This is a genomic window from Curtobacterium sp. MMLR14_002 (genome assembly GCF_001864975.1).
Classification (GTDB): Bacteria; Actinomycetota; Actinomycetes; order Actinomycetales; family Microbacteriaceae; genus Curtobacterium; species Curtobacterium flaccumfaciens.
On the sequence record NZ_MJGT01000050.1, the window covers coordinates 234416 to 292086 of the forward strand.

Here is a 57671-nt window from a genome sequence, read left to right on the forward strand (position 1 = left end):
GCAACGGGCCTCCCGTCTGTCAGGTGGTGACGACTACGCCAGCGTGGCCGCGTCGATCACGAAGCGGTAGCGGACGTCCGAGGACAGCACGCGCTCGTAGGCCTCGTTGATCTGGTCGGCGCTGATGAGCTCGGTCTCCGGGAGGATCCCGTGCTCGGCGCAGAAGTCGAGCATCTCCTGGGTCTCCTGGATGCCGCCGATGGCGGAACCAGCCCAGCTGAGCCGACGCGGGATGAGCGCGAAGGCCGGCACCTCGAGCGGCTCGGACGGAGCACCCACGTTGACGAGCGTGCCGTCGACCTTGAGCAGGCCGAGGTAGGCGCCCATCGGGATCTTCGCCGAGACGGTGTTGATGATGAGCTCGAAGGAGTTCGCGAGCTTCTCGAACGTCTCCGGGTCCTTCGTCGCGTAGTGGGCCTTCGCGCCGTAGCGGAGCGAGTCCTCCTGCTTGGAGGTGGTCTGCGACAGGACGGTGACCTCGGCTCCGAGCGCGACGGCGATCTTGACGGCCATGTGGCCGAGCCCGCCCATGCCGACGACGGCGACCTTGGTGCCGGGGCCGGCGTTCCAGTGGTGCAGCGGCGAGTAGGTGGTGATGCCGGCGCAGAGCAGCGGCGCGACCTTCTCGATGTCGAGCGACTCGGGGACACGGAGGACGAAGTCCTCGTTCACCACGACGGCCTGCGAGTAGCCGCCCTGGGTGATCGAGCCGTCGGCCGGGTCGACGCTGGCGTAGGTGCCGATGTTGCCCTTGAGGCAGTACTGCTCCTGGCCGGCGACGCAGTTCTCGCACTCGCCGCACGAGTTCACCATGCAGCCGACGCCGACGCGGTCGCCGACCTTGTGCTTGGTGACGTTCTCGCCGACCTCGGTGACGTGGCCGACGATCTCGTGGCCGACGACCTGCGGGTACTGGATGGGGCCCCACTCACCGCGGACGGTGTGGATGTCCGAGTGGCAGATGCCGGCGTAGGCGATGTCGATCGCGACGTCGTCCGGGCCGACGTCCCGACGGGTGATGGTGGTCTTGACGAGCGGCTCGGTCGCTGACGGTGCCGCGTACGCGTTGACGGTGCGCAATGATCTCCTCGTGGGGGTGGTGCGTTGCGGGCCGGTTCCGGCCCGGAACCAGTGTGCGCGCAGCCGCGGCCGGGTGGGAGGTACAACCAGGACACCCCTGTGCCAGCGGATGGGCGCGTCGCGGCGGCTGCGCGGCGCGTCGGCGCGGGCACTGCGCCGCCACGGTACTGCGCCGCCGCGGTGCTCGCGTCGGTGATCGCGGCGGTGCTCGCGGCGTTCTGCTCGCTCAGGCGAGCCGGGCCAACCGCTGCCCGGCGATCGTGGCGAAGCGCAGCGGGTCGGCGAGGGCGTCGTCGGGCTCGCCGGTGGTCTGCGTCGCGAGCACGGTGAGCGACGCGGCGGCGGCGTAGTCGTCGAGCGGGGCCTCGATCGCGCCGGCGACGAGCATCGAGCGGGCTCCGGGAGCGTGCGCCGCGGTCAGGTCGCGGACCACCGAGGGCACCTTGCCGACGGCGCTCTGCCCGTCGAAGCGCCCTTCGCCGCTGATCACGACGTCGGCCCCGTTCGCTCCACCGGCCCCGTTCACGTTGCACCCCTCGAGCAGCCCCGGCAGCCCGAGGACCTCGGCGACGGCCGCGGCCCCACCGGCGAGCGTGGCGCCCCACACCAGCAGGCCGAACCCGACACCGCCAGCGGCTCCGGCGCCCGGGGTGTCCGGGTCGACGTCGGGGAACCGCGCGGCCCAGGTGGCGAGCCGGTCGTCGAAGGACCCCACACGGTCGGGCGTGATGCCCTTCTGCGGGCCGAAGACGGCGGCGGCACCGGTCGGACCGAGCAGCGGAGAGGTCACGTCGGTGAGCACGGTGACGCCGAGCGGGGGGAGTGCTCGGAGGCCGTCGGTGCCGGCTCCGTCGCTGTCGAGTCCGAGCGCCTCGAGCACCGGACGCCCGCCGTCGGTGGACGCGCTGCCCCCGATGCCGAGCACGAGCCCCGTGGCACCGGCATCGAGCGCGGCGGCGATCGCCTCGCCGAACCCGCGGCTCGTCGCCGTGTCCGGCATCGGTGCGTCGAGCAGGGGGAGGCCGCTCGTCGCCGCGAGTTCCACCACCGCGCGGCCGTCGGGCAGCCGCAGCCAGTGGGTGTCGACCGGTGTCCCGGCCGGCCCGGTCACGGTGACGGGGACCCGGACGGCTCCGGGGACGGCGGTCTCGAAGGCGTCGAGCGTGCCCTCGCCGCCGTCGGCCATCGGGACGAGGACCACGTCGTCGTCGGGGCGTTCGGTCAGCCAGCCGGCACGGACCGCCGCAGCGATCGATGCCGCCGTCGCGGTGCCCTTGAACGAGTCCGGAGCCACGATGATGCGCACGGCTCCCACCGTAGTGGCCGGTCGCGAGACGCCGGCGTGCGTGCGAGACGCCGGCGTGTGCGCGTGTGTGAGACACCGGTGTGTGCGCAGGACGCCTCGTTGTCCGCGAGACGCCTCCGGATTCGGCGGCGTCTCGACGACATGACGGCGTCGAACGAACACGCCGGCGTCTCGCGAACGACCGCGCGCTGGCGTCAGAGCGGGGGCGCGGCGACCGGCTCCGGCAGGGCGAAACGCGGGTGCGGCACGCCGCCCATGGCGAGGTCCGCGAGCATCTCGCCAAGCAGCGGCGCGAACTTGAAGCCGTGCCCGGAGAACCCCGTTGCCACGGTCAGCGGCCCGACCCGGTCGATGACGAAGTCCTCGTCGGGGGAGTTGTCGTACAGACAGCTGATGAACGTCGGCTTCGTCCCGTCGACCCCCGGCACGTACCGCGCGACGTACGCCTGCAGTCGCTCGGCCTCGGCCGGCACGGGAGTGAAGTCCCGGTGGTCCGGGTCGACGACCGGCCCGGTGCCGTGGAACCCGACCTTGACGCCCTCGCCCGGCGTCAGCAGCCCGTACACGTCGTCGCCGTCGGCCCAGTGCACGAAGCTCGGCCAGGCCTCGTCCGGCAGGTGGCTGGGGAAGTGGGCCGGCTGCTCCTGGGTGACGCGGATGGCCGGGAGGCCCGCCCCGCGTCCGGCGAGCAGCTCGCCGACCAGCGCGGGGGCCCACGAGCCCACCGCGGCCACCACGGACGCGGTACGGACCGCGCTGCCGTCGGACAGCGTCGCGGTGACGTCGTCACCGTGGTCCTCGAGCCCGGTGACCCGGGTGTCGAACCGCAGGTCGGCGAGACCGGTCGCTTCGGCCAGCGTGAGGAACACCTCGATCGTCCGGTCGGAGCGGATGCGCCCGGCCGAGGGATGGGTCAGCACGTGCCCCTCGAACGCGATGCCGGGCCAACGTGCTGCCGCCTGGTCCGGCGTGAGCGACTCGTGCGGGATGTCCGCGTCGGCGAGGGCCGCGGCGATCGCGTCGACGACCTCGGGTCGACCGTGGTCGACGGCACCCGTGCGGACGATGAGCTCTTCGCCGGCAGCGGCCTCGAGCGCTTCCCACAGCGCCAGTGCGCGGGTGGTCAGCGCGACGTACTCCGGGTCGGCGTAGCCCTGCCGGAAGATCCGGGTTGCACCGTGCGAGGAACCGAGGTGGTGGCCGCGAGCGTGCTGTTCCACGAGCAGGACGCGCTCGCCGCGGGCGGTGAGGGCGTACGCGGTCGCGGCGCCGACGACTCCGGCACCGATGACGACCACGGGTGCGATGGGTTCGGGGGAACCGGAGGAGGAGGACATGCGGCGAGCGTACGTCCGACGGAGCGAGTGACGGGAATCGAACCCGCGCTACCAGCTTGGGAAGCTGGAGTTCTACCATTGAACTACACTCGCGCGCCCCGCAGAACGGGACTCGGCAAGCCTAGCGGATTCTCGCCTGGAAGCCAGCCGACCGCGCACCGTACGCCGTCTCGCGGGCGCGTGTCGCGCCTCCCGAGTCTCCGCTGTGAGGGTGGGCGCCTGACGGACAGGTGTCGCCCCCGTGTGTACCGTCCAGGGAGTTCCAGCCCCGAACCGAGGAGGACCCGGATGGTCAGGCATCCCCTCATCGACGACGTGGTCGGCTCGGCGATCGTGGTCGAGTCCGCCTCGCCCGTCGTGTGGCTGACGGACGCGCTCGCCTCGCTGCTCCGTCGGTCGGCGGACGCCGGACGGACGGTCGTGCTCCGCACCGGCCGGGCCGCGGCGATCACCCCGGCACTCCGGCACGCGCTCGGCGCGTACGGCGCCGCGTGGGCGGTGTCCGACTTCGACGGCACGCTGCGTGACGGCCGGACCGGCGTCGCCGCATCGGACATCGAGGACTTCGTGCACCGCGGCCCCGAACTCGTGGGCACCCCGTCGCCCGAGCACCCCGTCTCGGCCGACTCGGTGCGGCAGATCAGCATCGACCTGACCCTCCGCCACCACCCCGGCCGCGCGGTCGACATGGGCTCCGCGATCGAGGCGCTGTGCCACACGGTCGGCACCTGCCCGACCCGGTGGGGCACCGCCGAACCGCTCACCGTGCCGTGGGACCGCTGGGTCGTCACGCAGTACGCGAAGCACGAGGCGCCCGGCATCTCGACCTCGTACGCCGTCGGTGAGGGCTTCTCGGCGACGATGACCGCGCACCTGGTCGGCGGAGTCGTCGTCGAGACGATGTCCGCCGTGCTCACCGTGCCCGAGGAGAACACCGACCCGGGCCTGGCGAACCGGATGTTCGACGCCGTGCAGCGGGTCGCCGACCAGGTCGTCCCCGTGTTCGGCGTGGTCATGCAGCGCCGCGGCGACGCAGACCACCTGGTGCGGGCCGTCTCGCACGGCGAACCGTCGCCGCTCGCCGTCGTGGTGGGCCCCGAGGCCGCCGGATTCCTGGACCGCGACGGCGTCTGGCCGCCACCGCGCACCACGACCGCGACCTTCGCAGCCGGCTCCGGCTCGGCCGCCCGTCCGGATGCCGACGCGGCTGACGACGGCGGCATGATCGTCCGCTTCGAGGACGGCTGGGAAGCGCTCGAGTCGTTCCTCGACCGCATCGACGAGGACCGCTTCCTGCAGCTGGTCGGCGGCGCACCGCTCGACCCCGCGCACGACGAGGGCACGCTCGACGGCCACGTCCGCGACGACCGGATGGTGGGCGGTCAGGGTGCCGCGTGACGTCACCATCCTCTGCCGCCAGCCGGTGGAGACGCGCGAGGTGGCGGAGGCGCTCCTGCTGCACGACGAGACCTGGGGTGTCCGGGCGCTCGACGACGGCCCGATGATGCAGGTCTGCCGGGACGCCACCCACCCGGTGATCACCGTGCTCGGCGTGCGGCGGGTGGACTCCTTCGACGAGGTCGAGCGGATCCTGCCGGACGCCCCGACCCTGGCGACACCGCTGTGGTGGGTCGACACCGTGACCCCCGCCGGCCCCGACGGGGAATCGGGGATCTCGGCCGCGCTCGAGGCCGCGATGGACCTGGACGCGGTCTGCATCGTCCACGGGGACTGACCGGGGCGGCGCCCGCCGTGTGACCGGTGCTGCGGGTCAGTCCCGCTTGCTCATCGCCGCCAGGCGCTCGTTGTAGGCCTTCAGGTCGGCGTCACCGTCGCGGTCGGCCTTGCGGTCGAGGCGCTTCGCGTCGCGCTTGTCCGAGCGCATCCAGTTCCGGACGACGAGCAGGGCCACGAACACCATCGGGAGCTCCGACGCCCCCCAGGCGATGCCGCCGCCGGTGTGCTGGTCGTCGAGCAGTGCGGCGTCGTTGGTCTGGCCAAGCGCGTGGAACCAGTCGATCGCGAACACCGACTGCGACGTCATGACCGCGACGCCGAAGAACGCGTGGAACGCCAGGGTGGCCAGCAGGGTGATGATGAGCATCGGGTACGGCGGGCGCTGGGGGCCCGGGTCGACACCGACGAAGACCCAGAAGAACAGGTAGCCGCTCAGGACGAAGTGGATGATCATCGCGACGTGCCACTCGTGCGACTGCATCGCGGCCTGGTACGCCGGCGTGAAGTAGAACACCACGAGGGACCCGGCGAAGATGATCCCCGCGACGGCGGGCTTGCCGAGGAACTGCATCCAACGGGAGTGCACGAAGAGCATGAGCCACTCGCGGGCGCCGCGTGAGCCGTCGTTCCGGACCGGCAGGGTGCGGAGCGCGAGCAGCACCGGGCCGCCGAGCACGAGCGGCAGCGGGACGAACATCATCAGCAGCATGTGCTGGAGCATGTGCGACGAGAAGTGGATCATGCCGTACACGGCAGGGCCGGCCGACGTGGTCCAGATGAACAGGGCGCAGCCGATCAGCCAGGCGATGGTGCGCCCGACGGGCCAGGCGTCGCCGCGCTTCCGGAGCTTGCGCACCGCCAGCAGGTACCAGACGGCCCCGACGACGGCCAGGCCGAGCCACACCCAGTCGATGTGCCACTGGGTCAGGTACGTCTGCGTGGTCTGTGCCGGCGGGAACGGGAACCCGATCAGGCCGGAGCGGGTGTCCTCGCCCGTCGCCGGGGTCTGCGGGATCGGCGGCTGCGAGCGGGACACGGCGACCGAGACACCGATGGCCACGGCCATGAACACGATCTCGGCCAGGGCGAACCGGGTGAACAGGCGTCGGTCGAGCGGCGCGCGGAGGAGCCCGGGCACGAGCTTCCGGCGCTGCACGATCCCCGCGATGCCGAGCAGCACGAGGATGAGCGCCTTGACGGTGATGAGCCAGCCGTACGTGGTCGTGAACAGGTCGAGCGGGCCGGTCAGACGCAGCGACGCGTTGACGATGCCGGAGAACGCCACGGCCCCGAACGACCAGCCGGCGAGCGTCGAGTACCGGGCGATCACGCGTCCGGTCGCGCCCTTGGTGCGGGTGCGGAGCAGGACCACGGCGACCAGGCCACCGGCCCACACGCACACCCCGACCAGGTGGATCGCGAGCGAGTTCACCGCGTTCGCGTGCTCGAGCGACCCGGCCGCGTGGCCGGACAGGGCCAGGGGGAGCAGGGCGAACAGGCCGATCACGGTGGCGAACGCCAGGGTCGTCACCCGGGTGGCGAAGGCGGCGACCACCGTGGCGACGAGGATCGCGGCTGCCGACACCACGAGCGCCTGGCCGATCTCGACCTGGAACGCGAAGAGCATGAAGTTGCGGGCGAACACCGGGCTGGTGAGCGGGACACCGAGGGTGTTCGCGCCGGTCAGGACGATGCTCACCGCGGCGGCCAGGAACCAGACGGCGCCGGTCGCTGCAGCCCACCGGGTCGCGCGGTGCTGCACGCTGGACAGGGCACCGTGGTCCTTCTTCTGCGCGGGCAGCGCGAAGGCGGCGACGATGAGGAGCCCGATGGTCAGCGCCGCCATCGTGTCGTGCACGACGCGGGCGATCGGCAGGCCGTACTCGACGACCTCGCCGGCGGACACCAGCTGCTGACTCGCGCTGAAGGCACCGGTGATCGTCAGCCCGAGGATCGAGCACGCGACGGCCAGCGGGATCGCGATGACGAGGACCGTCGCGACGGTGGACGAGCGCCCGGTGGTGGGGGCGGCGTCCGGCGCTGACCCCGTGGGCTGGGTTTCGGGTGACGTGACGGTCATGACCGTCCAATCGTAGGCGTGTCGGCTGGACGGCGGCCCCTCGGATGCGCGCTCAGACCCGCCGTTCCCAGATGCCCTCGCAGCCGACGCCGACGAACCCGACGGCCTCGTTCACGTCGAGCATGTGGCGGTTCTCCTCCGCGTTGAACGTGACGACCGAGAGACGCCCCGGGAACCGCCGCTCGAGCTCCTGGATCCCGACGACCTTGAGCAGCCAGCCGAGCCGGTGGCCGCGGTGCTCGCGGAGCACCAGGGTGTCCCACTGCTGTGCCGGCCGTGCGGGGTCGTCCGGCACGGACAGCTGCGTGAAACCGGCCAGGGTGGTATTCGGCACGTGCTCGACGGCCACGGTGAGCAGGGTGCGCGGTGCCCGGGCGAGCTCGTCCTCGTGCTCCCGGAGTCGTTCGGCGGTCCAGACGTCCTCGGGCTCCTCCATGTCCCCGGCGGGCGCGTCGGTGCTCATCCGGGTCTCGAGCAGGGCGATGCCGTCGAGCCACTGCTCCGGCGTGCGACCGGTCCAGGCGTGCACGCGGTACTCCGGCCCGGCGGCAGCAGACGCCCGCTCGTGCAGTCCGCGCACCACGGACGCGTCGGCGGGCAGCGGGAGCCGGCTGATCCGGTTCACCTGGCCGAAGTGCCAGCCGCGGGCGGTCAGGAACCGCACCCCGGCCTCGTCCTCCGGGGCGGCGCCGAACCCCGTCGGGGCCTGCACGTACCCGGGACCGGACGCGGGCCCGACCTGCCGCGAGACGGCGTACGTCTTCCACTGCGTGCGGCCGTCGGCGCGGGCCATCGACTCCAGGTGGTCGGCGAGCAGCGTTCCGACACCGCGGCGCTGGTGCTCGGGGTCGACGCCGACCGACAGCCAGCAGTTGGTGGTGCCGGGCTCCTGCCTCGTGTCGTACGAGCCCGCACCGACGACGGTGCTGCGGTCGTCTCGGGCGACGACGAGCCGGCTCGGGGCGCCCGGCTCGCGGCACAGCGGCAGGTACTCCTCCGGTGTCCAGGCCAACTCGTGCAGCCCGTGCACGGCGGCTTCGGCGCCGTCGGACACCGCGAGCCACTCGGCGAAGGTCGCGACGGTCGCCGGGTCGTCGTCCATGGTGGCGGGCACCGTGATCTCGTCGACGGTGTACGTGGTCATCGCTGCTCCGAACGCCGCCGGCCCGAGCGGTGGGCAGCCTGGCAGCATACCGGCGCGACGCCCGCTGCCGCTAGGCTTCGTCCGTGCTGCTCTCCGACCGCGACATCACCGCCCAGCTTGCTGCAGGCCGGATCGGCCTCGACCCGTACGACGCCTCGCTCGTGCAGCCGTCGAGCATCGACGTCCGGCTCGACAAGTTCTTCCGGCTGTTCGACAACCACAAGTACCCGCACATCGATCCCGCGGTGGACCAGCCCGACCTGACCCGCCTGGTCGAGACCGACCCGGACGAGGCGTTCGTGCTGCACCCGGGCGAGTTCGTCCTCGGCTCCACGTTCGAGGTCGTGACGCTGCCCGACGACATCGCCGCTCGGCTCGAGGGCAAGAGCTCGCTCGGCCGTCTCGGCCTCCTGACCCACTCGACCGCGGGCTTCATCGACCCCGGGTTCTCCGGGCACGTGACGCTCGAGCTGTCGAACGTCGCGACGCTGCCGATCAAGCTGTGGCCGGGGATGAAGATCGGGCAGCTCTGCTTCTTCCAGCTGTCGAGCCCGGCCGAGAAGCCCTACGGTTCCGCCGAGTACCAGTCGCGGTACCAGGGTCAGCGTGGCCCGACCGCGTCCCGCTCGGCGCAGAACTTCCACCGGGCGGACGTCTCCGACCCGCGCTGACGAGCGCCGGACCGTCCCGTTCCGTCCGGCCATGCACAGACCCGTCGGTTCCGCCAGCAGACGAAATGTCGCATGCTGTGTATCGTTGCAGCATGTCCGCTGTTCCCCCACGGTCCGCCCCGCCACTGTCGGCCGCGGTGCTCATCCGCGACGCCCGTGAACGCGCCGAACTGACCCAGGTCCAGCTCGCCCAGCGCGCCGGCGTCACGCAGAGCGTCATCAGCACGTACGAGAACGGTCGGCGCGAACCGTCGCTCGCAGCCCTGCAGCGGATGCTCCGTGCGGCGGGCTTCACGACGACGATCGACCTGCAGCCGGTCGAGGAACCCCCGCCGCTCCTCGAACGCGTGGTCGCAGCCCGGCAGGACCTCATCGAGATCGTGCAGCGGTTCGGCGGGCGGAACCCCCGGATCTTCGGCAGCGTCGCGCGGGGTGACGACGGCCCGGACAGTGACGTCGACCTGATGGTCGACGTCGACGCGGGGCTCGGCATCTTCGCGCTGATGCGCATCCAGGACGCCGCCGAACGGTTGCTCGGAGTCCGCGTCGACGTCGTCGACGCCGCGGGCATGCGCCCCGGGGTCGTCCGGACCGCGGTGCCGCTGTGAGTGGGCAGCCCGGCATCCGCCGTGCCGTCGCCGACCGCCTCGACGACGTCATCCGGGCGTGCGAGGCGATCCGGCGCTACATCGACGACGAGCGGGTGCCCGAGGACCTGGTGCACGACGCGGTCCGGATGCGCCTGGTCGAGATCGGTGAGGCGGTCCGGGTGCTCCCCGCCGGGGTCACCGCGAGCGAGCCCGGCATCCCGTGGTCGCGCGTGTCCGACCTGGGGGAGCGGCTGACCCGGCGGTACTTCGACACGACGCGTGCGCTGGTGTTCGGCACCGCCCGCACCGACGTGCCGCACCTCGCCGACGCCGCGCGCCGGTTGCGCGCTGCCCACCCCTGACGGACGCGGGCGCGGACCGGACGCGGCCACGTGCCCTGGGCGGACCACACGGCGGACTGGAGGCAGGGAGCACGACGTGCGCCGAGCCTCCCGTCCGCCGTGTGGCCGGCCTCAGGACAACGCAGGACGGCCCCGTCTCGCCGAGGCGAGACGGGGCCGTCCGTGGTGCTGGGGAGATCAGCCCTTCTTGGCGAGCTCCTCGAGGGTGTCGTTGCCCTTGTAGGCCTCGACGGCGTTGTCCTTGGTGACGAGGACCGGCGTGAGCTCGATCGCGGGGACCGTCTTCTTGCCGTTGTAGTTGTTCGTCTTGTCCATCTTCGTGTCGGGCTTGTCGCCCTTCGACAGCGTGGAGACGAGGTCGACGGCCGCCTGGGCCTCCTTCGACGTGTCCTTGAAGATCGTCGAGTACTGCGTGCCCTTCATGATGAGCGGGATGGACGCGGTCTCCGAGTCCTGGCCCGTCACGACGGGGTTGTCCTTGCCGGCGGCCTTGGTCGCGGTGAGGATCGCACGGGCGAGGGTGTCGTTCGGCGACAGGACGCCGTCGAGCTCGGTGTCACCCGTGTAGTACTGCGAGAGCAGGTCGGTCATGCGCGACTGGGCCTTCTGCGCGAGCCAGCCCTGCGTGACGACCTTCTGGAACGTGGTCTGACCGGAGACGACCTTGATCGTGCCGTCGTCGATCTTCGGCTGCAGGACGTCCATCGCACCGTTGAAGAACACGGTCGCGTTGGCGTCGTCCGGCGAACCGGCGAAGAGCTCGACGTTGTACGGCTTGTCGCCCTTCTTCTCCTCGAGGCCCTTGAGCAGCGCCTCGGCCTGGAGCTGGCCGACCTTGAAGTTGTTGAACGCCACGTAGTAGTCGACGTTCTTCGTGTTCAGGATGTTGCGGTCCCAGGCGATGACGACGGCGCCACGGTCCTTGGCGGACTTGACCTGCGCGGTCAGCTGCGAACCGTCGGCGGCACCGATGATGACGGCCTTGGCGCCCTTGGTGATCATGCCCGAGATCTGCGACTGCTGGTCGGGGACCGGGTTGCCGGCGTTGGCGTACTGGATGTCGGCCTTGAAGCCGGCGTCCTCGATCGACTTCTTGAACGCGGCACCCGCGAGGACCCAGTTCTGCGAGGTCTTGGCCGGCAGGGCGACGCCGATGAGGTCGCCCTTCTTGATGCTGCTGGTGCTGCCGGCGTCGTCGGACGAGCCGCGTGCCGAGCAGCCGCTGAGGGCGAGGCCCGCGATGAGCGCCAGGCTGAGGCCGGCGACGATCTTCTTGCGCATGTGAGTGCTTTCTCTTCGTTGAGGAGGTGTGGGGCCGGAGCCCCGCTGTGGGGAGGGGTGGACTAGGGGAGGGTGATCTTGTCCGGCTGGTCCTCGATGGACCGCGGCTGCTGGGCGGCCACCGTGTTCTGCTCGGTGTCCTTCCGCTGGAACTGCCGCATCATGCCGCCGATCAGCGACGGGCGTCCCTGCGACTTCGAGTAGACGTCGAAGGCGACGGCGACGAGCAGGACCAGGCCGCGGATGATCTGCACCTGGTTGGACTCGAGGCCCATGAGCTGCAGACCGTTCGACAGCAGCGCCATCACGAGACCACCGATGATCGAGCCGGAGATCGTGCCGACACCACCGGCGACCGCCGCGCCACCGACGAACACGGCGGCGATCGCGTCGAGCTCCCAGCCGGTGCCGTCCGCGGGGCCCGAGGCGCCGGAGTAGGCGACGAACACCATGCCGGCGATCGCGGCGAGGACCGACATGTTCATCATGACGAAGAAGTTGACCCGCCGCGCCGAGACGCCGGACAGGACGGCTGCGTTGGCGTTGCCACCGACGGCGTAGACCTGGCGACCGAAGATCGTGTTCTTCGTGACGAAGCCGTAGACGATGGTCAGGATGCCGAGGATGATCGCGACGATCGGGACCGAGGTGCCGACCGGACCGGCGCCGAACAGGTACGTGGCGACGAGCGTGACGGCGACCAGGATGCCGGTGCGGACGATCGAGACCCACAGCGGCGGGACCTCGGCCTGCATCTTCCGACGGCGGGCACGGCCACGGGCCTCGATGATGATGAGCGCGAGGATCGTGACGAGGCCGATGAGCAGCGTGCCGTTGCTGAAGCCGAAGTCGGGGCCGAAGTCACCGAGGAAGCCGGCGCCGATCGGGGTGAAGGCGTCCGGGACGGGGACCGACGTCGAGTTGCCGATGATCTGGTTCACACCACGGAAGATGAGCTGACCGGCCAGCGTCACGATGAAGGCCGGGACCTTCACGAACGCGACCCAGAAGCCCTGCCACGCGCCGATCAGGGCACCGCACGCGAGACCCAGGATGATGGCTGCCCACACCGGGAAGTCCCACACGGCCATGGACTGCGCCACGACGATGCCGACGACCGCTGCGACCGACCCCACCGACAGGTCGATGTGCCCCGCGATGATGACCATGACCATGCCGAGCGCCAGGATCAGGATGTAGGAGTACTGCAGGAACAGGTTGATGACGTTGGTCGGCTCGAGGATGAGCCCGTTCGTCGTGATCGAGAAGAAGATCAGCAGCACGATGAGGGCGATGATCATGCCGTACTGGCCGATGCTGTTGCCCTTGCCGAAGAGCAGTTTCAGGTTGTTCATGAGGCGGTGGCGCCCTTCCGCGCGGAGGTCATGCTGCGCATGAGCGATTCGGGATCGGCCTGGTCGGCCGGGAGGTCAGCGGTGATCTGGCCCTCGAAGATGGTGTAGATCCGGTCGGAGAGACCGAGGAGTTCGGGGAGCTCGGACGAGATGAGGATGATGCCCTTCCCCTCGGCGGCGAGCTGCTGGATGATCCCGTAGATCTCGAACTTGGCACCCACGTCGATGCCGCGGGTGGGCTCGTCGAGGATCAGGATGTCCGGGTCGGTGAACATCCACTTGGACAGGACGACCTTCTGCTGGTTGCCACCAGAGAGCTTGCCGACGTTGTCCTCGACGCTCGGCACCTTCGTACGGAGCATCTTGCGGTACTTCTCGGCGACCGAGTACTCCTCGAGCGAGTCGACGACACCGGCCTTCGAGATCTTCTTCAGGTCGGCGGCGACCGTCGAGCGCTTCACGGTGTCGAGCAGGTTCAGGCCGAGCGCCTTGCGGTCCTCGGAGACGTAGCCGATGCCGTTCTCGATCGCCTGCTGGACGTTCGTGACCTTGATCTCGCGGCCGTCCTTGATGATCTGGCCGTCGAGCCAGGTGCCGTACGAGCGACCGAACAGGCTCATCGCCAGCTCGGTGCGTCCGGCGCCCATCAGGCCGGCGAAGCCGACGATCTCACCGCGGCGGACGTGGAAGTTCGAGGCCTTGCAGACCAGACGCGACGAGTCGATCGGGTGCTGCACGGTCCAGTTGCGGACCTCGAAGAAGGTCTCGCCGATCTTCGGGGTGCGGTCGGGGAAGCGCGACTCGAGCGAGCGGCCGACCATGCCGCGGATGATGCGGTCCTCGTTGACGCCGTCCGCCTTGACGTTGAGCGTCTCGATGGCCTTGCCGTCGCGGATGATCGTGATCTCGTCGGCGATCTGCTCGATCTCGTTGAGCTTGTGGCTGATGATGATGCTCGCGATGCCCTTGGCCTTCAGCCCGACGATCAGGTCGAGCAGGTGCTGCGAGTCGTTCTCGTTGAGCGCGGCGGTCGGCTCGTCGAGGATCAGGAGCTTGACGTCCTTGTGCAGGGCCTTCGCGATCTCGACGAGCTGCTGCTTGCCGACACCGAGGTTCTTGATCTGCGTGTCCGGGTCGTCGGCCAGGCCGACGCGGGCGAGCAGATCCTGCGCACGCAGCTGCGCGGCGGTCCAGTCGATGCGCCCGAAGCGGCCCGGCTCGTTGCCGAGGAACAGGTTCTCGGTGATCGAGAGCTCCGGGATGAGCGCCAGCTCCTGGTGGATGATGACGATGCCGGCCTGCTCGGACTGCTTGATGTTCGAGAAGCGGACTTCTTCGCCCTCGTAGACGATCTCGCCGCTGTAGGTGCCGTACGGGTAGACGCCCGACAGGACCTTCATCAGGGTCGACTTGCCGGCGCCGTTCTCGCCGCAGATCGCGTGGATCTCGCCGGCGCGGACGCTGAGGGAGACGTCGGCCAGCGCCTTCACACCAGGGAACTCCTTGGTGATCGAGCGCATCTCGAGGATCGTCTCGGGTGCGGTGATCGACCGGGTCTCGAGGCCGGTGTCGATCGGGGTTGACGCCACAGTGCATCTCCTTCTGCCGCTTCGGTGCGGCAGTGTGTTCGGGTGGTTCTGCTGCGGCAGCGAAAGCACAGGGGGCCTGTGTGGACTTCGTTGTCGCGTCCGGATCCGGCTCGGTGTGACGCTCATGTGAACGGTCACATCGGCTGGACGGAGGCAATTTACGCACAGCCTCGGTGTGGCTGTCAATTCGGATTGGTCGCGTTTTCGTAACGGCGTGCGTGATCCGGAGGGAACGTCCCCCGGGTTGGGGCCAGGGGGCTCGGGAGCGGGCGTTTCGTTGCGCGAATCCGCATGCGCGGCCGGGAGGCCCGTGGCGGGCCCGCCACGGGCCTCCCGTCCGCTTCGTGGTCGCGTCCGGAGCCGCGCTCGCCTCGTCGGAGCGGGCTTGGCTGGTGCTTCCGGGCGTCCCTGGTCGGAAGTTCGTGGCAGGTACGCCCGTTTGTGGCAGGTACTCCGGGGCGGCCGGGTGGTTCCGGGCGTACCCAGTCGTTCCGGGCGTACCTCGTTGGAAGTTCGTGGCAGGTATGCCCGTTCCTGGCAGGTACTCCGGGGACGCCGGGCGGTTCCGGGCGTACCGAGACGTTTCGGGCGTACCCAGTCGTTCCGGGCGTACCTGGGCCGAACTTCGTGGCAGGTATGCCCGTTTGTGGCAGGTACTCCGGGGCGGCCGGGTGGTTCCGGGCGTACCGAGACGTTTCGGGCGTACCCAGTCGTTCCGGGCGTACCTGGCCCGTTTCGGGCGTACCTGGGCCGAACTTCGTGGAAGGTATGCCCGTTTGTGGCAGGTACTCCGCGGCGGCCGGGTGGTTCCGGGCGTACCTGGTCGTTTCGGGCGTACCGGGCGTCTCCGGGCGTCCCTGGGCAGAAGTTCGTGGCAGGTACTCGGGGCGTGGCGCGGCCCGAGGCGCGTCAGCGCGTGCGGGGCGCGCTCGTGGAGGCGCGCACGACCAGCTGCGGGACGATGTCGATCGGGCGGAGCAGTTCGCCCTCGCTCGGCAGCAGCAGATCCACGCAGCGACGCCCGAGCTCGGCGAAGTCGACCTGCACCGTGGTGAGCGGTGGCCAGAAGTGCTTCGCCTCGGGGATGTCGTCGTAGCCGACCACGGACAGGTCACCCGGGACGTCGAGTCCGTACGAGCGCGCTGCGTGCATGACGCCGAGCGCCATCTGGTCGTTCGAGCAGAAGATCGCGGTGCAGTCCCGCCACCGCAGCAGCTCACGGCCGGCGTGGTAGCCGAAGTCGGCGGTCCAGTCGCCCAGGATCGGCGGCGCGACGGCCATGTCGCGGTCGGACATCTCGCGCAGGAACCCCTGCATGCGGGCGTCGGCCTCGATCCAGTCCTGTGGTCCGGCGATGTGCCGCACGTACTCGTGCCCCAGGTCGAGCAGGTGTGCGGTCGCGAGCCGGGCGCCCTCCATCTGGTCCACCCACAGGGCGGTCGGGTCCTCACCGACGCTGGCGCGCATGGTGACGTAGGGGGTGCGGATACCGAGCTCCGCGATCAGGTCGAAGACCCGCTGCTGGGGCGCGATGACGACGATGCCCTCGACGTCGAGGTCGAGCAGGTGCCCGAGTCCCTCACGCACGGCGGCGTCGGTCGCCTCAGCGATGTTCGCCGTCGTGACCGAGTAGCCGCGGAGCATCGCGGCGTCCTCGATCGCCTGCAGCGCCACGGCGGGACCGTAGTGGGCGCGGCGGGCCGTCAGGACGCCGATCGTGTGGGTCCGGCTCGTGACCAGGGCGCGTGCGGCCCGGTTCGGCCGGTACTGCAGCTGCTCCATGGCCGCCAGGACCTTGTCGCGTGTCTCGGCCCGGATCGCGTCCGAGTTGTTCAGCACCCGCGAGACGGTCTGGTGCGAGACGCCCGCGATCCGTGCGACGTCACGGATGCTGGGCGAACGCGGTTGCTGTGTCCGCGATGACGCCATTGCTGCTCGTTTCCGCCCGGGTGTCGTGGCACATCGATGTGCACGTTCACATCCGGGCCAGATCATTATGCACGTCCGGCGGATCGACGCCACCTGTGCGCCGATCCGCCTTCGGCTCAGAGCCAGTTGCGCTTGCGGAAGATCGCCCAGAGCACGCCCATCAGCAGGAGCATGCCGAGGATCGCGACCGGGTAGCCGTAGTGCCAGTGCAGCTCGGGCATGTGGTCGAAGTTCATCCCGTAGACACCGGCGATCAGGCCCGGTGCGAACAGGATCGCCGCCCACGACGAGATCTTCTTGACCTCCTCGCCCTGGCGGTGTGCTGCCCGGGCGAGTTGCCGGCTCTCCTCGCCCTGGGCCAGGCTCGCGCTGGTCATCCGGCGCATCGCCTCGTTCTGCTCCTGCGACACCAGGGTGGCGTGCAGGGTCAGGGCGTTCTCGAGCAGGGCGCGGAACGAGTCGACCCGCTCGGTGACGCGGAGTGCGTGGTCGTGCACGTTGCGGAGGCGGTGCTGCACGTCGTCGTCGACGCCGTACTTGTCGGCACCGCGGAGCAGCCCCGTGACCATCGCCGGCACCGGGGTGGTGGCCCGCTGGAACGCGAGGACCTCGCTGAGCAGCTGGTAGATGCGCTTCGAGACCCCGGGGTCGACCTGCCCGGCGAACAGCTGGTCCTCGATGGCGTCGATCTGCTCCTGCAGGACCTGGACGACGGGGCCGTAGCCGTCGACGACCTCGTCGAGCACGGCCGCGGTCACGGCCTCGGACCCCTTCGCCAGGAACTCCGGGTCCGCCTCGACCTGTGCCCGCAGCACCGCCAGGTCGGGTCGGGCGGCGTGCCGGACACTCACGACGAAGTGGTCGCCGACGAACAGGTGCACCTCGCCGAACTCGACGGTGCCCTCGGACGGGTCGAACCAGGCCGGCCGGAGCACCAGGAACAGGGTGTCGCCGTAGCGCTCGAGCTTGGCGCGCTGGTGTCCCTTGCGGGCGTCCTCGACGGCGTTCTCGTGCAGGTCGAACTCGGTGGCGACGGCCTCGAGCTCGTGCGGGTCGGGCCGGAGCAGCCCGATCCACGTCAGGTCGCCACGAGCCGGGCGCGACAGGGTCGACGGAGACTCCACGCGGCGTCCCCGGACGTAGATCGCGTTGTCGATCAGTGCCATGTGCGTGCTCCTTCGGTGGGGAGCAGGCGGGCGCGATGGCGCCCCGGAGGCGATCCGGGGCGGGGCAGGGTCAGCGAGCGGGCGCGACGACCGACACGGGCGGCCGGCCCGATCGAGGATGGTCACCCGACATCGCGCCTCACCTGCCCTTCTCGTCTCGTCGTGGCGGCGCCCAGAGCGCTGCCGACGGTCGAGCGTACGCCTGCGGCGCGGGTCGGACAACCCGTCGCGGCAGGCGCAGGAGCGTCAGCGCGTGACGTGCAGCCCAGCGGTCTCGAGCTCGGCGAGCTGCCACCCGAGCCATGGGCTCCAGGCGAACGGTGCGCCAGCGACGGCCTGCCTGAGAGAGTCCTCGGACACCCATGCCCACTCGGCGACCTCGTCGTCCGCGGGCGCCGGGGTGTCGTCGGTCACGGCACGGAAGACGGGGCAGACCTCGTTCTCCACGATGCCCGAGGCGTCGACCGCGCGGTACCGGAACTCCGGCAGCACGACCTCGACGTCACGCACGGTGATGCCGAGCTCGCGAGAGGCCCGACGGGCGATGGCGTCCTCGAAGGACTCGTCCGGACCGGGGTGGCCGCAGAAGGTGTTCGTCCACACCCCCGGCCAGGTCTTCTTCGACAGTGCTCGTCGGGTCACCAGGACGTCACCGTCGGTGTTCCGGACGTGGCACGAGAACGCCAGGTGCAGGGGCGTGTGGGCTGTGTGCACCGTGAACTTGTCCGCCGTGCCGATCGGGGTACGGTCGTCGGCCAGGAGCACCACGGATTCAGGGAAAGCGTTCATCTGTGTCGATAGGTTAGGCCAATGAGCGAGGAAGCGACCACCGTGCCGCACATCGACCTCGCGCTCGTCGACGACTGCCTCGAGCGCTTCTTCGCCGTGTCGTCGGCACGCGCCGAGCGCTACGGCCGACCGTCCGAAGAACTGTGGCGCGTGCTCCGCAAGGCGAGCATGGGCGGCAAGCGCTTCCGGCCCCGCATGGTCATGACCGCGTACGCCGGCATGGGCGGCACCGACGTGCACGCAGCCGCCAACGTCGCCGCGGCCTACGAACTCCTGCACACCGCACTCGTGGTGCACGACGACGTCATCGACCGCGACTGGTCGCGCCGTGGTCAGCCGAACGTCGCCGGGTCCTTCCGTGACAACGGGACGACGGGCGGCCTGCCGTTGCCGACGGCCGAGCACCGGGGGATGAGTGCGGCGGTCATCGCCGGTGACCTGGCGCTCGCCGGTGCGCCCCGCTTCATCGAGGCTGCGGGCGTCGACGGCACCCGCCGCGAGCGGCTGCTCGAACTGCTCGACGAGGCGGTGTTCGCCAGCGCTGCCGGCGAGATGACCGACGTCGACCTGGCGCTCGGCGTGATGCCGACGGTGGACGAGGTCCTGGCGATGGAGCGGGCGAAGACGAGCGTGTACTCGTTCGAGGCTCCGCTGCAGTCCGGTGCCGTCCTGGCCGGCGCTGACGAGGAGATCGTTACCGCCCTCGGGGCCTTCGGTCGCGAGATCGGCATCGCGTACCAGATCGTCGACGACCTGCTCGGGGTGTTCGGTGACGAGACCATGACCGGCAAGACCGTGCTCGGCGACCTGCGCGAGGGCAAGCGCACCATGCTGATCGCCTACGCGGCGACCACGGACTGCTGGCCCGACCTCGAGCCGTACCTCGGCGACCCGGACCTGACCGAGGCGCGCGCGGACGAGGTCCGTGCGACCCTGGTGTCCTGCGGTGCGCGCGGCGCCGCGGAAGCACGCGTCGCCGACCACACCGCACTCGCCCGGGCCGAGCTCGCCCGGCTGCCGTACGACCTCGCCGACCGCCTGGAGGCCCTCGTGACCGAACTCGTGGAGCGCGCCCGGTGACCCACAGCACCACCACGGCGACCGGATCCCGTCCGGCTCGCCTCCAGCTCTACGACGCCACGGCCGAGGCCGCGTCGGGTGTCGTCATCGACCGGTACTCCACGTCGTTCGGCCTGGCGAGCCGCATGCTGGCCCGCGACACGCGCGAGCACATCCGGAACGTCTACGCGCTGGTCCGCGTCGCGGACGAGGTCGTCGACGGCCCCGCGACCGAGGCCGGGCTCGACCGCGAGCTCGCCCGCACGGTGCTCGACGAGCTCGAGGCCGACACCGAACGGGCCATCGCGCTCGGCTTCTCGGTGAACCCGGTCGTCCATGCCTTCGCCCGGACAGCCCGCGCCACCGGCTTCGGCGCCGAGCTCACCGCCCCGTTCTTCGCCTCGATGCGCATGGACCTCGACCGCACCGAGCACGACGACGCCTCGTTCGACGCGTACGTGTACGGCTCGGCCGAGGTCGTCGGCCTGATGTGCCTGCGCGCGTTCGTGTACCGCGCCGGTCGGCCGACGTTCGACCAGGCCGAACTCGTCGCCGGTGCACGTGCGCTCGGTGCCGCGTTCCAGAAGGTGAACTTCCTGCGTGACCTGCACGCCGACTTCGAGGTGCTCGGTCGCTCGTACTTCCCGGGCGTCGACATCCGGTCGTTCGACGAGGCCACGAAGGACCGCCTGGTCGCCGACGTGCAGGCCGACCTCGACCACGCAGCACGCACGATCCGGCTGCTGCCGGCCGACGCCCGCAACGCCGTCGGACTCGCACACGCGCTGTTCCAGGAACTCAACGACCGACTCGCGCGCACCCCGGCGAGCCGCCTCGTCACGACGCGCGTGCGCGTCCCCAACCCGGTGAAGATGCGCCTCGCGGCGCAGGTCCTCGCCGGACGCGCACCGCTCCGGTCGCGCGTCACCACCCACCGGCCGGGAGGCTCCTCATGACCCCGCCCCGCGCCTCCCGACCGACGACGGCCGCCACCACCACCCGGCGCAAGGTGCCCGCACGCCGCGCGGTCGTCATCGGCGGCGGCATCAGCGGCCTGGCGGCCGCTGCGCTGCTCGCACGCGACGGCTTCTCGGTGACGGTGCTCGAGCAGCGCACGCAGCTCGGCGGCCGTGCCGGCTCGTGGGAGCAGGACGGGTTCCGGTTCGACACCGGGCCGTCGTGGTACCTCATGCCCGAGGTCTTCGACCACTTCTTCCAGCTGCTGGGAACGTCGGCCGAGGCCGAACTCGACCTGGTGAAGCTCGACCCCGGTTACCGCGTCTACAGCGAGGGCCACGACGAGCCGATCGACCTGCGCGCCGACGCCGAGGCCAACATCGCGTTGTTCGAGTCCATCGAGCCCGGTGCCGGCGAGCGGATGCGGAAGTACCTCGCGTCGGCCGAGGACACCTACACGATGGCCGTGCGCCGGTTCCTCTACACGAGCTTCCAGGACCTCACGAAGCTCGCCGCACCCGACGTCCTGCGTCGTCTGCCCAAGCTCGCGCGCCTGCTGCTCGAGCCGCTCTCCACCTTCGCCGAGACCGCGGTGCGCGACCGTCGCCTGTGGCAGATCCTCGGCTACCCGGCGGTGTTCCTCGGCACGAGCCCGTACGCGGCACCGAGCATGTACCACCTGATGAGCCACCTCGACCTGGCCGACGGCGTGCTCTACCCGAAGGGCGGCATCACCGAGGTGATCTCCGCCGTCGAGCGGGTCGCCCGGGCCGAGGGCGCGAAGATCATCGCCGGTGCGAAGGTCGAGCGGATCGTCGTCGAGGACGGCGTCGCCACCGGGGTCGTCCACCGCGACCGCGACGGCGTGCAGCACACGGCCCCCGCCGACCTCGTGGTCAGCGCTGCCGACATGCAGCACACCGAGATGCAGCTGCTCGAGCGTGAGCACCGCACCCACGGCGCCGACCACTGGAAGAAGCGCGACCCGGGCCCGAGCGCGGTGCTCGTGTACCTCGGCATCGACGGTCCGACGCCGGGCCTGCTGCACCACACCCTGATGTTCACCGCGGACTGGAAGGCGAACTTCGGCGCGATCTTCGGCGACGACCGGCACGTGCCGGACCCCGCCTCGATCTACGTCTGCGCCCCGTCCGAGACCGACCCGAGCGTCTCCCCGCCCGGTACCAGCAACCTGTTCATCCTGGTGCCGCTGCCCGCCGACCTGTCGATCGGCAAGGGCGGCATCGACGGTGCCGGTGACTACCAGGTCGAGCAGATCGCCGACCGTGCCATCGACGTGCTGGCCGAGCGCGCCGGGGTGCCGGACCTGCGCGACCGCATCCGGGTCCGACGGACGATCGGACCGCGCGACTTCGCCGACGACCTGAACGCCTGGAACGGCTCGATGCTCGGCCCGGCGCACACCCTGAAGCAGAGTGCGTTCTTCCGCGAGAAGAACGCGTCGAAGAAGGTCGAGGGGCTGTACTACGTCGGTGCCTCGACGATCCCGGGCATCGGTCTGCCGATGTGCTTGATCAGCGCCGAGGTCCTGCTCAAGCGCATCCACGGCGACCGGAGCACCGAGCCGCTGCCGACGCCCCTCGGGGCCCCGCGGGACCGGACCGAGACCGCCTGATGCCCGGGGTCTACCTCGCCGGCCTGGTGGTGTCCCTGGTCGGCATGACCGTGCTGGACGCCCGCTTCCGGCTGTTCTTCTGGCGGGCACCGTGGCGGGCGGCGGCCGTGATGGTCGTCGGCGTCGCGTTCTTCATGGTGTGGGACGTCGCCGGTGTCGCTGCCGGCATCTTCTTCATCGGGCCGCAGAACCTGCTCACCGGGGTGCTCCTGGCGCCCGAGGTCCCGCTCGAGGAGCTCTTCTTCCTGCTGCTGCTCTGCTACTCGACGATGGACCTGGTCGGCTTCGTCCGGCCCCTGGTGCAGCGGGCGACCGATCGGCGGCGGGCGTGAACGGCACCGGGGCGTACGCGCTCCTGGCCCTGCCGTTCTTCGGCGTCACGGCCGTCGTGGCCGTGGTCGCCGGCGTCGTCGCCGCCCGCCGGGCCCGTGCGGCGGGTCGACGGCCCGCGGTCGGGCGCCGGGTCGCGGTGCTCACGTCCGTGATCGCCGGCGTCGCGTTGCTTGTGATGACGATGGTGTTCGACAACGTCATCGTCACGCTGCGGATCGTCGCCTACGACCCCTCGCTCATCAGCGGTGCGAAGATCGGTGCGATCCCGGTCGAGGACCTCGCCTACGCGATGTCCGCCATCGTGCTGCTGCCCAGCCTGTGGGTCCTGTTCGACCGGACGGGCGCACGCGACCGGACCGGCGCACGCGACCGGACGGGCTCTCGCCCCGCGCTCGGCCCGACCACAGCACCAGCAGAGGACACGAAGTGAACGCCAGCACCGCCTCCAGGCCGTCGACCCTGCGCGCCCTGTTCGTGTCGTCGCGCCCGATCAGCTGGGTGAACACCGCCTACCCGTTCGGCGCCGCGTACCTGCTCGGCAGCGGGGTCGGTGTCGAGGGCGGCGGCGGGTTCTCGCTCGTCGCTTTCCTGGTCGGCGTCGTGTACTTCCTGGTGCCCTACAACCTGGCGATGTACGGCATCAACGACGTCTTCGACTACGAGTCCGACCTGCGCAACCCGCGCAAGGGCGGCGTCGAGGGCGCCCTGCTCGACAAGAGCGTCCACCGCACCACGCTGTGGGCCGTCGTCGTCACGAACGTCCCCTTCCTCGTCGCGCTCGTGGTGCTCGGCGCGGTCAGCGGCAACGGGCCGTGGTCGTGGCTCGTCCTGGCGATCAGCGTCTTCGCGGTCATCGCGTACTCGGCACCGGGGCTGCGGTTCAAGGAGAAGCCGTTCCTCGACTCGCTCACGTCGAGCACGCACTTCGTCTCGCCGGCGATCTACGGCCTCGCCCTGGCGGGCCCGCACTGGACCGGTGAACTCGTCGCCGTCTGCATCGCGTTCTTCCTGTGGGGCGTGGCCTCGCACGCGTTCGGTGCCGTGCAGGACGTCCTGGCCGACCGCGCCGGCGGCATCGGCTCCGTCGCGACCGTCATCGGTGCACGGGCCACCGTCCGCCTGGCCTTCGTCGCCTACCTGGTCGCCGGCGTCGCGCTGCTGTTCTCGGCGTTCCCCGGGCCGATCGCCGCGATCGTCGTCATCCCGTACGCGCTCAACGTGCTGCCGTGGTGGAACATCACGGACCAGGGCGCCGAGGCCGCGAACGCCGGGTGGAAGCGCTTCCTCTGGATCAACTACCTGGCGGGCTTCATCGTCACGATGGCACTCATCGCGTACGCCTTCACGCACTGACAGACTGGACGCACGCACCGCGGCGTCCGTGGTGCGTCACCAGTCACGACGGCAGTCACGAAGGAGTGCGCGCATGAGCGTCCGGATCATCCACGTCGGTCTCGGAGGGTGGGGCGGCAACTGGGCCCGCACCGCCATCCCAGAGGTGTCGGAAGTGCAGGTGGTCGCGATCGTCGACCCGTCGGCGCCGACGCTCGAGGCCGTGCGGACCGACCTCGGGCTCCCGGCCTCCGCGGCGTTCGGGTCCCTGACCGAGGCGCTCGCCGCGGTCGAGGCCGACGCCGTCGTCATCACCGCCCCGGCCGTGACGCACGTGCCGCTCGCGCTCGAGGCCCTCGATGCCGGCAAGCACGTCCTGGTCGAGAAGCCGTTCGCCAACACCACCGACGAGGCCGTCACCGCGGTCCGTCGCGCCGAGGAGGCCGGCCTGGTGCTGCAGGTCAGCCAGAACTACCGCTGGTACCCGGCACCGCGGGTCGTGCAGGAGATGCTCGAGGCGGACGTCGTCGGCGAGGTCTCCGCGATCAACGTCGACTTCCGGCAGTGGGACAACGACCAGCCCGCCGAGACGTACCCGCACTACCGGTTCCCGCACGCGATGATCAACGACATGGCGATCCACCACTTCGACCTGCTCCGGATGATCACCGGGCAAGAGGCCGTCCGGGTCTTCGCCAAGGCCAGCTACCCCGCCTACAGCAAGTACCAGGACGAAGCGGTTGCCTCGATGATCATCGAGCTCGACGGCGACACGGTCGTCAACTACCGCGGCAGCTGGCTGAGCCGCGGCCCGCGCACCGCCTGGGCCGGCGAGTGGAGCATCGAGGGCGAGGACGGCGAGCTCTGGTTCACGAGCCGCGACGGTGAACCGAACGCGGTCGACGGCGACCGGGTCACCGTCCGCCGCACGCAGGACGACGTCGCCGAGCCGGTCGAGCTCCCCGTGCTCGCGCACACCGACCGCCAGGGTGGGCTGCAGGCGTTCGCCCGCTCGGTGCAGGGCGGCCCCGCCCCCGAGACGAGCGGTCGTGACAACCTGCGGAGCCTCGCGCTGATGGAGGCCGCCGGCCGCTCCGCGGCGTCCGGCCTGCCCGAGGACGTCGTCGTCCCGTCCTGACCGCGACCACCCTCGGCCTGGAGGCGCGGGGCGGGCCCGCACCGTGCCTCCAGTCCGGCTCTGGTCGCGTCCACCGCGTCGGTGACCTTTCGCGCACGCCCCTTCTGCGACGTTTCGCGCTCACCGACAGTCCACGCGTCGGAGCGCCCGTGAGGTGTCGCTGAGCGCGTGGACTCGCGAGCTGGTCGCCGCGTCAGGCGGCGCCGGCCACCCGCCGCGCCTGCGCGACGGCCCGCCGCACGCCGAGCGACCAGCCCGGCCCGTGGCCGGGCAGCACGTGCTTCGCCTCGGTGTCCGCGAGCCGGTCGAGCGACGCGACCGCCGTGTCGACGTCGGAGGTCGCCGCGGGTGCGACGATCCGCGGTCCGATCCCGCCCGTGTACGGGTCGAAGGTGACGAGCGCGTCCCCGGCGATCACGGCGTCGCGGTCGGCGAAGTGCAGTGCCACGTGGCCGTCGGTGTGCCCCGGGGTCTCGATGATCCACGGGTTGCCCGGCACGTCGGCGCGGCTCTCCATCGGTTCGGTGTCCGCGATGCCGTCGACCGTGACCGCACCGGCCAGCAGCATCCGGCCCAGGGGGCGCAGACCACCCGGGTGGAGTGCCACGAACCCGAAGCGGTTCGTCTGCGGCCGGTACGAGTACGGGTGCGCGGCGAGGTGCCGGTCGCCCGGGTGGACGAACACGGGCGTACCCCAGTCGCGGTGCATCCGTGCTGCGGTGCCGACGTGGTCGAAGTGGCCGTGCGTGAGCAGGAGCCCATCGACCTGGTCGGGCGTGTAGCCCAGGTCGTGCACGGCGAGCTGCAGGTGCGGCCACGCGGCGGGCAACCCCGCGTCGACGACGAGCAACCGATCGCCGGTCTCGACGAGGTACGTGTTGGTGTGTGCGATCTCGAGGCGGTGGATCCCCTCGGCGGCGTCCCGGAAGAGCATGTGCGGCACGGTAGACGCGGCCTGCTGGGCACGATCCCGGGTGGGACGTGTACGAAATGGGGAATGGCCAAGGACAGTCTGCCCGAGCTCGAACTCGCCAACGTGCGCACCCGCGAGGGCATCACGGACACCGTGACGGAGCTGAAGCGACGCGCGGACCTGCCCGCCCGCACGCGGCTCGCGGTCGCCAAGACGAAGCAGCGGTGGCACCGGGATCCCACGCCGCTGGTGGCGATGGGCATCACGGGACTGACCGGTGTCGCGGCGATCGTCCTCGGCATCGCGCTGCGGAACCGCCCCGCCGGGCACCTGGCCCAGCCGCCGGCGAACTCGGCCTTCACCGCGCTGCTGCCGTTCGGTGCGCGTGGCGACGCCCCGGCGAAGGAGCAGGCGCAGGCAGGTCGCAAGGGCCGGAAGGCGCGGGCCAAGGCGGCGGAGGAAGCCCTGGAGCAGGACCCGGCGCACCGCGCCCGCGTGAAGCAGCAGGTCGGCATCGCGGCGGTGCAGCGACGGGCGAACAAGAACCGCAAGCAGGCGGTCAAGCGGTCGAAGCAGGCCGTGAAGGCGAGAGGGTAGTCACATGGCGCACGAAGAGCACAAGCCGGATCCGGACGACGCCCGGAAGCCCGACAACCCCACCGACCTCAAGAAGCCGACGCTCGTCTACACGCTGAAGAAGACGCTGCGCGAGTTCACGAGCGACCAGTGCACCGACCTGGCGGCGAGCCTGACGTACTACTCCGTGCTCGCGCTGTTCCCCGGGCTGCTGGCGGTCGTGTCGATCCTGGGCCTGGTGTCGGACCCGAAGAAGACGATCGACACGCTCCTCGACATCATCGGCAACATCGGGTCGCAGCAGGTCGTCGAACTGATCCGCGACCCCGTCGAGGGGCTCGTCCGCTCGCCTGCCGCGCCCATCACGTTCATCGTCGGTATCGTCGGCGCCCTCTGGTCGGCCTCCGGGTACGTCGGCGCCTTCGGCCGTGCCATGAACCGGATCTACAACGTCCGTGAGGGCCGCCCGATCTGGAAGCTCCGCCCGACCATGCTCGGCGTGACCGTCACCACCGTCGTCCTGCTCGTGGTCGGTCTGCTGGTGCTGGTGAGCGCTCCGCTCGCCCGCAGCTTCGGCGACGTCATCGGCCTCGGCGACGTGGCCGTCACCGTCCTGTCGATCGTGCAGTGGCCGATCCTGCTCGTCATCGCGATCATCGTCGTCGCGGTGCTCTACTACTGGTCGCCGAACGTCAAGCAGCCGAAGTTCACCTGGGTCAGCGGCGGCTCGATCCTGGCGCTCCTCATCTGGATCATCGCCAGTGTCGGCTTCGGGTTCTACGTCGGGAACTTCTCGAACTACAACGCCACGTACGGCTCCCTGGGTGGGGTCATCGTGTTCCTGCTGTGGATCTGGATCACGAACAATGCCCTGCTCTTCGGTGCCGAGTTCGACGCCGAGATCGAGCGGGGTCGCGAGCTGCAGGCCGGCATCCGTGCGGAGGAGGACATCCAGCTCCCCGAGCGCGACACCCGCCAGATCGAGAAGCAGGACGAGAAGCGCGCGCAGGACGTGCTCGAGGGCATCCGCATCCGCCAGGGCGTCGACAACGACTGACCGCGGTTCGTCCGACCACCGCTGACGGGCGCTCTCCGGGTCGGGGCGCTACGGTGCGAGCGTGCCGTCCTTCCTCGAGGGGCTCCCGTTCCGGTGGCTCGTCCTCGCGCTCTTCGTGATCGTGTTCTGCCGTGCGCAGGCCACGTACTGGGTCGCGCGGCTCGCGGTGACGGGTGCGTCCCGATCGCGGTGGGGCGGCTGGCTGCGGTCGCCGGCGGTCCGTCGCGGTTCGGCGCTGCTCGAGCGCTGGGGGTTGCCCGTCGTGACGGTGAGCTTCGTCGTGGTCGGCCTGCAGACGGTGATGAACGCCGCAGCGGGGCTGGCACGGGTCGCCTGGTGGCGGTACACGATCGCGATGGTGCCGGGATGCGTGGCCTGGGCGTTCCTGTACGCGACGGTCGGGCTCGCCGTGTTCTGGGCGGTCGTCGCGGCGCTCGCCGGCTCGCCGTGGGGCATCGCGGCGCTCGTGGGCCTGGTGGTCGTCGCCGGCGTCGCGCTGACGGTCCTGCGTCGTCGCCGCGACCGCACAGGAGGCCCGGCTCGGCTTCCGTAGGCTGGCCTCCGTGACGACAGACCAGCTCCAGAACCGTCCGGTCGCCCTGGTGACCGGAGCCACCCGCGGCATCGGCCGCGCGATCGCCGCCGACCTCGGCCGCACCCACCACGTGCTCGTCGGCGGCCGGTCCGCCGACGCCGTGGACGCCCTCGTCCAGGAGCTGCCGAGCGCGGCGCCGTTCGTCGGCGACCTGGGCGCGGGCGAGGTCCCGGCGCTGCCGGATCGGCTCGACGTGCTCGTGCACTCGGCCGGTGTCGAGCAGGGCACCACCGTCGCCGACACCCCGCGCGCGGTGTGGGAGCAGGTCTTCGCGACGAACGTGTTCGCGGTCGCCGAGCTCACCCGGCTGGCGCTGCCGGCACTGCGGGCAGCCCGGGGCATCGTCGTACCGATCAACAGCGGCTCCGGGTTCCACTCGGGCCCCGGCGGTGGCGTGTACGCGGCGTCGAAGTTCGCGCTGCGGGCCTTCGCCGACGCCCTGCGCGAAGAGGAGCGGGCGAACGGCGTGCGGGTGTCGAGCGTGCACCCGGGCCGGACCGACTCGGACATGCAGCGGCAGCTCGTGGCGAAGCTCGGGGAGTCCTACGACACCGACTACTACCTGGCGCCGGAGGACGTGGCCGCCGCGGTCCGCACCGTCGTCGACATGCCCGAGCGCGGCACCGTCGAGTCCCTCGCGATCCGTCCGACCCGACGGCGCTGATGTTCGGACGGCGCTGACGCCGACCCTCGGCTACCGCAGCTCGATCCGTTCGTCGAGCTCGAGCCGTTCCAGGAACGTCTCGTCGTGGCTCACCACGACGAGCGCTCCCCGGTAGGCCCGCAGCGCGTCGACGAGCTGGTCGACGCTCGTCAGGTCGAGGTCGTTCGTCGGCTCGTCGAGCACGAGCAGCTGCGGCGGCGGGTCGGCGAGCACCAGGGCCGCCAGCGCCACCCGGAACCGCTCGCCGCCGGACAGGTCCCCGGCCGGGCGGTCGACGGTGTCCCCGCGCACCAGGAACTTCGCCAGCCGGTTGCGGACCTCGGCGACGGGGACGTGCGGGGCGTCCCGGCGCACGTTGTCGAGCACCGTGGCGGTGTCGTCCAGGCTGTCCTTCCGCTGCGGCAGGTACGCGATCCGGTCGACGTGGGCGACGGCCGTGGTCTCGGGCAGCGGGTGCTCCCGGGCCGCGGGGTCGCCGACGAGCTGCTCGAGCAGGGTGGACTTGCCCACGCCGTTGTCCCCGGTGACGGCGATCCGTTCCGGCCCCTGCACGATGACGTCCCGGCCGCGGACGGTCACGGTGGCGATCCGACGCGATGCCGGCACGTCCGGGTCGGGCAGGGTGACGTGGATCGACTCGTCGTCGCGCAGGCGGAGCTCGGCCTCGCGCTTGGTGGCGAGTGCGGCGGCTTCGTCGTCCGCGTACCCGACGCGCAGTCGACCGGCGGTCTCCTGCGCCTTCTTCCGCTGCTCGTTCGCCAGGATCTTCGGCATCGAGCGGCCCGCCTTCTCACCGGCCTTGGCACGACGCGCGATCTTCGTCTCCGCCTCGATGCGCTGCCGCTTCTCGGTGCGGTGCCGCTGGTCGGCGACGCGGACCTCGCGCTCGACGGCCGCCTGCTGCACGGCCAGGTGCTCCTCGAACGCGCTGAACGTCCCGCCGAACACCGTCATCGCCCCGGCGCGGAGCTCCACGGTCTCGTCGACGTGCTCGAGGAGTTCCCGGTCGTGGCTGACGAGCACCAGGGTGCCGCGCCAGTCGTCGACCAGGTCGAGGAGCAGCCCGCGGGCCCGGCGGTCCAGGTTGTTCGTCGGCTCGTCCAGGAACACGATCGGCCGGGCGCGCAACCGCACCCCGGCGACGGCGACGAGCACCGACTGCCCGCCGGACAGCGTCGACACCGGCCGGTCGAGGTCGGTGCCGTCGAGCCCGACCCGGTCGAGCACCGCGGCGGCCCGTTCCTCCAGGTCCCAGTCGTCGCCGACTGCCTCGAGCTGTGCTGCCGTGGCGTCGCCGGCCAGGACGGCCCGGAGCGCGGTGAGAGTGGGCCGGATGCCGAGCAGGTCGGCGACGGTGTCGTCGATCCCCGTTGCAAGGCGCTGCGGCAGGTGGTCGACGGGACCCGACGTCGTGATGCTGCCCGACGTGGGGTGGAGCCGGCCGGTCGCGAGCCGGACCAGCGTGGACTTGCCGGCCCCGTTCCTCCCGACCAGGCCGGTCCGGCCACGTCCGAAGGCGGCGGTGAGGTGGTCGAGCGCGACGGTGCCGTCGGGCCAGGCGAAGGTGACGTCGTGCAGGACGACGGACGGACTGGTGGGCATGGGGGTGTCTCCCGGTGTCGATGCTGGGCGCACGACACCGAGGCCACCGCGGTGCGGTGGAGCGCCCGACGGGGCGCGCGATCACGGTGTCAGCGCGTGGGCTGAGCGGTACCGGTGATCGACAGCAATCCGTCTGCTTCCGTCGGGGGACCCCCGTGTCCGCCATCCGTTCCGCCGGTCGGTCTCCCGCCCCGGCGGCCCCGCGATGACGACGAGGTGACCTCCACGGTAATCCCGTGACACGGGCACCCGCAAGGGATGACAGGCTGGGGGCATGCCGGAGAACCTGTTGCCGACCCCGTCGTCGAACCCCGAGACCCTGCTGCCCGCCGAGCCGGAGGTGACCGCCGCGATCGAGGCGGAGGCCCCCGTCGCCAGCGTGGTGGTGTCCTACCCGTCGTCGAGCCTGGCGTGGGCGTTGCTCGCCGACGAGGCGTGGGCGCGCGGCGCGACCCTCGAGTCCTATGCGTACGCCCGTGTCGGGTACCACCGCGGGCTCGACGCGCTGCGCAAGGCCGGCTGGCGCGGTGTCGGTCCGGTGCCGTGGTCGCACGAGCCCAACCGTGGCGTGCTGCGGGCGCTGTTCGCCCTGCGGCGTGCGGCCGAGGCGATCGAGGAGCCGGGCGAGGCCGAGCGCCTGACCGACTTCCTGAACGCGAGCGACCCCGAGGCCCTGCGCGCCCTGTCCGACGGCGCGTAGCTCCCGCGCGCAAAACACCGGTGTTCGCACTGCACGCCGCGGGATGCGGGTGTGCAACGTGCGAACACCGGTGTTTTGCGCGTGACCGCCTAGCCCAGCAGCACGCTCCAACTGAACGCCTGCGGCCAGAGCTGGTGCTCCGGCAGCACGTCGAGCCCGCACGCCCGACTGCCGAGCCCGTGCTGCGCGGCGTCGAGGTACAGGTACAGGTGGTCGGACGTGGGCAGCTCGTACGGGTGCTCGGCGCGGTCGATCTGCTGCGCGGTCCACGGCGACAGGGTGAACCCCGCACGGTGCGACCCGACCGTCGTCACGGTGAACGGCCCGACCGACAGCTCCCGCAGGTCGGGCCGGTACCCGGTCTCCTGCGGCCGCGAGTACTCCACCCCGAGCGAGCGCACCGGAGCGGTGAACCGGCCGACACGGGCAGCGTGCGAGGAATCGGCGTACGACTCCAGCGGTCCGGTCCCGAACCAGGTCGCGTCCGCATCCGCCAGCGACGCCGGCAGGTCGAACCGCACCCCGATCCGCGGCCACGTGACGTCCCAGGCGCCGAACGGCACGGCGTCGGTCTGCAGCACGAGCCCGCCGGACGTCAGGGTCCAGCGGTGCGTGACCTCGAGCCCCCACCCGCTGTTCGCCGCCGCGACGCGGACACGCTGCTCCAGACCGGAGTCGGTGCGCGACACCGACACCAGCCGGTGCGTCAGCCGGTCCAGCCCTCGGTCGCGCCAGCGCGTCGCGGACGGGGGAGCGGTCGGGTCGCCGACACCGTGCGTGAGCACCGGGTCCGCGGTCTCGTAGCCGCCCTGTGACGCCAGGCTGTCGTTGTCCGTCGGTGCACGCCACAGCTCCAGACGGGGCCCGGCGACCTCGTGCCCCTTCCACGACACCAGGTCACCGCGGGCACTGAAGGTGCCGTCACCCAGGTGGTCGCCGTCCCACCCCTGCCGGGAGGCCCGTGGTGCGTCCGCCGCGCGCGCCGCGACGAGCCGCTGGGTGCGTGCGACGACGTGGCCGGTGTCCGCCCACGCGGTCGGCCCCGCCAGTTCCACGGTCAGGTCGAACCAGAGCTCGTCGCCGGGTGCGAGTTCGGACGTGGCCGCGTCGAGCACCTCGGAGGGCACCGGGACCGTCGCCGACTCACGGGCGGCGACGATGCCCGTGGACAGGCGCCCCGAGGCCTCGACGACGCCGTTCCGCGACAGGGTCCAGCACAGCCGGAGCCCGGCGGTCGATGCCGAGTGGTACCGGTTCTCGACCAGCACCGTGGTGTCCGAGACCGCGAGCCGGATCGGGGCCACGACGGCCGCGAACTCGGCGAGCCCCGGTGTCGGGGTGTCGTCGGGCAGTACCAGGCCGTCCATCACGAAGTTGCCGTCGTGCACGACCTCGCCGAAGTCCCCGCCGTAGGCGTAGTAGTCCTCGCCGTCGTGCGTCTTCGCGAGCAGGCCGTGGTCCCGCCACTCCCACACGAACCCGCCGTGCAGCCGCGGGTACCGGTCGACCAGGGCTTCGTACTCGGCGATCTGCCCCGGGCCGTTGCCCATCGCGTGCACGTACTCGCAGTGGATGAAGGGCTTCGACCGCTGCCGTGCGGCCGCGGCCGGGCCGCAGCCGAGCAGGGGCGTCGGGGTGCCGCCGCCGATCGACTCGGTCTCCTGCAGCGTCGGGTACATCCGCGAGTAGACGTCGGTGTACTCGCCCGTGTAGTCGCCCTCGTAGTGCACGGGGCGCACGGCGTCGCGGTCGTGCACCCACTGCGACATCGCCGCGAGGTTCCGGCCGGTGCCGGACTCGTTGCCGAGCGACCACATCACGATCGACGCGTGGTTCTTGTCGCGCTCGACGGTGCGGGCGATGCGGTCGAGGTAGGCCTCGGCCCACGCCGGGTCGTCGGAGGGGTTGCCGACCCAGTCGGTGAACAGGAACCCGTGGGTCTCCAGGTCGCACTCCAGGATCACCCAGAACCCGAGCTCGTCGGCCAGGTCGAGCACGCGGGGGTGCGGCGGGTAGTGCGAGGTGCGGATGGCGTTGACGTTGTTCCGCTTCATCAGCGCCATGTCGGCGCGGGCGTGCTCCTCGTCGAACACCCGGCCGCGCACGGGGTGGGTCTCGTGCCGGTTCACGCCGTGGAACACCACGCGCTCGCCGTTCACCAGGAACCGGTCGCCGACGATCGACACGGTGCGGAACCCGAGTCGGAGCGAGACGGTCTCACCACCGGCGGCACCGCCCGAGCCGGCCGCCGCGGAACCGGTCGACAGCATCGCGTCGTAGAGCTTCGGCAGCTCGGCACTCCACGGCTCGACGCCCTCGACCTCGATCGGCGCGACGTCGTCCGCCGTGGCCCAGGTCACGTCGACGCCCAGGTCGGGCACCGCGAACCGCACCGGGAACACCGCGTCGAGCGTCGGGAACGTGATCGTGCCAGTCCCCGTCTCCGGCCGTCCCGAGGCCGCGGTGCCCGCCGAGGCAGCCGTGCCGAGCGTCGCCCACCAACCGGCCTGGACGAACACGTCGTCGATCGGTGCCGTGGGTCGGGCGAGCAGGGTGACGTCGCGGAAGATGCCGGGCAGCCACCACTGGTCCTGGTCCTCCAGGTAGGACGCCGCCGACCACTGGTGCACCCGGACCGCGAGTTCGTTCGCCCCCGGGCGCACCAGTTCGGTGACGTCGAACTCGGTCGCCAGGCGCGAGCCCGTCGACCACCCCACGAGCGTCCCGTTCAGCCACACCCGGAAGTGCGACTCGACCCCGTCGAACCGCAGCAGCACCCGGCCGGCACCGTCGAACGACGACGGCAGCTCGAACGTGCGGCGGTGGTCACCGGTCGGGTTCTCCTCCGGCGGGTGCGGCGGGTCGATCGGGAACGGGTACTGCAGGTTCGTGTAGCTCGGTGCGCCGTGCCCGTGCAGCACCCAGTGCGACGGCACCGGGAGCTCGCCCCAGGCCGGGTCGTCGTCCTCCCCACCCTCGGTCGCGAAGTCCTCGGAGACCGAGGCGACGGGCGACCACCGGAACCGCCAGTCCCCGTTCAGCGACAGGGACGGGGCGTCGGTGTGCAGCCAGGTACGGGGTGCCAGCCGCGAGTCGGAGCCGGGTGCGGTGGACGAGAGTGCGGAGTGGGTCAACCCTTGACCGATCCTTCCGTGAGGCCTCCACGCCAGAAGCGCTGGAGGACGATGATGGCGATGACGAGCGGGATGACCGAGACGAGCACCCCGCCGGTGGTGAGCTGGTAGAACTCCGGCAGGCGGTCGACCTGCGAGCGCCAGTTGTTCAGACCCAGTGTTATCGGGTACAGCTTCTGGTCTGCCAGCATGATGAGCGGCAGGAAGAAGTTGTTCCAGATCCCGACCACCTGGAACAGGAACACGGTGACGAGCGCCGGGGTCATCTGCCGGAGCACCACGGTGTGGAAGATCCGCAGTTCGCCGGCACCGTCGATGCGTGCCTGTTCGAGCAGGGTGGTGTCCACCGACGCGGCGGCGTACACCCGGCACAGGAACAGCCCGAACGGCGACACCAGGCTCGGGATGAGCACGCTCCAGTACGTGTCCGTCAGTCCCATCGACGAGAACAGCAGGAACAGCGGCAGTGCCGTCGCGGTCCCCGGCACGAGCACGCCGCCGAGGATCGTGCCGAACACGAACTGGCGCCCCCGGAAGTCGTACTTCGCCAGCGCGTACCCGCCGGCCGCGGCGAAGTAGGTCGCCAGGACCGCACCGACGCCGGAGTACAGGATGCTGTTCGCGATCCACCGGACGAAGATGCCGCCGTCGTAGGTGAACACCTGCTGCAGGTTGCTCCAGAGCGCGAACTCGCCGCCGAACCAGAACCCGTTGGTCGAGAACAGCGCGCCCGTGGTCTTCGTCGCGGCGATGACGACCCAGTACAGCGGGACGATGAAGTACAGCGCGACGACGACGAGGATCCCCGTGACGACGATCTGCGAGCGCGGCGACCGGTCGAGCTTCCGTCGCTGGTGCGCACTGATCGACGTGGTGTCGACCGGGACGGCGGTCTTCGCCGTGGCCGGCGCTTCGATGGCTTCGCTGGTCATGCGTCGGCCCCCTTCGTTCCGTTCTGCAGACCGGACCTGGCCTGGAGGCCCGGTGCGGCTTGGGAAGTGCCGTTGCTGCCCGCCGCAGCGCGCGTCTGGAGCGCGGTGCGGGCCTCCCGGCCGTCGCGCCGTGCGCGCTTGCGGCGGTCGCGTTCGTCCTTGGGCGGTCGGTTCGTCAGCGCGAGGAACGTGAACGACAGGATGAACGCGGCCAGCGCGATGATGACCGCCTGCGCACTCGCGACGCCGTACTCGTTGAACGCGAACGCGTTCGTGTAGGCGGCGTAGTTCGGCGTGTACTCGGTGTCGATCGCCGGGGCGACCGTCGACAGGATCTGCGGCTCCGCGAAGAGCTGCAGGGTGCCGATGATCGAGAACACCGTCGTGAGCACCAGGGCCGGTGCGATGAGCGGGATCTGGATCCGCCACGCGACCTGGAACGCGTTCGCACCGTCGACCTTGGCGGCCTCGTAGACCTCGCCGGGGATGGACTTCAGCTGCGCCACGATGATGAGCATGTTGTAGCCGGTGTACGTCCACGTGACGATGTTCGCGATCGACCACAGCACGCTGTTGGCACCGAGGAAGTCCGGCTGCAGCCCCATCGACTGCAGCAGCGACACGATCGGCGACAGGCCGGGCACGTACAGGAACGACCACAGGATCGTGGCGATGACGCCGGGGACGCCGTAGGGCATGAAGTAGATCGCCCGGAAGAAGCCCGGCCAGCGGGCGCTCGCCGACTCGAGCAGCAGCGCGAGGATCGTGCAGGCGATGATCATCACCGGGACCTGGACGATGCCGAACAGCAGCATGCGGCCGATCGAGGCGACGAACCCGCTGTCCTGCAGGGCGATCGCGTAGTTGTCGAACCCGGCGAACCGGCCGACCACACCGTCCTCACCGAACAGGCCCTCGCGGTCGACGGTGGTGAACGACTGGAACAGGGCGCTGATGATCGGGATGACGAACGTCAGCAGGAACAGGGCAAGGAACGGGGCGAGCAGGATCCACGGGGCACGCTTCTGCGCGCTCGTGGCCTTCGTGCTCGTGCGGAACGCGGGCGTCCCGCCGGCCGGTCGGCCGGTGGACTGCCTGGTGGTGGTCTGCTGGGTCATCGTGCCGTCCTGACGCTGAGGCCCTTGTCCTTGAAGGACTGGACGATCTCCCGCTGTGCGAGCGCCACGGCGTCACTGAGCTTCAGGCCCGAGGTGAGCTTGCGGCGGAACTGGTTCTGCAGGCTGGTGAAGGCCGACTGGGTCACCGGGGACCACGACCAGTCGATGTTCTGCTCCTTCGAGGCCGGCACGAAGACGTCCTCGTTGTAGTTCTGGCCGGAGAACCACTTCGACGGCTTCTCCCGCTGCGCCCCGATGTAGTCGACCGCGGGCGACCAACCGATGCCGCAGTGCTCGATCATCGCGTCGATGCCCTCCTTCGAGGTGGTCATCCACGTGATGAACTCGAGCGCCTCCTTCGGGTGCTTCGCGTTCGCCAGCACCGCGGCCGTCGAACCGCCGATGGCGCTCGATCCGAAGCCGTCGGCGCCCCACTTCTGCATCGGGGCGACCTTCCACTTGCCCTCGCCGCCCTGCACCGACTCGATCAGGGCGTCACCCCAGCTCGCGCTCGTGACCGCGGCGATCTTGCCGCTCGCGGCCGCGGCGTACCACCCGGGGGAGTACGCGCCGGCACTCGTGTCGACGAGCTTGTCGTCGATCACGCCGTCGAAGAAGTCCGCGACCATCAGGGTCTTGTCGTCGGTCATGTCGACGACCCACTCGTCGCCGTCGACCTTGAACCAGCGCGCGCCGGCCTGCTGTGCGTACGCGGCGAACGGTGAGGCGTCGGCGACCGGGAACACCTCGAGGTAGTTCTGCTTCCCGGTGCTCCGGACCTTGTCGGCCAGGTCACGCCACTCGTCCCAGGTCGTCGGGGGTTCGCCACCGGCCTGCTCGAGGATCGCGGTCTGGTAGTAGAACCCCATCGGGCCGGTGTCCTGCGGGATGCCGTAGATGCCGTCGACGAACGACACCTGCGCCCACGCGGCCTCGTCGTACTTCGACTCGAAGTCCTTCGCGCCGTACCGGGCCAGGTCGACCAGGCCGTTCGCGAGCATGAACTCGGGGATCTGCCGGAGCTCGACCTGCCCGATGTCCGGGCCGCCGCCGGCCGCGAGCGCGGAGTACATCTTCTGGTACCCGCCGCTGTTGCCGCCGGGGATCCAGTTCGCCGACACCTGGATGTCCGGATGTGTCCTGTTCCAGACGTCGCAGACCTTCTGCAGGTCCTTGAGCCAGGCCCAGTAGGTGAGCTGGACGGTCTCACCCGAGGCCGCGGCGGGCACGAGGGCCGCCTTGTTGACGTTGGTCGAGCCCGGGACCGCACAGCCGGCGAGGAGTCCCGCCGCCGCGGTGCCGAGGCCGAAGCCCAACAGGTGTCGTCTCGTGATGGGTCGTGGTCGTGGCGCCATTGCCGCACTCCGTTCGTCGTTGATCGGGGTTGTCGACACCCAATCACAGAACCGAACGCCGTTGTGGTTTCGTGACCGTACCGACACTGCGCGTTCCCGGCGCACCTTGGAACGGCCCCAGGCCCGGGCGCGGACGGTGGGGTCACAGAGCAGACACCGACGCCCCGGACGGCGAAGGCCGCCGGTGGCACGACCGGGAGGAGAAGCGATGACCGAACGCGGGAACACCACCCATCGCCCCGAACTCGACGAGCAGCTCGCGCACGAGGCGCAGAGCATCGTCCAGGGGCACGGCAGCAACGCCCACGTCGAGGAGTTCCGGCAGTCCGAGCCGGTCCCCGACGACACCGACGGCCCGGAGACCCTCGCGGCGTCGGGCTACGACGGCGAGCTCGAGGGCGAGCTGCAGGACGACACCACCGACGTGCTCCCCGAGGACGACGCCGACCGTGCCGACCCGCTGCCGACCGGCGACGGCGACGGAGCCGACGCGACCGTGTACCGCACCGAGACCGGGGAGGGCAGCACCGATGGCTCTGCCACAGAATGACGCGCCGCACCTGCAGTCCGGCATCGCCGAACGCCTGAAGCGCGGGGGCACGTGGACGTGGGCCTACGTCGACGCGTCCGGTGACCGTGAGGACCCGCAGCACCTCGCCGCCCTGCAGCGCCGGAAGGCCGAGGACGTGCTGCGGTCGGCCGGGGCGGACGCCGAGGTCATCGACACGGTGATGGCCGAACTCGAGGAGACGCCCGGGGTGCCGGCGCCCGTCAGCCGGTACGTGCTCGTGCACGACGGCGAAATCGTGCTCAGTGAGGTCCTGCCCGGGGCGATGCACGCCCCGACGTCGATCGGCCACGACCCCGTGCCCGACCTGCTGCCGCTCCTGGCGCACCGGCCGCTCGACCTGCCGTTCCTGATCGTCGAGGTCGGCCGCGAGGGCGGTGGCTACCGCGCCTACCGTCTGGGCCACGCCGACGTGCCGGACCGTCGCGACGAGCAGCGCGTGCAGGGCCGCACCGACACGCTCCACAAGTTCCAGGGCGGCGGCTGGTCGCACCTGCGGTGGCAGCACCACACCGAGGAGATCTGGCGCGACAACCAGAACGAGGTCGCCACGTCCGTCGACGAGGCCTTCCGGCGGCTGCAGCCGAAGCTCATCGTGGTCGCGGGGGACATCCGCGCACGGGGGCTCCTGCTCGACCAGTTGTCCACCGAGGCGCGCGCCGTCGTCTCCGAGGTCCCGGTCGACACCCGGGCTTCGGATGCGTCGGAGACCGCGCTCGTCGAGCACGTCGACATCGCGCTCGCCCGGGTCATCGCGACCCGTCGGCACGACTTCGAGGACCTGCTCCGCGCGCACGTCGGCCGCGGGGACAACCAGACGGTCACCGGCCTCGGGTCCGTCGTCGAAGCGCTGCAGCAGGCGCAGGCCTCGGTCGTCGCGATCGACGCCGCCGCGATCGGCGACCGCACCCTGCTCGCGCTGGGAGCGGTGCCGTGGATCGCCACGGCACCCGAGCAGGCGGCGGGTGCACCGGTCATCGGACCGGTCCCGGCCGTGTGCGCGATCGTCCGGGCGGTCGCCCTCACCGACGCGGAGCTGCTGCTCGTGAACGCCGCGTCGCTCCCGAACGGCGCGCCCGCCGCGGCGTTGCTGCGGTGGCCGGTGGGACCGGCGGTGCCGGCCGCCTGAGCGGTGACCGGACGACGGACGGGAGGCCCGGTGCCAGCTGGTACCGGGCCTCCCGTCCGTCTCGGCGCGATCCTGCGGGCCGCCACGACGGCCGCGTATAGCGTCCCGGCCATGACCGACGACCGCCGACGTGAACTCGGCACCAGTGACGCACCCGTGGAGGACGAACTCGCGGAGTCCTTCGACGCGACCATCGAGGAGGGCGCGGAGCGGCTGCAACGGACGACCCGGGCCGTCCTCGTCACGGGGTTCTTCGGCGGCCTCGAGGTCGGTCTCGGGGTGATGGCGTACCTCGCGGTGCTCACCGAGACCGACAGCCACCTGCTCGCCGGGCTGGCCTTCGGCATCGGGTTCATCGCGCTGCACCTGGCGCACAGCGAACTCTTCACCGAGAACTTCCTGATGCCGGTCGCGGCCGTGGTCGCACGCGAGGGGACCGTGCTGCAGCTCGTGCGACTGTGGGGCGGCACCCTCGTGGCGAACCTGGCCGGGGGATGGGTGTTCATGTGGCTCGTCGTCCAGGCGTTCCCGCAGTGGCACGCCACGCTCTCGGAGTCGGCGCACCACTACGTCGACGCGCCGTTCGGACTGCAGAGCATCGTGCTGGCGGTCCTGGGCGGCAGCACCATCACCCTGATGACGCGGATGCAGCAGGGCACCGACTCGGACCCCGCGAAGCTCGTCGCCGCCGTCGCCGGAGGCTTCCTGCTCGCCGGGCTGCAGCTCTTCCACTCGATCCTCGACTCGCTGCTCGTCTTCGGGGCGATCCAGTCGGGCGCGGACATCACCTACGGGCAGTGGCTCGGCTGGTTCGGCTACACGCTGCTGTTCAACGTCCTCGGGGGGCTGGTGCTCGTGACGGCCCTGCGCCTGCTCCGGACGAAGGAGCTCATGCATGACCGCCGCCGGGAATCCCAGGACGACCCCGAGCGTGCGGACCACGAACAGGGGTGACGGGCGCGACGGGCGGAGCGGACCGACGGGGCCGTTCGCAGTCAGTCCTGCGGACGGTCAGTCGTGCGAACGGTCGCGTCGGGGCACCAGCGGGACCGCCAACAGCGGGAGCACCGCCACGATGCCGAACGACGCCGCGAACCCGAGCGCACCGACCAGCGCCCCGATGCCCGGACCGACGGCGCTCGCCGCGATGAACTGCCCGGTGTTCTGCGCCCCGAGCGCCCGGCCGGACCAGAACGGCCCCGCCGCCTCGGCGACCGACGTGTACGCCAGCCCGTTGTCGGCGACCGTCACGCTCGTCGCGAGCACCAGGAACACCGCAGCCCCGGCCAGGTGCGTCGCGTCGACGACCGCGAGCACCGCCATCACCACCGCGGCGCTCACCGCGACGATGCGCAGGGGGCCGACGCGCGATCCGGCCCGGTCGCTCCAGCCACCGACCAGGATCCGGCCGATCGCCCCGACGAACTGCGCGGCGCCGACGAGCAGCCCGGCCGCCGGTGTCGACCAGCCGAGGCCGACGAGCCAGACGAGCCCGTACGTCGACAGGGTGAACTGCGGCACCACGAGCAGGACCGACACCGCGTGCACCCGCCACAGGAAGCCGCTCGAGCGGTAGGGGTTCGCGGTCGCCGTCGTCGCCACCGTGGCCCGGGCAGGGCGTGGCGGGTCGGTGATCCCGATCGCGCAGCAGACTGCGAGCACCGCGCACAGCACGATCGGCAGGACCAGGGCCGTGCGGATCCCGGAGCCCTCGGCGAGCTGCGGCACCGTGACCGCCGCGAGTGTCACCCCGAGCGGCTGCGACATCTGCCGGATGCCCATCGCGAGACCCCGGCGCTCCTTCGGGAACCACCCCACCACGACCCGGCCGCTCGCGGCGTTCGTCGAGGCGCTCGTCATCCCGCCGGCCAGGAACGCCAACCCGAGCAGCACCGGGTCGCCCGCGGCCAGCCAGGCGCCGACCACCGCCAGCGTGGTGAGCACGAGTCCGCCGGCGATGACGACGCGCTCGCCGAACCGGTCGGTGATCGCACCCCAGGCGATGAGCGTCAGCACCATGCCGAAGGTCGGGGCGGCGGCGAGCAGCCCGGCGGCCGGCAGGGACGTGCCGCGGCTGAGCAGGTGGGGGATGAGGAGCGCCGGCGCGGACACGACGAGCGTCCCCGCCGCCTGGGCCGCGACCCCGAGGGCGAGCATCGTCCAGGCGCGGGCGGAGACCGGCGGCGTCGTGGTGGATCGCTGCGGGGCGTCGGTCGTGGGCATGGGTCGTGTCGGCCGTTCGTCGTCGTTCCATCGCGGAACGGATTGGTATACCAGAACGGTATACCATTCCCGCCGTCACGCCGCTAGGCTTGTCCGCCGTGACCGACACGACCGACGCCGCGCCCGTGTCGCAGACGGCCCAGCTCTACGACAACCTGCGCGCAGCCATCCTGACCCTCGACATCGCACCTGGGGAGCGCATCTCGGAGCGCGGGCTCGAGGCACGGTTCCACGCCTCGCGCACGCCGGTCCGCGCCGCACTGTCGCGGCTCGAGCGCGAGGGACTCATCCTGCACGAGGGCCGCTCGTGGACGGTCACCCCGATCGACCTCGACGAGATCGCCTCGCTCGCCGAACTCCGCGGCATCCTCGAGCCCGCTGCCGTCCGGTTGGCCGTCCAGCGCGCCACCCCCGAGCAGCTGGCCGAGGTCCGCGGGCACCTCGACGCGCTCCAGCCCACCCCCGACCAGCAGGCCGGCATCCGCATGGGGTCGACGTTCCACCTCGACCTCGCCGCGCTCGGTGGCAACCGGTTCGTCACCGACGCGATCGCCGACGCCCTGACGCGGCTCGAGCGCACGCGCTGGATCGAGGTCCGCACGCCCGAGGCGCGCGACGCCGCGTGGGACGAGCACAGCGCCATCATCGACGCCGTGCGCGACGGCGACGCGGACCGCGCAGCGGACCTCGTCGCCGCGCACGTCGCCGGCACGAACGACCGGCTCCTCAGCTGGATCGCGCAGGAGCGCCGACGCCTGCGCGGGGCAGGCATGACGATCGTGGGCGCGACCGAGCGCTGAGTGCCCGCGGACGTGAGCGGTCTGCGGGCGCTGCCCGGGCCTCCTGGCCGTGTCCGGGGGGAGGCCGGGCGCGAGCCGCTAGCGCAGGTCCGTCGTCTCGTGCGGTGCGTCGAGGTCGTCGAACGTGCGGATCGAATCCGTTCGTTCGAGCAGCGCGTCGCGCACCTCGGCCTCGTCGTGGCTCGCGCGGAGTGCGAGCTTGCTCCCGGAACGTGTCGACTGTGACATGTCGTGTCCTTCCCCTGTGTGTGGGCAACCTGATCGGTGCGGGCACGCGGCCCGCTGGTGCGCTTCCTCACGGGACGTACTGAGGTCGGAACAGTGTCGCGCGACCCCCGCTGTCCCGCAAGCGTTTCCGGCGCCGTGTGGAGAACTCCCGGCACACGGCATGCCTAGGATGGTCCGGCCGCACAGCGCGAGGCGCGGCACCAGCGGACGTCGAAGGGGAGGCACGGGTTGGCCGACCAGCGCACCGCACCTCCCACGGTCTACGACGTCGCCTCTGCGGCCGGCGTCTCCATCGCCACCGTCTCGCGCGTGCTCCGCACACCCGACGCCGTCCGCGAGGGCACTCGGGACCGCGTGCAGGCGGCGATCCGGAGCCTCGGCTACGTCCCGTCCGGCAACGCCCGCGCCCTCGCCGGCAAGCGCACCGGCGTCGTCGGACTGCTGCTGCCCGGGTTCGACGTGGTGCCCGACGAGCGGCCGGACCTGGTCACCGACGGCGGCGTCCGCGTGGTCGACGACCGGCGCCACGTGACGCAGCCGTTCTCGTCCAACCTGTACTTCGACGAGGTCCTGCGCGGTGCCGAGACCGAGGCCTGGCAGCGGGGGCTCGCGCTCATGGTCGCCGCCGGGCGGGGTTCGTCGCGCGACGTGATCGTGAACGACGTCGCCGGCCGGGTCGACGGGCTCGCCGTGCTGGCGCAGACCGTGCCCGACGACCTGCTCGAGCACGTCGCCCGCCGCATCCCCGTCGTGGTGCTCGCCGACGACCGGCGCTCGCACGGGTTCGACTCGGTGAGCGTGGACAACGCCGCGGGCATGCGGACCCTGGCGTCGCACGTGATCGGGCGCCTGGGGATCCGGTCCCTCGCGTACGTGGCGGGGCCGATCGACTCGCCCGACGACATGGAGCGCTCGGCAGGGTTCCGCGCGGCGCTGGCCGACCACGGGGTGCCGGCCTCGACGGTGCGCACCGTGCACGGCGACTTCGGGCGGGCCCGGGCGCGGGAGCTCGCGGTGTCACTGCTGGCCGACGACGTCCCGCGCGCCGTCGTCTGCTCGAACGACCAGTCCGCGCTCGGGGTGCTCGACGCCGCCGCTGCCCGGGGGCTCCGCGTGCCCGAGGACCTCGTCGTGACCGGGTTCGACGGCATCGACGCCGGTCGGTTCTCGTCGCCGCGCCTGACGACGGTGCATCAGCCGATGGGGGCGCTCGGCCGTGCTGCCGTCCTGGCCATCGTCGACCGGCTCGAACGCCGCGAGGGGCCGCCGCGCGCCGTGCGCCTGCCCGTCGAGGTGCTGCTGCGCGAGAGCTGCCCGCCCGCGCTGTAGGCGTGCGTGCCGTCGCGAGGCCGCACCGTGCGAGGGGCGTGTGGTGCGAGGTTCCGTGTTCGGTGCGAGCCTCGCGACCTCGCACCACGGACGCAACCTCGCACCACGCGCGACGCCCCTCGCACCGTGCGACGTCCCGCGCCGCCGACACCTCGCACCGTGCCGCCCCGCGAAACAACACCCGCAGTTGCACGCCGCGATGTAAGCGCATACATTGAGCACGTACCGAATCGACATGGAGGTCGACCGAGCAATGACGCTTCCCCCACAGCGCACGCGCGGCACGCGTGACCCAGGCCCCCGCCGTCGAGGCCGCCTCGTCGCGGCCATCGCCGGCCTCGCCGCAGTGGCCCTCGTGGCCACCGGCTGCAGCATCCAGGTCCGATCCGAACCCGATCCCACCATCGGCAAGGACACGATGCTCATCAACGCGGACCGCGGCAACCCGCTGTTCGACCGCAACTTCAACCCGTACATCGCGAACGCCCGCACGGCCTCCAAGTGGATGTACGAGCCCCTCATCGAGGTGAACCCCCTCGACGGCAAGCGCAACCCGTGGCTCGCCAGCGCGTGGAGCCAGCCCGACGCGAAGACGATCGACATGACGATCCGCTCGGGTGTCGAGTGGTCCGACGGGTCGCCGTTCAGCGCGAAGGACGTCGTCTTCACCTTCGACCTGCTCAAGAAGTTCCCCGCCATGGACGTCAAGGGCGCCTGGCAGCACATCAAGAGCATCGAGCAGGACGGCGACCACGTCGTCTTCCACCTCAAGAGCGAGGACGTCCCGAGCCTGACGATCATCGGGCAGACGTACATCCTCGGCGAGGACCACTGGGGCGGCGTGAAGGACCCGACCACCTGGCGCGACCCGAACCCGGTCGGCACCGGGCCGTTCGTCCTCGGCAACTACACCGACCAGCAGTACTCGATGAACAAGAACCCGAAGTACTGGCAGGCCGACAAGATCGCCATCAAGCACCTCATCCTGCCGGCGACGAACACGCAGCTCGACACCGTCACCCGCGGCTACGACTGGGCGTACTCGTTCATCTCCGACGTCAAGGGCACCTGGGGCGCCGCGTCGAAGACGAACGAGTGGTGGTTCCCGGCCGGCGGTGTGATCGGCCTCATCCCGAACCTCACGAAGGCGCCGTACAACGACGTCAACGTCCGCCGGGGCATCTCGCTCGCGCTGGACCGCGACGCCATCGCCGAGACCGCCTCCGAGGGCAACCTGTCGGCGGCGGGCCAGACCGGCCTGATCCTGCCGAACCAGGAGCGCTACCTCAACCCGGACATCCCCGACAAGGGCATGATCACGCAGGACACGAAGGCGGCGCTCGCCAGCCTCGAGAAGTCCGGCTACACCGTGCAGGGCGGCAAGGTCGTCAAGGACGGCAAGCAGCTCGCCATCACGATCATGACCGCGAACGGCTACTCCGACTGGCTCCGCGCCGCGCAGGAGGTCCGCCGCGAGCTGACGGCCATCGGCATCAAGGTGACGATCCAGGCGCCGCAGCCCGCCGGGTACCAGCAGAACATCAACAACGGCACGTTCGACATGGCGATGGGCGGCATGGGCAACGGTGACGTCTACCAGGCGTTCAACTCCCTGCTCAGCAGCGAGTTCTACCAGCCCGTCGGCAAGTCGACGGTCAACAACTACGAGCGGTACAAGAACGCCGACACCCAGAAGCTCCTCGACGAGTACAAGGCGACGACGGACACCGCGAAGCAGCAGGAGATCCTCGACCAGCTGCAGCAGACCGTCTACGACGAGCTCCCCGTCATCGGCATGTACTACGGCGGGCTCTGGGGCCTGTTCAACACCGGCAAGTTCGTCGGCTGGCCGAGCGCGAAGGACCCCTACATGGCACCGCAGAACTACGACTCGGCACCGCTGCTCATCTTCACCAAGCTCCGGCTCCGCGACAGCGCCGCCGGCAAGCAGATCCTGCAGGAGCAGAACGCCGCGCAGCAGGAGGACCAGAAGTGAAGTACATCCTCCAGAAACTCGTCCTCTTCGTCCTGACCCTCTGGGCCGCGGTCACGCTGAACTTCGTGCTCCCGCGCCTGATGCCCGGCAGCCCGGCCGACGCCGCACTCGCGAAGCTCAGCCAGAACGGCCCGGTCACCGACGCCACCAAGAAGGCCATCGAGGCCCAGCTCGGGGTGCCGACCGGCAACCTCTGGGACCAGTACGTCAGCTACCTGCACCAGGTCATCACCCTCGACTTCGGCACCAGCTACACGTTCTACCCGCAGCCCGTCGGTGACCTCGTGTCAAAGGCCCTGCCGTACACGCTGATCCTCGTCGGGGTCGTCACGATCCTGGCCTTCGTCCTCGGCACCCTGATCGGTGTCGCGGCGGCGTGGAAGCGCGGCACCTGGCTCGACTCACTGCCCACCCTGTCGGGCAGCTTCATGTCGACGTTCCCGTACTTCTGGACCGCCCTGCTGCTGCTGTTCTTCCTCGGCTACGTGCTGCACTGGTTCCCGACCACGGGCGCCTACTCGGCGACGACGACGCCCGGGCTCAACGGCGCCTTCTTCGGCGACGCCCTGCAGCACGCGGTGCTGCCGGCGGTCACGATCCTGGTGACGAGCCTCGGCGGCTGGATCATCGGCATGCGCAACGCGATGATCAACACCCTCGGTGACGACTACGTGACCTTCGCCGAGGCCAACGGCCTGCGCGGACGCACCGTCGCCATCCGCTACGCGGCCCGCAACGCGATCCTGCCGAACCTGACCGGGTTCGGTCTGGCGCTCGGTGGCGTGGTCGGCGGTTCCGTCCTGGTCGAGCAGGTCTTCGGCTACCCGGGCATCGGCTACCTGCTGTTCAACGCCGTCATCGGGCAGGACTACCCGCTCATGCAGGCCCTCTTCCTGATGATCACCGTGTCGGTGCTCATCGCCAACTTCATCGTGGACGTCATGTACGGCGTCCTGGACCCGAGGACGCGTCGATGACCAACAACGCAACCATCGCCGTGCGAACGCAAGACACGGAAGAACAAGCAGCGCCGTCCAAGTGGCGCGCCGCCGCCCGCCAGTTCGGCGTCGTCTGGTCGAACAAAAAGGCCCGGATCGGCATCATCATCCTCGGCGTCTTCGTGTTCGTCGCGATCTTCGCCCCGCTCCTGGCCCCGTACGGTGCCAGCCAGAACGGCTTCGCCCGGTCCGCCGACGCGACGCCCGACCACTGGATGGGCACCACCGCCGCCGGCGAGGACGTCCTGTCCCAGATCATCTACGGCGCCCGCATCTCGGTCATGGTCGGCGCGGTCGCGGGCATCCTGTCCACGCTCGTCGCCGTCGCGATCGGCCTCAGCTGGGGCTACGTCCGCGGCTGGGTCGCCGAGGTCATCGGGTTCATCGTGAACCTGTTCCTCGTCATCCCGGGTCTGCCCCTGATGATCGTCATCGCCGCCTACCTGCAGAACGGCGGCATCGCGGTGATCATCGCGGTCATCGTCGTGACCGGTTGGGCGTGGGGCGCTCGCGTGCTCCGCTCGCAGACGCAGTCGCTGCGCGGCCGGGACTTCGTCACCGCCGCCCAGTTCTCCGGTGAGGGCGCGACCCGCATCGTGTTCCGCGAGATCCTGCCGAACATGACGAGCCTCATCGTCGGCAGCTTCTTCGGGGCCGCCACCAGTGCCATCCTCGCCGAGGCGGGCCTCGAGTTCCTCGGACTCGGCGACTCGTCGATCGTCAGCTGGGGCACGATCCTGTACTGGGCGCAGAACTCGAACGCGCTCCTCACCGGGCAGTGGATCCTGCTCTTCGCGCCGGGTCTCTGCATCGCGCTGCTCGCGATGAGCCTCACCCTGATCAACTTCGGCGTCGACGCCGTGTCCAACCCGCGGCTGCGCGACGGCGCACGGCCCCGTAAGGAGAAGCGCGCATGAGCGGCTTGCCAGAAACGCACCCGGCAGACGGCCTGGAGGCGCCCACCGGCGCCGCCACGGGCCTCCGGTCCGACGCCCGTCGCGACCAACGCGACGCCTCCGTCCTGCTCGACGTCCGCGACCTGTCGGTCGTCTACGAATCGGCCGGCCAGACGGCCGTCCAAGCCGTCGACCACGTGTCGTTCCAGCTGAAGAAGGGCGAGTTCGTCGGCCTGGTCGGCGAGTCCGGTTCCGGCAAGTCGACGCTCGGTTACGCGCTGACCCGGCTGCAGAAGCCCCCGGCGCGCACGAACGGCGGCAGCATCGTCTTCGCGGGCAAGGACATCCGCGACCTCGACGACGAAGCCCTGCGCCAGCAGCGGCAGGGCGGCTTCGCCATGGTGCTGCAGTCCGGCATGAACGCGCTCAACCCGGTGCGCACCATCCGGAACCACTTCATCGACGTCTTCAAGGCGCACGGACACGTGTCGCGCGACCGCTGGGACGCCCGGATGAAGGAGCTCATCGAGAAGGTGAAGCTGCCGACGTCGATGCTCGCCCGGTTCCCCGGGGAGCTCTCCGGCGGCATGCGCCAGCGCGTCTCCATCGCCCTGGCGCTCTCGCTCGAGCCGCAGCTCATGGTGTTCGACGAGCCGACGACGGCGCTCGACGTCCTCGTGCAGCACGCCGTGATGGACACCATCATCGAGCTGCAGCGCACCGAGGGCTTCACCGCGATCCTGATCAGCCACGACCTCGGCATCGTCCTCGAGGCCACCGAGCGCGTCCTCGTGATGCACGAGGGCCGGATCGTCGAGGACGGCGGCTCCCGCGAGATCCTCCGCGACCCGCAGGACGAGTACACGCAGATGCTCCTGTCGCACTACGCCGACCCCCGCGCCGAGGTGGTGTCGCTGCCGGGCTTCCCGGACCGCTCGCTCCGCGCCGAGGCCGGCGAGAAGCGGCAGCAGACGACCTCGTCGTTCAGCACCGTCGGCTCCCGCGAGCGCAGCGCCGCCCGCAACCCGATCGTCGTCGACCACATCGTGAAGACCTACCCGGCTCCCCGCCGCGGTGAGCAGCCGGTGCAGGCCGTGCGCGACGTGTCGTTCACCCTCGAGCCCGGACAGTCGCTCGCCCTGGTCGGCCAGTCCGGTTCGGGCAAGTCGACCATCGCGAAGCTGCTCACCGGCGTCGAGAAACCGACCACCGGCACCGTCCGGTTCGGGGACCTCGACGTCGCCCGCCTCGGCAAGCGCGGCCTGCGGGACCTCCGCTCCGAGGTCCAGATGGTGTTCCAGGACCCGTACTCGGCGCTCAACCCGCTGCACACGGTCGAGTACACGCTGTCCCGGCCGATCGCGAACTACACCGGGCTGCGCGGCCGTGATGCCCGCCGCCGGGTGCTCGAGCTGCTCGAGACCGTCGGCCTCACCCCGGTCGAGCAGTTCGCCCAGAAGCTCCCGCACCAGCTCTCCGGCGGGCAGCGGCAGCGTGTGGTGATCGCCCGGGCGCTCGCGAGCGACCCGCAGGTGATCATCGCCGACGAGCCGGTCTCGATGCTCGACGTGACGCTGCGTGCCGGTGTGCTCGCGCTGCTCGAGGACCTCCGCGAGCAGTGGGGTGTCTCGCTCCTCTACATCACGCACGACCTGCTGAGTGCGCGGCTCATCACGGACGACATCATGGTGCTCCACGAGGGCGCCGTGGTCGAGCGGGGTCACACGGCCCAGGTGCTGCAGGACCCGCAGGACCCGTACACGATCGCCCTCCTCGACGCCGTTCCCAACCCGCGGAGGACCCTGCGCGCATGACGAACCTGCACGACTTCCCGACGGTCCCGCCGTTCGGGCACCTGCCCACCCCGGACGGCGTCGACGTCGTCGGGATCGACGTCCCGGTCGGGCGGCTCACGGCCTACCGGATCGTGCCCGAGGGGGTGTCGAAGGGCACCGTGCTCATCGTCCCCGGGTACACCGGCTCGAAGGAGGACTGGCGGACCTTCCTGCCCGTCCTCCGCGACGCCGGCTGGACCGCGGTCGCGATCAGCCGGCGTGGGCAGGCCGACTCGGCAGCGTCGACCGAACCGCGGGACTACTCCCTCGACGAAGAAGCCGCCGACGTCGTCCGGGTCGCGCGCCTGCTCGACGACGGTGCCCCCGTGCACTTGATCGGGCACTCGCTCGGCGGTGTGATCGTCCGGGCCGCCGCGCTCCAGGACCCGACGGCGTTCCGCGACGTCGTGCAGTTCTGCTCCGGTCCGCACGGGTGGCCGTACCGCAAGGTCGCCGAGCTGACGATCCTGCACGACACCGGCGGGAACCTCCGGCAGCTGTTCGACTCGACGAACCCGCTCTGGGCGTACCGGCCCGACGACGAGCTGCCCGACGACGTCCGGATGGTGCGCGACCGCTTCGACGCGACGAGCCCGCTCAGCGTCGTCGCCGGTGGTCACATCCTCGAGGACCACACCGACGCCTCCGACGCCCTGCGCGCCACGGGCCTGCCGGTCCTCGTCGCCCACGGCGAGTGGGACAACGCCTGGCCGATCCCGTGGCAGCGGGCGATGGCCGAGCAGACCGGCGCCGAGTACGTCGTCATCCCCGCGAGCTACCACGGCCCCCAGGTCGAGAACCCGCTCGGGACGGTCGCCGTCTTCGACGCATTCTTGTCACAGCACTGAAAGGCACCATCATCTCCACGCTGCAGTTCCCCGACGGCTTCCTCTGGGGTGCCGCCACCGCCGCCCACCAGATCGAGGGCAACAACGTCAACAGCAACTGGTGGGTGCACGAGCACGAGCCGGACACCACCATCGTCGAGCCCTCGGGCGACGCGGCGGACAGCTACCACCGGTACCGCGAGGACATCCGCATCGCGGCCGAGCTCGGGCTGAACTCCTACCGGTTCAGCATCGAGTGGGCCCGCATCGAGCCCGAGCGCGGGTTCGTCAGCCGTGCCGAGGTCGACCACTACCGCCGCATGGTCGATGCCTGCCACGAGTTCGGCATCGAGCCGATCGTCACCCTCATGCACTTCACCGTGCCGCGCTGGTTCGAACGCGACGGCTTCTGGCGGGCACCCGACGCCGCCGACCTGTTCGCCCGCTACACCGAGGCCGCGCTCCCCGTGGTGCAGGACGGCGTCCGCTACGTCTGCACGATCAACGAGCCGAACATCGCGGCGATGCTCGCCGGCGGCGAGGACGCGGCCAACCTGGTGGCGTTCGGCCTGCCGAACCCGGACCTGGGGGTCGCCGACGCCCTGCTGGCCAGCCACAAGCGGTCGCGCGAGGTCCTGTCACAGGTGTCGGGCCTCCAGTCGGGGTGGACCATCGCGACGCAGGCCTTCAAGTCCTCCGGCGAGCCCGGGGCGGACGCCATGCTCCGCGAGTACGGGTACCCGCGCGACGACTGGTACCTCGAGCAGGCCGCCGGCGACGACTTCCTGGGCGTGCAGGCCTACACCCGCACGTTCATCGGTCCGGACGGGCCCCTGCCCGTGTCCGACGACGTCGAGACGACCCTCACCGGCTGGGAGTTCTACCCCGAGGCCTCGGCCGACGGGCTCCGCAGCGCGTGGGAGCTCTCCGGCGGCGTCCCGCTGATGATCACCGAGAACGGCATCGCCACCGCTGACGACTCCCGCCGGCAGGCCTACACGCAGGGCGCCCTCGAGGGCATCCACCGCTGCATCGAGGACGGCATCGAGGTCCTCGGCTACCAGCACTGGTCGCTCCTGGACAACTACGAGTGGGCCTCCGGCTTCCGCCCGACCTTCGGGTTGGTCGCGTGGGACCGCGAGACCTTCGAGCGCACGCCGAAGGACTCCGCCCGCTGGTACGGGCGGGTCGCGCAGGCGAACGCCCTCGAGTCGGTCACCGTCTAGGACGGTCGACCCCGCAGGCGCGCGGCGGACGGGAGGCCCTGCTCCCGTCCGCCGCGCTTCGTCACGTCAGGCACGGTTCGGCCCACGGGCCGTGGTGCGGACTGCGCTCAGGCGGCGGCGAGCAGGTCGGCGACGGCCGTCTCGCGGAGCAGCTCCGCCCGGTCCGCGGCGCTCGAGCCCTCGTCGTCGACGGCGTCCCGGTCGACGTCGAGCGACAGCACGACCCGGACGGTGTCGAGGTCGCCGGAATCGACGGCCGCGATCAGCAGCGTCGCGCCCCGTGACCCGCGCGCCCTGGTGTCCGCACCCGCGGTGGCGAGGGCGCGCACGATCGCGGCGTGTCCGCCCCACGCAGCGCGGACGATCGGGGTGTTGCCGTCGCCGTCACGGGCCTCCAGGTCGGCGCCCGCTGCGACCAGCACGTCGACCGCCCGTCGTGCGTCGCGGTCGATCGCCAGCGTCAGCGGCGTCCGCCCCTCGGTGTCCTCCAGCTGCAGGGTCGCGCCGCGGCGCAGGAGTTCCTCGAGCATCTCGGGGTGGTCGAACCACGCGGCGGCGTGCAGTGGGGCGAACCCCCAGCGGGGATCGACGTCGTCGACGTCGCTCGCGTCGTCGGCCAGGTGCAGTCCGCCGAGGTCGCCGTAGGCCGCTGCCCGCACCACCTCGGTCGTCCACTCGACCCAGCCGTCCGGCACCGGGCCGTGCCAGCCGCGTGCCGGGCGCGCCTCGAGGTCGGCGTACACGCTTTCGGCGACGCTCCGGATCGCCACCCGGACGCCCCGGAACCGGATCGCGACCTCGCCGACGGGGGAGATCAGCAGACGGAGTTCCCAGGCGTCGTGCTCGTTCAGGTACTCGAGTTCGCCCCGGGCGACGTGGGCGTCACCGGCGAGCAGTGCTGCGGCGTCGACACCCGGCGGGTCGATGACGGCGTCCCGGAGCCGGAGCGACACCCTGGCGTGGTTCCAGCGGCGCCACAGGCCGCTCGGGGTGTCGAGGACCTCGTCGTTGCGCACCACGATGTCGGCGTGCACGACGACCGGGTCGGGCACACCGTGTCCCGGCAGGTCGACGGGGGTCGTCACGTCGTCCTCGTCGGCGTCCGGGTCGACGACGGCGTCGGCGGACTCCACGACCCAGCGTTCGATCCGCGAGTCGGTCCACTTGACCGTCAGGAGCGCGGCGACCGTGGGCGGGGCGTCCTCGAGCAACCGGGTCACGTGTTCGCGCTGGCCGTCGAAGTCCTCGAGGGAGACGTAGCCAACGGAGGGCCAGTTCACTCGACTCCATCGCACGGGACGACACTACCCGGCGGGTAGCCGGTGCCTCGCGGTGCGCGGGGTCCGTGGTGGTGTGGTCCGTCGCCGCTGGAGCCGCCGGATCACCGGACGGTCGACCGCGAACCACACCACGACCGAGGCGGCCACGGCGGCGACCGGTGCGGCGATGCCCGCGACGATCGGCGCTGCGGGGCCGGAGACGACCGCGGCGACCACGGCCACCGTCGCCGGTGCGACGATCGGGTGCGTCAGGTACAACGCGTACGAGGCATCGCCCAGCGTCCGCCCGACGGTGCCGGTGCACCGACGCAGGAGCGGCTCACCTGCCACCGTCGTCGCCAGCGCCGCGGCCGCGAGCGGCAACAGCAGCAGGCTCGGCACGGACGCGCCCGCGACGGTGCCCACCACGAGCCAGATCGCGGTGATCGCCGCGGTCCGGAGCAGTGCCACCCGGGTGCGGCGGTCGAGTGCCCACCGGCCGATCACCATGCCGACCAGGAAGCACAGGACGATGCGGTTCGCGTGGAACTGCCAGACCGGCCACCCGTCCGGCCCTCGGAACGCCGAGGCGACCGCGAGTCCGACGAAGACGACGGACGCCAGCCGGAGGGGGTCGGAGCGGGTGGCGAGCGCGATCGTGACGATCACGTAGAACAGCAGCTCGAACGACAGCGTCCAGGTGACGGTGTAGAACGGCTCGACCACGCCGTTCGGGCCGCGGCCGGGCAGGAACACGTAGGACAACGCGATGTACGTCGGTGACGTGGCCGCGCGTTCCAGGGCCTGCGGGGCCACCAGCAGTGTGCCGAGCTTGATCGTCATCACCGCCCACGCGAGCGGCAGGATACGGACCAGCCGACGGGAGATGAACTCGCGCCAGGTCGGCCTCGGGGTCCGCTGTGTCACCAGCACCGCGACGAACCCGCTGATCGCGAAGAAGACCGTCACCCCGACCTGGCCGAGGGGGATGTCGACCAGGGGTGTGCCGAGACGGGCGTGCAGGTACGTCGGCAGGTGCGAGAACACGACGAGGAGCGCGGCGACGAACCGCAGCACCTGGACGCCGGTGAAGGTCGGTCGTTCGGCTGGCATCGAGCAACTGTGGGCGGGAACGATCGCCGTCCGCCAACAGTTCGCATGTTGTGTATCGCCCAGGATCGAGTCGATCGCATAGCGGGTGCCGTGCATTCCGATCGCTCGCCAGCACCTGACCGTGCTGCCCATGATGGCCGGATGGAACACGTCGGGCCATCCGTTGGCCGCCCCGCTCCCCGTCCTCCGTCCACACGCCGCCGTGGCCTCACCGCCGCTGCCGTCACGGGCGTCGTGCTCGCGGCGATCCTGTCCGAGCACGCCCAGCCCCAGTCCGCACGCGGCACCACGCCGACGGCCACGACGACGCCGACGCTCCGACCCATCGGTGGGAGCGGTCTCTTCGGGCCCGACGAGCAGCCCGGGTTCACGGTCACCGGTGTCGAGCGAGCGGCAGACGTCACCTGGCGGATCAACGACACCACGGGAACGATCGTCGACTCGGGGAGCGGCCGGGCCGGCACCCGGTCGGTCGAGGTGCACCCCACGAGCGCACTCCCGTCCGGCACCTACCGATTGACCGTGCAGACGCCCGGGTCGACGTCCGCGTCGACCCGGTTCGTGCGCACCATCGCCGGTCCGGTCGGCTCCGACCCGTACTTCGGTCTCGGCGTCAACCCCGTGGCGAGCGCGCTGCCGTCACTCGCCGCACTCGGTGCCGGCAGCTACCGACAGGACCTGCAGTGGAGCGCGGTCGAGAAGGTCGCCGGCCGGTTCGACTTCACGGCGACGGACGCCCGCATCGACCCGGTCGTGCGTGACATGGGTGTCAGCCCACTCTTCGTCCTCGACTACGGCAACGTCGCGTACACGAACGACCCGATGGCACCACCGGACGTCTCCAAACCCGCCCAGGCCGCCGCCTGGAAGCGCTACGTCAAGGAGACCGTGTCCCACATGCGGGACCGGCACCCGGACACCGATCTGTCCTACGAGGTCTGGAACGAGTGGACGAACAACCACGGTTCGCTGCCCGCGACGCCCGCCGCCTACATCGAGCTCGCACGGGTCACCGCACAGGTCATCCGTGCGACCGACCCGGCGGCGACGATCGTCGGGCCGACCCAGAACTCGGTGTCCGACGACGAGCGCGCCTGGATCGGCGAGTGGTTCCGCCTCGGTGGCGCTGACCACGTCGACGCGGTCAGCGTCCACCCCTACAACAACCCGTGGGGCCCCGAGCTCTGCGTCCCGACGAACCCCTGCATCGAGGACGCCCTCGCGTGGCTCCGGACGACGGCCGACCGGTACCCGCGCCCCGACGGCAGCGCCTTGCCGATCTGGATCACCGAGGTCGGGTGGCCGACGCAATTCGCCGGACCGGGGTGGGTCCGACCGGAGGACCAGACCGCCTACGTCCTGCGCACCTACGCGATCGCCGCGCAGTACGGCGTCGAGCGACTCTTCCTGTTCGAGATGGCCGAGCCCGCCCTGGCGAACGGCACCGCACGGACGTTCGGGCTGCTCGGCAACGCCGACGGCGGCTACGAGCCGAAGACCTCCGCCGCGGCCTGGGCGACCATGCAGCGGGTCCTCTCCGGAAAGCGGTTCGTGGCGGAGCACCGGATCGGTCCGGTCCGCCACATGCGGTTCACCTCGCCGGACGGCAAGCACCACGCCCGTGTCGTCTGGCAGTCGGAAGCGCAGCACCTGTCGACGCCCGTGCGCGTCTCACTCCGCGGAGCGGGCCGGATCGTCGAACCCACGGGATCCGAGAAGACCGTGCGGGGCGCAGCAGGGAAGCTCGACATGTCCGCGAAGTGGATCCCGCGGTTCGTCGTCTGGGACGAGTGACTCCGAGCGGCCCTGCGGTGCACCTGGTGCGCTGCGGGGCCGCTCGTGTCACCCGTGCTGCGGCGTCGTGGTCCGGTCGAACGCGTGGTGCGCGCCGTGGTCGTCCGCGCCGTGCCACCCCTGCCACCGGCCACGGAGCTGCGCCTGCTGGAATCGGGTCGCATCGTGGTCCCGCTTGGCCCGCGCCACGAGGACGGCCACCATCGACCGGGTGACCCAGTAGGCCGCCTGGCCGCGGAGCCGGTGCTTCCGGAGCACCCGGCCGAACCCCCGGTTGTACCGCAGCACCTTGGCCAGGGTCTCGTCCGTCATGCCGTCGTGCCGGAAGTCGCCGTGCCGCACGGTCACGTCCGGCATGTAGGCGATGTGGGCACCGCGACGGAGTGCTCGGATGACGAGGTCGTTCTCCTCGCCGGAGCCGAACGGCGTCGCCGAACCGGTCCCGAGGGCGACGTCGAAGAGCCCGTGCCTCTCGAGCAGGTCGCGTCGCAGGAAGATGCCTGCAGCGACGATCGTCCGGGGAACCCGCCAGCTCGTGACCCGGCATGCCCGTCGGCGCCAGCGGAGCATCGTGCCACTGTCGTCACTCGCACGGCAGGGGATGGCTGCTCCGTCGAGGTTCCGGTCGTCCATCCGCTCGGACAGGAGTTCGAGGACACCGTCGTCGAACCAGCAGTCGTCGTCGGGGAACGCCACGATGTCCCCACGGATCGTGGCGAGCCCGCGGTTCCGGCCGCGGCTGACCCCACGGACGACGGGCTCGTGCACGTGTTCTGCGTGACCGGCCTCGATCAGGTCCCGGAGGAGCGGCAGCGCGTCGGGCGTCGGGCGCTGCTCGACCACGGTCACGAAGACCGGCACACGTGCTCGGCGGATCGAGTCGAGGCACCGCTCGATGTGTTCCGGCGAGCGGATCGTCGAGATGACCAGGTGGAAGCGGTGGCTGGCCCCTGCGACGGCGCTCACACCGACACCGTGCTCGTCGTCAGCAGGTCCGTCGTCGAGCGCGTCCCCGACTTCCAGGCGAGCAGCTCGACCCTGATCCGCTGCAAGCGGTCCTGCAGTTCGCCGACCCGGTCGGCGATGCCCACACGCTCCTGTTCGGCCGTACGCATCGCGTCGACCAGGTCGTCCGTCGAGTGGCCCACCGTGACGGGGGCGGCACGACCGGTGACGCTCGACCAGAAGTCGTCGCACTTCGAGGCGTAGGACAGCGGGACCGTCGCGATGCCGAGCGACACTGCGGCGACCGCGCCGTGCAGCCGTTCCGACACCACGAGGTCGCAGCTGCCGATCGCGGCCATCGTGGCCGCGACGTCCGTGTAGGCGTGGACGACCGACGACGTCGTCAGGCGGTCCGACAGGTGACGTGCGGCGTCCTGGTCGGCTGCCGACAGGGCGAACGCGACCACCTCGGTGGCACCGAGGTCGCGTGCGTGTTCGTCGACGGCCGCGGCGACGGTGTCGACGTCGAAGCGGGAGTGGGGATCGGACCCGAGGCTCACGCCGATCCGCGGAGCAGCTCGAGCGGGGCGGGGCACGTGCTGGACGAGCGGGTAGAGCAGCGCCGGGTCACCGCTGATGTCGACGGGCATCAGGTGAGCGGAGACCTCGTCCTGGGTGAGGGGACCGCGAACGCCGGCGATGTGCAGCCGCTCGAGCGTGCGCCAGGCCTCCCAGCGTTGCCGCTGCCGCGCCAGGGAGTACGTGTCCGATGCCGACGCGGCACCGAGGCCCACACCGATCAGGCCGTCCGTGCCGAAGTTGCGGATCGCCAGCCGTGCGTGCTCTGCCCACGACGCGAACCCGACGGACGTCCCACCGCCGAGCAGGACGACCCGTTCCGCGCCGAGTGTGCGGAGCCGGTCGAGCCCGAATCGTGGCGCCGATCGGAGGTAGTCGCGTGCGTTGAGCGGCGCCTGGACCGTGAGGG

At 71.0% G+C, this 57671-nt stretch carries 52 protein-coding genes and 1 tRNA gene (1 of these 53 cut by a window edge); 29 read left to right on the forward strand and 24 right to left on the reverse strand.

The features are described 5' to 3' along the window. Positions 1-33: 33 nt before the first annotated feature. The 4 genes from BIU91_RS07745 to BIU91_RS07760 all read right to left on the reverse strand — a co-directional run bounded on the left by BIU91_RS07745 (position 34) and on the right by BIU91_RS07760 (position 3816). Entirely contained in the window at positions 34-1080 is a 1047-nt protein-coding gene (locus BIU91_RS07745; RefSeq protein WP_071404920.1) for an NAD(P)-dependent alcohol dehydrogenase, read from the reverse strand. 226 nt (positions 1081-1306) lie between these two features. Next, positions 1307-2386 carry a glycerate kinase gene (locus tag BIU91_RS07750; protein WP_071404921.1) on the reverse strand — a complete coding sequence of 360 codons (1080 nt, stop codon included), beginning with the start codon at positions 2384-2386 and terminating at the stop codon, positions 1307-1309. A 194-nt stretch (positions 2387-2580) separates the two neighbouring features. Further along, a complete protein-coding gene (locus BIU91_RS07755) occupies positions 2581-3723 on the reverse strand; it encodes an FAD-dependent oxidoreductase (protein WP_071404922.1) in 1143 nt (380 codons plus the stop codon). A 22-nt stretch (positions 3724-3745) separates the two neighbouring features. Further along, positions 3746-3816: transfer RNA gene (locus BIU91_RS07760), tRNA-Gly, on the reverse strand. Positions 3817-4011: 195 nt separating this feature from the next. Between BIU91_RS07760 and BIU91_RS07765 the strand changes: the two genes are divergently transcribed. Both BIU91_RS07765 and BIU91_RS07770 read left to right on the forward strand, forming a co-directional pair. Beyond that, positions 4012-5121 (forward strand): DUF6177 family protein, encoded by a 1110-nt coding sequence (locus BIU91_RS07765; protein WP_071404923.1) that lies wholly within the window; start codon positions 4012-4014, stop codon positions 5119-5121. Between the two features lie 40 nt (positions 5122-5161). Next, positions 5162-5458, forward strand: a complete 297-nt coding sequence (locus BIU91_RS07770) for a hypothetical protein (RefSeq protein ID WP_139196596.1) — start codon at positions 5162-5164, stop codon at positions 5456-5458. Between the two features lie 36 nt (positions 5459-5494). On the opposite strand, the gene BIU91_RS07775 is transcribed toward BIU91_RS07770, so the two are convergent. Continuing rightward, a complete protein-coding gene (locus BIU91_RS07775) occupies positions 5495-7540 on the reverse strand; it encodes a cytochrome c oxidase assembly protein (protein WP_071404924.1) in 2046 nt (681 codons plus the stop codon). A 52-nt stretch (positions 7541-7592) separates the two neighbouring features. Then, positions 7593-8684: a GNAT family N-acetyltransferase gene (locus BIU91_RS07780; protein WP_071404925.1), complete on the reverse strand. Its 1092-nt coding sequence runs from the start codon at positions 8682-8684 to the stop codon at positions 7593-7595. 83 nt (positions 8685-8767) lie between these two features. Here BIU91_RS07780 and dcd point away from each other — a divergent pair, with 83 nt between their 5' ends. The 3 genes from dcd to BIU91_RS07795 all read left to right on the forward strand — a co-directional run bounded on the left by dcd (position 8768) and on the right by BIU91_RS07795 (position 10307). Beyond that, positions 8768-9355 (forward strand): dCTP deaminase, encoded by a 588-nt coding sequence (gene dcd, locus BIU91_RS07785; RefSeq protein ID WP_071404926.1) that lies wholly within the window; start codon positions 8768-8770, stop codon positions 9353-9355. Between the two features lie 92 nt (positions 9356-9447). Then, complete coding sequence (locus BIU91_RS07790) at positions 9448-9963, forward strand: helix-turn-helix domain-containing protein (RefSeq protein ID WP_071404927.1); 516 nt, start codon at positions 9448-9450, stop codon at positions 9961-9963. Beyond that, a complete protein-coding gene (locus BIU91_RS07795; protein ID WP_084740843.1) occupies positions 9960-10307 on the forward strand; it encodes a HepT-like ribonuclease domain-containing protein in 348 nt (115 codons plus the stop codon). The genes BIU91_RS07790 and BIU91_RS07795 overlap by 4 nt, the downstream gene beginning before the upstream one ends. A 177-nt stretch (positions 10308-10484) precedes the next feature. Here the strand turns inward: BIU91_RS07795 and BIU91_RS07800 are convergent, their stop codons facing one another. The 6 genes from BIU91_RS07800 to idi form a co-directional block, all read right to left on the reverse strand. Then, positions 10485-11588 carry a sugar-binding protein gene (locus tag BIU91_RS07800; RefSeq protein WP_071404928.1) on the reverse strand — a complete coding sequence of 368 codons (1104 nt, stop codon included), beginning with the start codon at positions 11586-11588 and terminating at the stop codon, positions 10485-10487. Positions 11589-11650: 62 nt separating this feature from the next. Beyond that, complete coding sequence (mmsB, locus tag BIU91_RS07805) at positions 11651-12943, reverse strand: multiple monosaccharide ABC transporter permease (RefSeq protein WP_071404929.1); 1293 nt, start codon at positions 12941-12943, stop codon at positions 11651-11653. Next, positions 12940-14463, reverse strand: a complete 1524-nt coding sequence (gene mmsA / locus BIU91_RS07810) for a multiple monosaccharide ABC transporter ATP-binding protein (protein ID WP_171907801.1) — start codon at positions 14461-14463, stop codon at positions 12940-12942. Before mmsA ends, mmsB begins: the two co-directional genes overlap by 4 nt. 978 nt (positions 14464-15441) lie before the next feature. Further along, on the reverse strand, positions 15442-16461 hold the full coding sequence (locus BIU91_RS07815; RefSeq protein WP_017886425.1) for a LacI family DNA-binding transcriptional regulator: 1020 nt from the start codon (positions 16459-16461) through the stop codon (positions 15442-15444). A 116-nt stretch (positions 16462-16577) separates the two neighbouring features. Next, positions 16578-17627, reverse strand: a complete 1050-nt coding sequence (locus BIU91_RS07820) for a magnesium and cobalt transport protein CorA (RefSeq protein ID WP_071404930.1) — start codon at positions 17625-17627, stop codon at positions 16578-16580. 246 nt (positions 17628-17873) lie between these two features. Further along, the gene (gene idi / locus BIU91_RS07825; protein WP_071246200.1) at positions 17874-18416 is read right to left on the reverse strand and encodes an isopentenyl-diphosphate Delta-isomerase; all 543 of its coding nucleotides are present in this window, start codon (positions 18414-18416) and stop codon (positions 17874-17876) included. A 21-nt stretch (positions 18417-18437) separates the two neighbouring features. Between idi and BIU91_RS07830 the strand changes: the two genes are divergently transcribed. The 7 genes from BIU91_RS07830 (at position 18438) to BIU91_RS07860 (ending at position 24871) form a co-directional block, all read left to right on the forward strand. Continuing rightward, complete coding sequence (locus BIU91_RS07830; RefSeq protein ID WP_071404931.1) at positions 18438-19496, forward strand: polyprenyl synthetase family protein; 1059 nt, start codon at positions 18438-18440, stop codon at positions 19494-19496. Then, positions 19493-20431 carry a squalene/phytoene synthase family protein gene (locus BIU91_RS07835; RefSeq protein WP_071404932.1) on the forward strand — a complete coding sequence of 313 codons (939 nt, stop codon included), beginning with the start codon at positions 19493-19495 and terminating at the stop codon, positions 20429-20431. The genes BIU91_RS07830 and BIU91_RS07835 overlap by 4 nt, the downstream gene beginning before the upstream one ends. After that, positions 20428-22068, forward strand: coding sequence for a phytoene desaturase family protein (gene crtI / locus BIU91_RS07840; protein ID WP_139196536.1), 1641 nt, complete (start codon positions 20428-20430; stop codon positions 22066-22068). Before BIU91_RS07835 ends, crtI begins: the two co-directional genes overlap by 4 nt. After that, positions 22068-22400, forward strand: coding sequence for a lycopene cyclase domain-containing protein (locus BIU91_RS07845; RefSeq protein ID WP_027464925.1), 333 nt, complete (start codon positions 22068-22070; stop codon positions 22398-22400). Before crtI ends, BIU91_RS07845 begins: the two co-directional genes overlap by 1 nt. Continuing rightward, positions 22397-22831: a lycopene cyclase domain-containing protein gene (locus tag BIU91_RS07850; RefSeq protein WP_071404933.1), complete on the forward strand. Its 435-nt coding sequence runs from the start codon at positions 22397-22399 to the stop codon at positions 22829-22831. The genes BIU91_RS07845 and BIU91_RS07850 overlap by 4 nt, the downstream gene beginning before the upstream one ends. Next, positions 22828-23754 carry a prenyltransferase gene (locus tag BIU91_RS07855; protein ID WP_071404934.1) on the forward strand — a complete coding sequence of 309 codons (927 nt, stop codon included), beginning with the start codon at positions 22828-22830 and terminating at the stop codon, positions 23752-23754. Before BIU91_RS07850 ends, BIU91_RS07855 begins: the two co-directional genes overlap by 4 nt. A gap of 73 nt (positions 23755-23827) precedes the next feature. Beyond that, the gene (locus tag BIU91_RS07860) at positions 23828-24871 is read left to right on the forward strand and encodes a Gfo/Idh/MocA family oxidoreductase (RefSeq protein ID WP_071404935.1); all 1044 of its coding nucleotides are present in this window, start codon (positions 23828-23830) and stop codon (positions 24869-24871) included. A gap of 193 nt (positions 24872-25064) precedes the next feature. Here the strand turns inward: BIU91_RS07860 and BIU91_RS07865 are convergent, their stop codons facing one another. Next, complete coding sequence (locus tag BIU91_RS07865; RefSeq protein ID WP_071404936.1) at positions 25065-25805, reverse strand: MBL fold metallo-hydrolase; 741 nt, start codon at positions 25803-25805, stop codon at positions 25065-25067. A 63-nt stretch (positions 25806-25868) separates the two neighbouring features. On the opposite strand from BIU91_RS07865, the gene BIU91_RS07870 reads away from it, so the two are divergent. The 4 genes from BIU91_RS07870 to BIU91_RS07885 all read left to right on the forward strand — a co-directional run bounded on the left by BIU91_RS07870 (position 25869) and on the right by BIU91_RS07885 (position 28676). Further along, positions 25869-26381 (forward strand): hypothetical protein, encoded by a 513-nt coding sequence (locus BIU91_RS07870; RefSeq protein ID WP_071404937.1) that lies wholly within the window; start codon positions 25869-25871, stop codon positions 26379-26381. 4 nt (positions 26382-26385) lie between these two features. Then, the gene (locus BIU91_RS07875; protein WP_071404938.1) at positions 26386-27417 is read left to right on the forward strand and encodes a YihY/virulence factor BrkB family protein; all 1032 of its coding nucleotides are present in this window, start codon (positions 26386-26388) and stop codon (positions 27415-27417) included. 61 nt (positions 27418-27478) lie between these two features. Beyond that, positions 27479-27970, forward strand: a complete 492-nt coding sequence (locus BIU91_RS07880; RefSeq protein WP_071404939.1) for a VTT domain-containing protein — start codon at positions 27479-27481, stop codon at positions 27968-27970. 10 nt (positions 27971-27980) lie between these two features. Beyond that, positions 27981-28676, forward strand: a complete 696-nt coding sequence (locus BIU91_RS07885) for an SDR family oxidoreductase (RefSeq protein WP_071404940.1) — start codon at positions 27981-27983, stop codon at positions 28674-28676. A gap of 30 nt (positions 28677-28706) precedes the next feature. Here the strand turns inward: BIU91_RS07885 and BIU91_RS07890 are convergent, their stop codons facing one another. Continuing rightward, positions 28707-30278, reverse strand: coding sequence for an ABC-F family ATP-binding cassette domain-containing protein (locus tag BIU91_RS07890; protein ID WP_071404941.1), 1572 nt, complete (start codon positions 30276-30278; stop codon positions 28707-28709). Between the two features lie 274 nt (positions 30279-30552). On the opposite strand from BIU91_RS07890, the gene BIU91_RS07895 reads away from it, so the two are divergent. After that, positions 30553-30978, forward strand: coding sequence for a DUF3151 domain-containing protein (locus tag BIU91_RS07895; protein WP_071404942.1), 426 nt, complete (start codon positions 30553-30555; stop codon positions 30976-30978). Positions 30979-31067: 89 nt separating this feature from the next. On the opposite strand, the gene BIU91_RS07900 is transcribed toward BIU91_RS07895, so the two are convergent. From BIU91_RS07900 to BIU91_RS07915, 4 genes are read right to left on the reverse strand one after another with little or no spacing between them, the layout of a single operon-like run. After that, a complete protein-coding gene (locus BIU91_RS07900; RefSeq protein WP_071404943.1) occupies positions 31068-34112 on the reverse strand; it encodes a glycoside hydrolase family 2 TIM barrel-domain containing protein in 3045 nt (1014 codons plus the stop codon). Further along, positions 34109-35044 (reverse strand): carbohydrate ABC transporter permease, encoded by a 936-nt coding sequence (locus tag BIU91_RS07905; RefSeq protein ID WP_027464914.1) that lies wholly within the window; start codon positions 35042-35044, stop codon positions 34109-34111. Before BIU91_RS07905 ends, BIU91_RS07900 begins: the two co-directional genes overlap by 4 nt. After that, entirely contained in the window at positions 35041-36162 is a 1122-nt protein-coding gene (locus tag BIU91_RS07910) for a sugar ABC transporter permease (RefSeq protein ID WP_071404944.1), read from the reverse strand. Before BIU91_RS07910 ends, BIU91_RS07905 begins: the two co-directional genes overlap by 4 nt. Then, a complete protein-coding gene (locus tag BIU91_RS07915; RefSeq protein ID WP_071404945.1) occupies positions 36159-37517 on the reverse strand; it encodes an extracellular solute-binding protein in 1359 nt (452 codons plus the stop codon). Before BIU91_RS07915 ends, BIU91_RS07910 begins: the two co-directional genes overlap by 4 nt. 208 nt (positions 37518-37725) lie before the next feature. Between BIU91_RS07915 and BIU91_RS07920 the strand changes: the two genes are divergently transcribed. The 3 genes from BIU91_RS07920 (at position 37726) to BIU91_RS07930 (ending at position 40168) form a co-directional block, all read left to right on the forward strand. Then, positions 37726-38067, forward strand: a complete 342-nt coding sequence (locus BIU91_RS07920; RefSeq protein ID WP_071404946.1) for a hypothetical protein — start codon at positions 37726-37728, stop codon at positions 38065-38067. Then, on the forward strand, positions 38048-39214 hold the full coding sequence (locus tag BIU91_RS07925) for a Vms1/Ankzf1 family peptidyl-tRNA hydrolase (RefSeq protein ID WP_071404947.1): 1167 nt from the start codon (positions 38048-38050) through the stop codon (positions 39212-39214). Before BIU91_RS07920 ends, BIU91_RS07925 begins: the two co-directional genes overlap by 20 nt. Before the next feature lie 111 nt (positions 39215-39325). Next, on the forward strand, positions 39326-40168 hold the full coding sequence (locus tag BIU91_RS07930) for a formate/nitrite transporter family protein (protein ID WP_071404948.1): 843 nt from the start codon (positions 39326-39328) through the stop codon (positions 40166-40168). Between the two features lie 57 nt (positions 40169-40225). Here the strand turns inward: BIU91_RS07930 and BIU91_RS07935 are convergent, their stop codons facing one another. Beyond that, positions 40226-41437, reverse strand: a complete 1212-nt coding sequence (locus BIU91_RS07935) for an MFS transporter (protein ID WP_071404949.1) — start codon at positions 41435-41437, stop codon at positions 40226-40228. 98 nt (positions 41438-41535) lie between these two features. On the opposite strand from BIU91_RS07935, the gene BIU91_RS07940 reads away from it, so the two are divergent. After that, positions 41536-42237, forward strand: coding sequence for a GntR family transcriptional regulator (locus tag BIU91_RS07940; RefSeq protein ID WP_239001395.1), 702 nt, complete (start codon positions 41536-41538; stop codon positions 42235-42237). 78 nt (positions 42238-42315) lie between these two features. On the opposite strand, the gene BIU91_RS18875 is transcribed toward BIU91_RS07940, so the two are convergent. Continuing rightward, the gene (locus BIU91_RS18875) at positions 42316-42465 is read right to left on the reverse strand and encodes a hypothetical protein (RefSeq protein ID WP_171907798.1); all 150 of its coding nucleotides are present in this window, start codon (positions 42463-42465) and stop codon (positions 42316-42318) included. 228 nt (positions 42466-42693) lie between these two features. On the opposite strand from BIU91_RS18875, the gene BIU91_RS07945 reads away from it, so the two are divergent. From BIU91_RS07945 to BIU91_RS07975, 7 genes are all read left to right on the forward strand, one after another. After that, entirely contained in the window at positions 42694-43794 is a 1101-nt protein-coding gene (locus BIU91_RS07945; RefSeq protein ID WP_071246163.1) for a LacI family DNA-binding transcriptional regulator, read from the forward strand. A 253-nt stretch (positions 43795-44047) separates the two neighbouring features. Beyond that, a complete protein-coding gene (locus tag BIU91_RS07950) occupies positions 44048-45790 on the forward strand; it encodes an ABC transporter substrate-binding protein (protein ID WP_246521061.1) in 1743 nt (580 codons plus the stop codon). After that, complete coding sequence (locus BIU91_RS07955; RefSeq protein ID WP_017886395.1) at positions 45787-46767, forward strand: ABC transporter permease; 981 nt, start codon at positions 45787-45789, stop codon at positions 46765-46767. Before BIU91_RS07950 ends, BIU91_RS07955 begins: the two co-directional genes overlap by 4 nt. Then, positions 46764-47705 (forward strand): ABC transporter permease, encoded by a 942-nt coding sequence (locus BIU91_RS07960; protein WP_071404951.1) that lies wholly within the window; start codon positions 46764-46766, stop codon positions 47703-47705. Before BIU91_RS07955 ends, BIU91_RS07960 begins: the two co-directional genes overlap by 4 nt. Beyond that, positions 47702-49498, forward strand: coding sequence for an ABC transporter ATP-binding protein (locus BIU91_RS07965; RefSeq protein ID WP_084740848.1), 1797 nt, complete (start codon positions 47702-47704; stop codon positions 49496-49498). Before BIU91_RS07960 ends, BIU91_RS07965 begins: the two co-directional genes overlap by 4 nt. Continuing rightward, positions 49495-50367, forward strand: coding sequence for an alpha/beta fold hydrolase (locus BIU91_RS07970; protein WP_071404952.1), 873 nt, complete (start codon positions 49495-49497; stop codon positions 50365-50367). Before BIU91_RS07965 ends, BIU91_RS07970 begins: the two co-directional genes overlap by 4 nt. Before the next feature lie 20 nt (positions 50368-50387). Continuing rightward, positions 50388-51572 carry a family 1 glycosylhydrolase gene (locus BIU91_RS07975; RefSeq protein ID WP_216099658.1) on the forward strand — a complete coding sequence of 395 codons (1185 nt, stop codon included), beginning with the start codon at positions 50388-50390 and terminating at the stop codon, positions 51570-51572. Positions 51573-51679: 107 nt separating this feature from the next. On the opposite strand, the gene BIU91_RS07980 is transcribed toward BIU91_RS07975, so the two are convergent. Both BIU91_RS07980 and BIU91_RS07985 read right to left on the reverse strand, forming a co-directional pair. Continuing rightward, positions 51680-52867, reverse strand: coding sequence for an ankyrin repeat domain-containing protein (locus BIU91_RS07980; protein ID WP_139196534.1), 1188 nt, complete (start codon positions 52865-52867; stop codon positions 51680-51682). A gap of 9 nt (positions 52868-52876) precedes the next feature. Beyond that, on the reverse strand, positions 52877-53944 hold the full coding sequence (locus tag BIU91_RS07985; RefSeq protein WP_071404954.1) for an acyltransferase: 1068 nt from the start codon (positions 53942-53944) through the stop codon (positions 52877-52879). A gap of 141 nt (positions 53945-54085) precedes the next feature. On the opposite strand from BIU91_RS07985, the gene BIU91_RS07990 reads away from it, so the two are divergent. Beyond that, complete coding sequence (locus tag BIU91_RS07990) at positions 54086-55738, forward strand: glycosyl hydrolase (RefSeq protein ID WP_171907799.1); 1653 nt, start codon at positions 54086-54088, stop codon at positions 55736-55738. A 48-nt stretch (positions 55739-55786) separates the two neighbouring features. Here the strand turns inward: BIU91_RS07990 and BIU91_RS07995 are convergent, their stop codons facing one another. Next, entirely contained in the window at positions 55787-56704 is a 918-nt protein-coding gene (locus BIU91_RS07995) for a glycosyltransferase (RefSeq protein ID WP_071404956.1), read from the reverse strand. Next, positions 56701-57671: the 3' portion of a polysaccharide pyruvyl transferase family protein gene (locus BIU91_RS08000; RefSeq protein ID WP_071404957.1), read on the reverse strand. The gene runs 106 nt beyond the window's last position; 971 of the gene's 1077 nt are visible here — the last part of the coding sequence; its start codon lies beyond the right edge, outside the window; its stop codon occupies positions 56701-56703. The genes BIU91_RS07995 and BIU91_RS08000 overlap by 4 nt, the downstream gene beginning before the upstream one ends.

Coding starts and splice junctions, on each gene's coding strand:
- BIU91_RS07755 (WP_071404922.1), bottom strand. CDS start 3,723: ATGTCCTCCTCCTCCGGTTCCCCCGAACCCATCGCACCCGTGGTCGTC.
- BIU91_RS07765 (WP_071404923.1), top strand. CDS start 4,012: ATGGTCAGGCATCCCCTCATCGACGACGTGGTCGGCTCGGCGATCGTG.
- BIU91_RS07775 (WP_071404924.1), bottom strand. CDS start 7,540: ATGACCGTCACGTCACCCGAAACCCAGCCCACGGGGTCAGCGCCGGAC.
- BIU91_RS07780 (WP_071404925.1), bottom strand. CDS start 8,684: ATGACCACGTACACCGTCGACGAGATCACGGTGCCCGCCACCATGGAC.
- BIU91_RS07790 (WP_071404927.1), top strand. CDS start 9,448: ATGTCCGCTGTTCCCCCACGGTCCGCCCCGCCACTGTCGGCCGCGGTG.
- BIU91_RS07800 (WP_071404928.1), bottom strand. CDS start 11,588: ATGCGCAAGAAGATCGTCGCCGGCCTCAGCCTGGCGCTCATCGCGGGC.
- mmsB (WP_071404929.1), bottom strand. CDS start 12,943: ATGAACAACCTGAAACTGCTCTTCGGCAAGGGCAACAGCATCGGCCAG.
- mmsA (WP_171907801.1), bottom strand. CDS start 14,463: ATGCGCTCGATCACCAAGGAGTTCCCTGGTGTGAAGGCGCTGGCCGAC.
- BIU91_RS07815 (WP_017886425.1), bottom strand. CDS start 16,461: ATGGCGTCATCGCGGACACAGCAACCGCGTTCGCCCAGCATCCGTGAC.
- BIU91_RS07820 (WP_071404930.1), bottom strand. CDS start 17,627: ATGGCACTGATCGACAACGCGATCTACGTCCGGGGACGCCGCGTGGAG.
- idi (WP_071246200.1), bottom strand. CDS start 18,416: ATGAACGCTTTCCCTGAATCCGTGGTGCTCCTGGCCGACGACCGTACC.
- BIU91_RS07830 (WP_071404931.1), top strand. CDS start 18,438: ATGAGCGAGGAAGCGACCACCGTGCCGCACATCGACCTCGCGCTCGTC.
- crtI (WP_139196536.1), top strand. CDS start 20,428: ATGACCCCGCCCCGCGCCTCCCGACCGACGACGGCCGCCACCACCACC.
- BIU91_RS07845 (WP_027464925.1), top strand. CDS start 22,068: ATGCCCGGGGTCTACCTCGCCGGCCTGGTGGTGTCCCTGGTCGGCATG.
- BIU91_RS07860 (WP_071404935.1), top strand. CDS start 23,828: ATGAGCGTCCGGATCATCCACGTCGGTCTCGGAGGGTGGGGCGGCAAC.
- BIU91_RS07865 (WP_071404936.1), bottom strand. CDS start 25,805: ATGCTCTTCCGGGACGCCGCCGAGGGGATCCACCGCCTCGAGATCGCA.
- BIU91_RS07870 (WP_071404937.1), top strand. CDS start 25,869: ATGGCCAAGGACAGTCTGCCCGAGCTCGAACTCGCCAACGTGCGCACC.
- BIU91_RS07875 (WP_071404938.1), top strand. CDS start 26,386: ATGGCGCACGAAGAGCACAAGCCGGATCCGGACGACGCCCGGAAGCCC.
- BIU91_RS07890 (WP_071404941.1), bottom strand. CDS start 30,278: ATGCCCACCAGTCCGTCCGTCGTCCTGCACGACGTCACCTTCGCCTGG.
- BIU91_RS07895 (WP_071404942.1), top strand. CDS start 30,553: ATGCCGGAGAACCTGTTGCCGACCCCGTCGTCGAACCCCGAGACCCTG.
- BIU91_RS07905 (WP_027464914.1), bottom strand. CDS start 35,044: ATGACCAGCGAAGCCATCGAAGCGCCGGCCACGGCGAAGACCGCCGTC.
- BIU91_RS07910 (WP_071404944.1), bottom strand. CDS start 36,162: ATGACCCAGCAGACCACCACCAGGCAGTCCACCGGCCGACCGGCCGGC.
- BIU91_RS07915 (WP_071404945.1), bottom strand. CDS start 37,517: ATGGCGCCACGACCACGACCCATCACGAGACGACACCTGTTGGGCTTC.
- BIU91_RS07920 (WP_071404946.1), top strand. CDS start 37,726: ATGACCGAACGCGGGAACACCACCCATCGCCCCGAACTCGACGAGCAG.
- BIU91_RS07925 (WP_071404947.1), top strand. CDS start 38,048: ATGGCTCTGCCACAGAATGACGCGCCGCACCTGCAGTCCGGCATCGCC.
- BIU91_RS07930 (WP_071404948.1), top strand. CDS start 39,326: ATGACCGACGACCGCCGACGTGAACTCGGCACCAGTGACGCACCCGTG.
- BIU91_RS07935 (WP_071404949.1), bottom strand. CDS start 41,437: ATGCCCACGACCGACGCCCCGCAGCGATCCACCACGACGCCGCCGGTC.
- BIU91_RS18875 (WP_171907798.1), bottom strand. CDS start 42,465: ATGTCACAGTCGACACGTTCCGGGAGCAAGCTCGCACTCCGCGCGAGC.
- BIU91_RS07950 (WP_246521061.1), top strand. CDS start 44,048: ATGACGCTTCCCCCACAGCGCACGCGCGGCACGCGTGACCCAGGCCCC.
- BIU91_RS07960 (WP_071404951.1), top strand. CDS start 46,764: ATGACCAACAACGCAACCATCGCCGTGCGAACGCAAGACACGGAAGAA.
- BIU91_RS07965 (WP_084740848.1), top strand. CDS start 47,702: ATGAGCGGCTTGCCAGAAACGCACCCGGCAGACGGCCTGGAGGCGCCC.
- BIU91_RS07970 (WP_071404952.1), top strand. CDS start 49,495: ATGACGAACCTGCACGACTTCCCGACGGTCCCGCCGTTCGGGCACCTG.
- BIU91_RS07985 (WP_071404954.1), bottom strand. CDS start 53,944: ATGCCAGCCGAACGACCGACCTTCACCGGCGTCCAGGTGCTGCGGTTC.
- BIU91_RS07990 (WP_171907799.1), top strand. CDS start 54,086: ATGGAACACGTCGGGCCATCCGTTGGCCGCCCCGCTCCCCGTCCTCCG.